The 57,671-nt window shown below is 68.4% G+C and carries 52 protein-coding genes and 1 pseudogene (2 of these 53 running past the window's edge); 30 read left to right on the plus strand and 23 right to left on the minus strand.

Annotation, left to right across the window (positions count from 1 at the left end):
* Positions 1–893, plus strand: the 3' portion of a protein-coding gene (locus tag GH2_RS13335) for a UDP-N-acetylmuramate dehydrogenase (protein ID WP_084247485.1). It extends 250 nt beyond the left edge of the window; only the last 893 of its 1,143 coding nucleotides appear in the window; its start codon lies beyond the left edge, outside the window; the stop codon is at positions 891–893.
* Here GH2_RS13335 and GH2_RS13340 read toward each other — a convergent pair.
* From GH2_RS13340 to GH2_RS13360, 5 genes are all read right to left on the minus strand, one after another.
* Complete coding sequence (locus tag GH2_RS13340) at positions 871–1,947, minus strand: alpha/beta fold hydrolase (protein ID WP_066168867.1); 1,077 nt, start codon at positions 1,945–1,947, stop codon at positions 871–873. The genes GH2_RS13335 and GH2_RS13340 overlap by 23 nt on opposite strands.
* Entirely contained in the window at positions 1,944–2,717 is a 774-nt protein-coding gene (locus GH2_RS13345; RefSeq protein ID WP_066168870.1) for a MerR family transcriptional regulator, read from the minus strand. Before GH2_RS13345 ends, GH2_RS13340 begins: the two co-directional genes overlap by 4 nt.
* Before the next feature lie 16 nt (positions 2,718–2,733).
* The gene (locus tag GH2_RS13350) at positions 2,734–3,060 is read right to left on the minus strand and encodes a DUF2516 family protein (RefSeq protein ID WP_066168873.1); all 327 of its coding nucleotides are present in this window, start codon (positions 3,058–3,060) and stop codon (positions 2,734–2,736) included.
* A gap of 13 nt (positions 3,061–3,073) precedes the next feature.
* Positions 3,074–3,568, minus strand: coding sequence for a helix-turn-helix domain-containing protein (locus GH2_RS13355; protein WP_066168876.1), 495 nt, complete (start codon positions 3,566–3,568; stop codon positions 3,074–3,076).
* Positions 3,569–3,641: 73 nt separating this feature from the next.
* On the minus strand, positions 3,642–4,979 hold the full coding sequence (locus GH2_RS13360) for a DUF445 domain-containing protein (RefSeq protein WP_372434559.1): 1,338 nt from the start codon (positions 4,977–4,979) through the stop codon (positions 3,642–3,644).
* Positions 4,980–5,001: 22 nt separating this feature from the next.
* Between GH2_RS13360 and GH2_RS13365 the strand changes: the two genes are divergently transcribed.
* Entirely contained in the window at positions 5,002–5,769 is a 768-nt protein-coding gene (locus GH2_RS13365) for a TetR/AcrR family transcriptional regulator (RefSeq protein ID WP_084247497.1), read from the plus strand.
* A 78-nt stretch (positions 5,770–5,847) separates the two neighbouring features.
* On the opposite strand, the gene GH2_RS13370 is transcribed toward GH2_RS13365, so the two are convergent.
* The 4 genes from GH2_RS13370 to GH2_RS13385 all read right to left on the minus strand — a co-directional run bounded on the left by GH2_RS13370 (position 5,848) and on the right by GH2_RS13385 (position 10,278).
* On the minus strand, positions 5,848–6,555 hold the full coding sequence (locus GH2_RS13370) for a heparin-binding hemagglutinin (RefSeq protein ID WP_066168882.1): 708 nt from the start codon (positions 6,553–6,555) through the stop codon (positions 5,848–5,850).
* Positions 6,556–6,805: 250 nt separating this feature from the next.
* A complete protein-coding gene (locus tag GH2_RS13375) occupies positions 6,806–7,684 on the minus strand; it encodes a 3-hydroxybutyryl-CoA dehydrogenase (RefSeq protein WP_066168884.1) in 879 nt (292 codons plus the stop codon).
* Positions 7,685–7,860: 176 nt separating this feature from the next.
* On the minus strand, positions 7,861–9,156 hold the full coding sequence (gene aceA, locus GH2_RS13380) for an isocitrate lyase (RefSeq protein ID WP_066168888.1): 1,296 nt from the start codon (positions 9,154–9,156) through the stop codon (positions 7,861–7,863).
* 363 nt (positions 9,157–9,519) lie between these two features.
* Complete coding sequence (locus tag GH2_RS13385) at positions 9,520–10,278, minus strand: hypothetical protein (RefSeq protein WP_157086087.1); 759 nt, start codon at positions 10,276–10,278, stop codon at positions 9,520–9,522.
* A gap of 37 nt (positions 10,279–10,315) precedes the next feature.
* On the opposite strand from GH2_RS13385, the gene ramB reads away from it, so the two are divergent.
* The 6 genes from ramB to GH2_RS13415 all read left to right on the plus strand — a co-directional run bounded on the left by ramB (position 10,316) and on the right by GH2_RS13415 (position 14,909).
* A complete protein-coding gene (gene ramB, locus GH2_RS13390) occupies positions 10,316–11,755 on the plus strand; it encodes an acetate metabolism transcriptional regulator RamB (protein ID WP_066168891.1) in 1,440 nt (479 codons plus the stop codon).
* Positions 11,756–11,844: 89 nt separating this feature from the next.
* Positions 11,845–12,378, plus strand: coding sequence for a carboxymuconolactone decarboxylase family protein (locus GH2_RS13395; RefSeq protein WP_066169210.1), 534 nt, complete (start codon positions 11,845–11,847; stop codon positions 12,376–12,378).
* A 13-nt stretch (positions 12,379–12,391) separates the two neighbouring features.
* Positions 12,392–13,039 carry a class I SAM-dependent methyltransferase gene (locus tag GH2_RS13400; RefSeq protein WP_066168894.1) on the plus strand — a complete coding sequence of 216 codons (648 nt, stop codon included), beginning with the start codon at positions 12,392–12,394 and terminating at the stop codon, positions 13,037–13,039.
* A 57-nt stretch (positions 13,040–13,096) separates the two neighbouring features.
* On the plus strand, positions 13,097–13,909 hold the full coding sequence (locus tag GH2_RS13405) for a class I SAM-dependent methyltransferase (protein WP_066168897.1): 813 nt from the start codon (positions 13,097–13,099) through the stop codon (positions 13,907–13,909).
* Positions 13,896–14,237, plus strand: coding sequence for a cupin domain-containing protein (locus GH2_RS13410; RefSeq protein WP_066168900.1), 342 nt, complete (start codon positions 13,896–13,898; stop codon positions 14,235–14,237). The genes GH2_RS13405 and GH2_RS13410 overlap by 14 nt, the downstream gene beginning before the upstream one ends.
* 18 nt (positions 14,238–14,255) lie before the next feature.
* Positions 14,256–14,909: a helix-turn-helix domain-containing protein gene (locus GH2_RS13415; RefSeq protein ID WP_066168901.1), complete on the plus strand. Its 654-nt coding sequence runs from the start codon at positions 14,256–14,258 to the stop codon at positions 14,907–14,909.
* Positions 14,910–14,923: 14 nt separating this feature from the next.
* Here GH2_RS13415 and GH2_RS13420 read toward each other — a convergent pair whose 3' ends face one another.
* Positions 14,924–15,799: a DNA-3-methyladenine glycosylase family protein gene (locus GH2_RS13420; protein ID WP_066168904.1), complete on the minus strand. Its 876-nt coding sequence runs from the start codon at positions 15,797–15,799 to the stop codon at positions 14,924–14,926.
* 91 nt (positions 15,800–15,890) lie between these two features.
* On the minus strand, positions 15,891–17,276 hold the full coding sequence (gene lpdA / locus GH2_RS13425) for a dihydrolipoyl dehydrogenase (RefSeq protein ID WP_084247486.1): 1,386 nt from the start codon (positions 17,274–17,276) through the stop codon (positions 15,891–15,893).
* Between the two features lie 114 nt (positions 17,277–17,390).
* Here lpdA and GH2_RS13430 point away from each other — a divergent pair, with 114 nt between their 5' ends.
* From GH2_RS13430 to GH2_RS13445, 4 genes are all read left to right on the plus strand, one after another.
* Entirely contained in the window at positions 17,391–17,972 is a 582-nt protein-coding gene (locus tag GH2_RS13430) for a TetR/AcrR family transcriptional regulator (protein WP_157086088.1), read from the plus strand.
* Complete coding sequence (locus tag GH2_RS13435) at positions 17,969–19,213, plus strand: NADH:flavin oxidoreductase (protein ID WP_066168913.1); 1,245 nt, start codon at positions 17,969–17,971, stop codon at positions 19,211–19,213. Before GH2_RS13430 ends, GH2_RS13435 begins: the two co-directional genes overlap by 4 nt.
* A gap of 235 nt (positions 19,214–19,448) precedes the next feature.
* Positions 19,449–20,810: an MFS transporter gene (locus tag GH2_RS13440; protein ID WP_066168915.1), complete on the plus strand. Its 1,362-nt coding sequence runs from the start codon at positions 19,449–19,451 to the stop codon at positions 20,808–20,810.
* A gap of 103 nt (positions 20,811–20,913) precedes the next feature.
* Positions 20,914–22,956: a prolyl oligopeptidase family serine peptidase gene (locus GH2_RS13445; protein ID WP_244885388.1), complete on the plus strand. Its 2,043-nt coding sequence runs from the start codon at positions 20,914–20,916 to the stop codon at positions 22,954–22,956.
* A gap of 60 nt (positions 22,957–23,016) precedes the next feature.
* On the opposite strand, the gene GH2_RS13450 is transcribed toward GH2_RS13445, so the two are convergent.
* From GH2_RS13450 to GH2_RS13480, 6 genes are all read right to left on the minus strand, one after another.
* The gene (locus GH2_RS13450) at positions 23,017–23,829 is read right to left on the minus strand and encodes a hypothetical protein (protein ID WP_066168923.1); all 813 of its coding nucleotides are present in this window, start codon (positions 23,827–23,829) and stop codon (positions 23,017–23,019) included.
* A gap of 18 nt (positions 23,830–23,847) precedes the next feature.
* Positions 23,848–24,804 carry a polyphosphate kinase 2 gene (gene ppk2 / locus GH2_RS13455; protein WP_066169212.1) on the minus strand — a complete coding sequence of 319 codons (957 nt, stop codon included), beginning with the start codon at positions 24,802–24,804 and terminating at the stop codon, positions 23,848–23,850.
* 143 nt (positions 24,805–24,947) lie between these two features.
* A complete protein-coding gene (locus tag GH2_RS13460; protein WP_066169214.1) occupies positions 24,948–25,466 on the minus strand; it encodes a DUF6764 family protein in 519 nt (172 codons plus the stop codon).
* 974 nt (positions 25,467–26,440) lie between these two features.
* Positions 26,441–26,875 (minus strand): SRPBCC family protein, encoded by a 435-nt coding sequence (locus tag GH2_RS13470; RefSeq protein WP_066168930.1) that lies wholly within the window; start codon positions 26,873–26,875, stop codon positions 26,441–26,443.
* 9 nt (positions 26,876–26,884) lie between these two features.
* Complete coding sequence (locus GH2_RS13475) at positions 26,885–27,511, minus strand: TetR/AcrR family transcriptional regulator (protein WP_307825415.1); 627 nt, start codon at positions 27,509–27,511, stop codon at positions 26,885–26,887.
* Positions 27,512–27,514: 3 nt separating this feature from the next.
* On the minus strand, positions 27,515–28,345 hold the full coding sequence (locus tag GH2_RS13480; protein WP_066168932.1) for a tyrosine-protein phosphatase: 831 nt from the start codon (positions 28,343–28,345) through the stop codon (positions 27,515–27,517).
* Between the two features lie 43 nt (positions 28,346–28,388).
* Between GH2_RS13480 and GH2_RS13485 the strand changes: the two genes are divergently transcribed.
* On the plus strand, positions 28,389–29,717 hold the full coding sequence (locus GH2_RS13485; RefSeq protein ID WP_066168936.1) for an amidohydrolase: 1,329 nt from the start codon (positions 28,389–28,391) through the stop codon (positions 29,715–29,717).
* Positions 29,718–29,797: 80 nt separating this feature from the next.
* Here the strand turns inward: GH2_RS13485 and GH2_RS13490 are convergent, their stop codons facing one another.
* Positions 29,798–30,490, minus strand: coding sequence for a GntR family transcriptional regulator (locus GH2_RS13490; protein ID WP_066168939.1), 693 nt, complete (start codon positions 30,488–30,490; stop codon positions 29,798–29,800).
* 319 nt (positions 30,491–30,809) lie between these two features.
* Here GH2_RS13490 and GH2_RS13495 point away from each other — a divergent pair, with 319 nt between their 5' ends.
* Positions 30,810–31,652, plus strand: coding sequence for an HpcH/HpaI aldolase/citrate lyase family protein (locus GH2_RS13495; RefSeq protein ID WP_066168941.1), 843 nt, complete (start codon positions 30,810–30,812; stop codon positions 31,650–31,652).
* A gap of 162 nt (positions 31,653–31,814) precedes the next feature.
* On the opposite strand, the gene groL is transcribed toward GH2_RS13495, so the two are convergent.
* On the minus strand, positions 31,815–33,437 hold the full coding sequence (groL, locus tag GH2_RS13500; protein WP_066168944.1) for a chaperonin GroEL: 1,623 nt from the start codon (positions 33,435–33,437) through the stop codon (positions 31,815–31,817).
* Between the two features lie 395 nt (positions 33,438–33,832).
* Between groL and GH2_RS13505 the strand changes: the two genes are divergently transcribed.
* The 6 genes from GH2_RS13505 to GH2_RS13530 all read left to right on the plus strand — a co-directional run bounded on the left by GH2_RS13505 (position 33,833) and on the right by GH2_RS13530 (position 40,317).
* Positions 33,833–35,062, plus strand: a complete 1,230-nt coding sequence (locus tag GH2_RS13505; protein ID WP_066168947.1) for a sensor histidine kinase — start codon at positions 33,833–33,835, stop codon at positions 35,060–35,062.
* A gap of 97 nt (positions 35,063–35,159) precedes the next feature.
* A complete protein-coding gene (locus tag GH2_RS13510; RefSeq protein WP_066168951.1) occupies positions 35,160–35,975 on the plus strand; it encodes a LytR/AlgR family response regulator transcription factor in 816 nt (271 codons plus the stop codon).
* 2 nt (positions 35,976–35,977) lie between these two features.
* A complete protein-coding gene (locus GH2_RS13515; RefSeq protein WP_066168954.1) occupies positions 35,978–36,415 on the plus strand; it encodes a hypothetical protein in 438 nt (145 codons plus the stop codon).
* The gene (locus tag GH2_RS13520; protein WP_066168957.1) at positions 36,412–38,139 is read left to right on the plus strand and encodes a sodium/solute symporter; all 1,728 of its coding nucleotides are present in this window, start codon (positions 36,412–36,414) and stop codon (positions 38,137–38,139) included. Before GH2_RS13515 ends, GH2_RS13520 begins: the two co-directional genes overlap by 4 nt.
* Before the next feature lie 175 nt (positions 38,140–38,314).
* A complete protein-coding gene (locus GH2_RS13525; protein ID WP_066168960.1) occupies positions 38,315–38,692 on the plus strand; it encodes a DUF485 domain-containing protein in 378 nt (125 codons plus the stop codon).
* Positions 38,689–40,317 carry a monocarboxylic acid transporter gene (locus GH2_RS13530; RefSeq protein WP_066168963.1) on the plus strand — a complete coding sequence of 543 codons (1,629 nt, stop codon included), beginning with the start codon at positions 38,689–38,691 and terminating at the stop codon, positions 40,315–40,317. Before GH2_RS13525 ends, GH2_RS13530 begins: the two co-directional genes overlap by 4 nt.
* 73 nt (positions 40,318–40,390) lie before the next feature.
* On the opposite strand, the gene pgi is transcribed toward GH2_RS13530, so the two are convergent.
* On the minus strand, positions 40,391–42,058 hold the full coding sequence (gene pgi / locus GH2_RS13535) for a glucose-6-phosphate isomerase (protein ID WP_066168967.1): 1,668 nt from the start codon (positions 42,056–42,058) through the stop codon (positions 40,391–40,393).
* A 140-nt stretch (positions 42,059–42,198) separates the two neighbouring features.
* On the opposite strand from pgi, the gene GH2_RS13540 reads away from it, so the two are divergent.
* Positions 42,199–42,957 (plus strand): DeoR/GlpR family DNA-binding transcription regulator, encoded by a 759-nt coding sequence (locus tag GH2_RS13540; protein ID WP_066168970.1) that lies wholly within the window; start codon positions 42,199–42,201, stop codon positions 42,955–42,957.
* A gap of 15 nt (positions 42,958–42,972) precedes the next feature.
* Here the strand turns inward: GH2_RS13540 and GH2_RS13545 are convergent.
* Positions 42,973–44,383 (minus strand): annotated as a pseudogene (locus GH2_RS13545) (amidase).
* Between the two features lie 75 nt (positions 44,384–44,458).
* On the opposite strand from GH2_RS13545, the gene GH2_RS13550 reads away from it, so the two are divergent.
* From GH2_RS13550 to GH2_RS13580, 7 genes are all read left to right on the plus strand, one after another.
* Positions 44,459–45,655 carry an acyl-CoA dehydrogenase family protein gene (locus GH2_RS13550; protein ID WP_066168974.1) on the plus strand — a complete coding sequence of 399 codons (1,197 nt, stop codon included), beginning with the start codon at positions 44,459–44,461 and terminating at the stop codon, positions 45,653–45,655.
* Positions 45,656–45,706: 51 nt separating this feature from the next.
* Positions 45,707–46,822 carry an acyl-CoA dehydrogenase family protein gene (locus tag GH2_RS13555; protein WP_066168979.1) on the plus strand — a complete coding sequence of 372 codons (1,116 nt, stop codon included), beginning with the start codon at positions 45,707–45,709 and terminating at the stop codon, positions 46,820–46,822.
* Positions 46,823–47,012: 190 nt separating this feature from the next.
* Positions 47,013–47,471, plus strand: coding sequence for an SRPBCC family protein (locus GH2_RS13560; RefSeq protein WP_066168982.1), 459 nt, complete (start codon positions 47,013–47,015; stop codon positions 47,469–47,471).
* Between the two features lie 153 nt (positions 47,472–47,624).
* Complete coding sequence (locus GH2_RS13565; RefSeq protein ID WP_066168985.1) at positions 47,625–48,341, plus strand: phosphatidylserine decarboxylase; 717 nt, start codon at positions 47,625–47,627, stop codon at positions 48,339–48,341.
* On the plus strand, positions 48,341–49,339 hold the full coding sequence (locus tag GH2_RS13570; protein WP_066168987.1) for a CDP-alcohol phosphatidyltransferase family protein: 999 nt from the start codon (positions 48,341–48,343) through the stop codon (positions 49,337–49,339). Before GH2_RS13565 ends, GH2_RS13570 begins: the two co-directional genes overlap by 1 nt.
* Positions 49,340–51,556, plus strand: coding sequence for an AAA family ATPase (locus GH2_RS13575; RefSeq protein WP_066168990.1), 2,217 nt, complete (start codon positions 49,340–49,342; stop codon positions 51,554–51,556).
* Between the two features lie 137 nt (positions 51,557–51,693).
* The gene (locus GH2_RS13580) at positions 51,694–53,286 is read left to right on the plus strand and encodes an acyl-CoA synthetase (protein ID WP_066168992.1); all 1,593 of its coding nucleotides are present in this window, start codon (positions 51,694–51,696) and stop codon (positions 53,284–53,286) included.
* Positions 53,287–53,313: 27 nt separating this feature from the next.
* Here GH2_RS13580 and GH2_RS13585 read toward each other — a convergent pair whose 3' ends face one another.
* Positions 53,314–53,895, minus strand: a complete 582-nt coding sequence (locus GH2_RS13585) for a hypothetical protein (protein ID WP_066168994.1) — start codon at positions 53,893–53,895, stop codon at positions 53,314–53,316.
* A gap of 118 nt (positions 53,896–54,013) precedes the next feature.
* On the minus strand, positions 54,014–54,433 hold the full coding sequence (locus GH2_RS13590) for a hypothetical protein (RefSeq protein WP_066168999.1): 420 nt from the start codon (positions 54,431–54,433) through the stop codon (positions 54,014–54,016).
* 82 nt (positions 54,434–54,515) lie between these two features.
* Here GH2_RS13590 and GH2_RS13595 point away from each other — a divergent pair, with 82 nt between their 5' ends.
* The gene (locus tag GH2_RS13595; protein ID WP_066169002.1) at positions 54,516–57,401 is read left to right on the plus strand and encodes a Na+/H+ antiporter subunit A; all 2,886 of its coding nucleotides are present in this window, start codon (positions 54,516–54,518) and stop codon (positions 57,399–57,401) included.
* A protein-coding gene (locus tag GH2_RS13600; RefSeq protein WP_066169005.1) for a Na(+)/H(+) antiporter subunit C crosses the window boundary here: on the plus strand, positions 57,401–57,671 show its beginning. 395 nt of this gene lie beyond the right edge of the window; only the first 271 of its 666 coding nucleotides appear in the window; its start codon is at positions 57,401–57,403; the stop codon falls past the right edge of the window. Before GH2_RS13595 ends, GH2_RS13600 begins: the two co-directional genes overlap by 1 nt.

The following is a 57,671-nucleotide window of genomic DNA, read 5'->3' on the forward strand; positions in this document are numbered from 1 at the left end:
TCGACGGCGTGGCTGTGGTGGTCGCGACCTCGGGCATCGAGTACGGCACCGCTCCGGACTGCGGCGCACCGCGGCCGTACGTGACCGCGGAGGCCGGAACCGACTGGGACACCCTCGTCGCGGAGACGGTCGCCGCGGGATTCGGCGGGCTGGAATGCCTGTCCGGGATCCCCGGCGCCGCGGGCACCACCCCGGTCCAGAACGTGGGCGCCTACGGCGTCGAGGTGGCCGATGTCCTGCGCAGCGTCCAGCTTCTCGACCGGGCCACCGGCTCCGTGGACTGGGTGGAGCCCAGCGCCCTCGACCTCGCCTACCGCACCAGCAACCTCAAGGGACGCGACAGTCACGTGGTGCTCGCCGTCTCGTTCTGGCTCAACGCCGACGGGGTGTCCGCACCGATCGCCTATCGCGAGCTGGCTCGGGCGCTCGACGTGTCCGAGGGCGGCCGCACCGACGCCGCGACGGTGCGCGACCACGTGCTGGCGTTACGGGCGGGCAAAGGCATGGTGCTCGACGCCGCCGACCATGACACGTGGAGCGCGGGGTCGTTCTTCACGAATCCGATCGTGTCGGAGTCGGACCTCGCCGCCATCCTGGACCGGATCACGGCGCGGGTCGGCGACGTCGCGATCCCCCGCTACCCCGCGGATGCCGGCGTGAAGCTGTCGGCGGGCTGGCTCATCGAGCGCGCGGGCTTCACCAAGGGATTTCCGAACGACGACGCCCCGGTGCGCCTGTCGACCAAGCACACCCTCGCCCTGACGAATCGGGGTGCGGCGACCACCGCCGACCTGGTGGCGCTCGCCGGCCGCGTCCGGGACGGGGTGCGCGACGCGTTCGGCGTGGAACTGCACCCCGAACCCGTCTTCGTCAACTGCCAGTTGCCGCGCTGAGGTCGGTGAGAACGCCGTCGAGCAGCGTGTTGAACTGCGCCGCGCGTTCGAACGGCGCCATGTGACCGGAGCCGTCGTAGGTGGTGTACGAGTGCAGGAAACCACGGCTGCTGAGCGCCTTCGCCATCTCGTCGGCGTGCTGCGGCGGCGTCAGCAGATCGGCGGTGCCCACGACAACGGCCGTCGGGACGGTCACTTTGTCGAGGCCGGACAGGACGTCGAGGTGGTACATCGCCGAGCCCCACGCGGCACGCGCCGCCGGTGAACACGCGGAGACCATCATGTCGGAGAACTCGACATGGGCGGCGCGCGCGACCGGTCCCAGCGCGATGTAGTGCTCGAACTGAGAGGTCAGTGCGTTGACCGGCAGCGGCACCGGCGCCGAGGTGAAGACCCGCGCCAGCACGTTCTTGCCGGGCTTGGCGAGCGCGGGCAGGTTGTCGGGGATCAAGGCCTGCCGCTGGACGACGCCGCGCGCCGCCGTCGAACAGAGCACGATCGCCGAGACCCGGTCCTCCATGCCCGCGCCGAACTGCTGCGCCCACGACATGATGGTCATGCCGCCCATGCTGTGACCGACGAGGACGGCCCGCTTGCCTTCCGGAATCATGGCGTCCAGCACGGCCTGCAGGTCCTGCCCCAGCATGTCGACGGTGGGTCGATGTCGCCCCAACTCGGACAGTCCGTGTCCGCGTTGGTCGTAGGCGACGACGGGACGACGGTCACCGAAGTGATTGAACTGCGCGTTCCAGAACGCGGTGTTGCACGTCCACCCGTGGATGAGGACCACGATCTCGTCGGCGTCGTCGACATCGCCCGAGGCGACCACATGGAGCAGCGCACCGTCCGGAGTGCCGACGACGGAAGAACGCATGGCATGCGTCGGCGTGCGCAGTGCCGGATCCGGCCCGTCCTCGACGGGGTCCGGGAACGCGAAGACCTCGCGGAGCATGGCGCCCCCGGTGATCGCGAACTGCGCCGCCGTCGCTGCGACGAACGTCCCCGCTGCGACCGTCCCCCAGGTGCGCGCACGCGCCCACTTGCTCCTGCTCATTCGACCTCCCTTTGTGCCTGTTCGACGGCGCCGCCGTCCGCAGGCGGATGCTTCTTCGCCTCGAAATACGTGGTGGCCTCGCCGATCGCACGAGAGATCTCCTGGTCGAGCGCACGACTGAAGGTCGTCTCGACGATCTCGTGGGCCATGGGCCGGACCGTCTGGATCAACTCGGCGATCTTCGCGAGCTTCTCCTCCCCCAGGTCCGGCAGATTCTCGTCGAAGTACTGATCGGTGATGATGGAGACGAAGCTGCGCGCGACATCGGTCAGATCCGACTCGACGCGCACCCATCGTTCGAGGAGGGCATCGATGTCGATGCCGCCTTTGACCAGGACTTCGGCGCCTTCGAGCACCTCCGGGTTGCGGATGGCGTAGTGGGTGCCGTCTTTGGTGAGCAGTCCCAGCTTCTGGCTGAGCGACACCGCACGCTCGTCGGCGCCCAGTGTCTTCTTCAACTCGGTGAAGGTGATGGTGGCGGCGCGTTTGATATTGCGCAGCCTGCCGCCCTTCGGCGCCGCGCGCAGGACGTGCTCCACCTTCATCCCATAGTGCGCCGCATGCAGCAGTTCGCTGATCGTGGCGAACGTGTAGCCGCGTTCCAGCATCCGCGAGATCAGGTTCAGGCGAACCAGATGCTCGTCGGAGTACCAGCCGGTGCGCCCGCGGATGGTCGGCGGCGGCAGCAGACCGCGGTCCTGGTAGACGCGGATGTTGCGGACGCTGACGCCCGACACCTGGGCGAGGTCGTTGATGCGATATTCACTCACCTGGCGGCCGCGGCTCTCACGCGTTCTTCCGGAACCACGAGCGGCCCAGAATGTCGTCGATCCGCGCCCGCACGTCGACGACGTAGACGAGGACGGCCGTGATCGACGCGAGGTAGAACATGAGGCCGAAGCCCAGCCGCGCCTGGACCACCCAGATGAGGACGGTCGCGACGGCGAGGACCGCCACCCAGAACGTCTTCGACTTCGCATCGGTCGCGGTGAACGCATCGGGTCGGGTGACCGCGGCGTGCACCAGGGCCACCACGCCGGTAATCCCGGAGATCACGGTGATGGCCAGCAGGAGGTAGTACTGGGCGTTCAAGACGATGACAGCAGTGCTCACGCTTCCACCTTAATCACGGCGCCGACGAGGCCGGGCCGGTGCCGAGGCCGTCGATCACCTCGTTCGCGACGCGCGCGTCGTCGGCAGTGGACGCGAACTGCTCGGCGCCGTCTCGAGCATTCTCCCGCCGGAAGGAGTCGTAGATCTCCAACAGCATCTGCTTCTGCCGTTCGCTGATCGAACTGTCGGCCAGGAAGGCATCACGCACCGGACTGGCCGGCCGCGCTTCGAGGATGCCCGCACGGACATACAGCACCTCGGCGGACACGCGGAGTCCCTTGGCGATCTGCGAGAGCACATCGGCCGACGGCTTGCGCAGTCCTCGTTCGATCTGCGAGAGGTACGGATTCGAGACTCCGGCGCGCTCGGCGAGCTGCCGCAACGACACCTTGGCGGACAGTCGCTGGCTGCGAATGAACTCGCCGATGTCCTGGGCAGCGTTGGTCACCGCCTCAACCGTGGTCGCGGGGTCGTACTGGTCATCCTGGTGGCTGTGCTCGGATGTCATTGTCGTGTGGTTCCTCCCACGGTCCAGTATCCTCACCTCGCGCTAGCAAGTGCAAGCGCGAGCCGTCGCGACCTCACGAGAACAGCAGTACCGAGACCGTGTAGATGGTCAGACCCGCGAGTGAGCCGACCACGGTGCCGTTGATGCGGATGAACTGCAGGTCCCGCCCCACCTGGAGTTCGATCTTGCGGCTGGTCTCCTCCGCGTCCCAACTGCGCACCGTCTCGGTGATGACCGAGATGATCTCCGGCGAGTAGTTCTCGGCGATGTGCCGCGCCGCCCGCACCGTCCAACCGTTCATCTTGGCTTGGAGCGGCTCGTCGTCGCGGATGCGCTGCGCGAGCCGGACGACCGCGTCGGACAGCGAGGTCCGCAGGGTGGACTCCGGGTCATCGAGCATCTGCTCGATGACGGCCTTGCCCGCCTGCCAGGCGGTCGACGCCGCACCCGTCACCTCGTCACGGCCGAGGAGTTCCTCTTTCAGGGCCTCGAACTTGGCGATGGTGGCGTCGTCGTGCTGGAGTTCCTGCGCGAAATCCGCGACGAAGTCGTGCATCGCGATCCGCAACTCATGCTGGGGGTCGCCCCGCACCTTGTAGGTGAACTCGGTCAGTTCGCGATAGATCTTGTCGCCGACCAGGTGGTTGACGAACTTCGGCGCCCAGGCAGGACCGTCGCGGTCGACGACGCGGTCGATCAGCCCTGCGCTCCCCAGCGCCCAGTCGTGGGCGCGGTCGCAGGCGAGTTGAATCACCGGTTCGAGGCGGTCCTCGGCGACGAGCTGTTCGAGGATCCGACCCGCGGGCGGCGCCCAGACCGGTTCGGCGGCCCACTTGAGAACCGCCTGAATGAAGCGCTCGACGTCCTCGTCGCGCAGCATCTCCGACCACAGTTTGAAGACGCGGGACACCTCGTCGTTGACCCGCGGTTTGTTCGCCGGGTCGGCGAACCAGGTGGAGATGCGCCGGGGCAGGTCGAGGGCGTGCACACGCCCCTCGATCACGTCGCGCGTCATGAAGTTCTCTTGAATGAAGCCGCCGAGCTGGTCGCCGATCTGATCCTTCTTCCGCGGGATCAGCGCGGTGTGCGGGATCGGCAGTCCGAGGGGCTGCCGGAACAGCGCGGTGACGGCGAACCAGTCGGCGAGCGCACCGACCATCCCCGCCTCCGCGGTGGCCCGCACGTAGCCGACCCACGCGCCGACATCGGTCCCGTCGCGATGCTCGAGCCACCGCATGGCGAAATAGATCACAGCCGCACCGAGCAGCAAGCTGGTGGCGACGATCTTCATTCGCCGCAGGTCACGGGCCCGTTGGGCGTCGTTCTCGGTGAGTCCCGCGGGCACCGAGGGCCCCGCCGCAGGTTGAGGTCGCTGATCGAAGGTGGACGACACTCGTCCAGTCTTCCTCACCGCCTACTAGGGTTGCTAGGTGATGCCGAACCCACCGATACCGACGAGTGCCGCGCGTGCCGCAGTGAACGCGGCTGCAACGTTGACCCGCGAACTCGAACAGCGGGTGCTGACACCTGCGGTGGAGGCGGTCACCTCCGATGGTCGGAAACAACGGTGGGAGAAGCACAAGCAGGAGCGTCGCGCCGAGTTGACGACCGGCACCATCGCCGCGGTGCAGGCTCTGGGTCCGGACGCCGGGATGGACGACATCGCCCGGCACATCGGGGTGTCGAAGACCGTGCTGTACCGCTACTTCGCCGACAAGAACGACCTCGCGGCCGCGGTCACGCTGGCGTACGTGGAGACGACGATCATGCCGCGGCTGATCGAGGCGTTGTCGGGCGAGATCGGCGACTACAAACTGGTGCGGGCGACGATCGGCGTCTACGTGGAGACGGTGTCGTCGGACCCGAACGTCTACCGCTTCACCATGGCACGTCCCTCGGGGAGCCGCCCCGTCGCCGCCGACGCGGAGAAGATCTTCGCCGGCGCCCTGGAATCGACGTTGGAATCGCGGTTCGCCGCTCGCGGCGCCCAGACCTCGGGCGCCCGGACGTGGGCGTCGGCGATGGTCGGCGCCACCACTCGGGCCGTCGAGGAGTGGGTCAGCTCCCCGGACCGGTCCGCGCAGGCGTTGACGGACGAGCTGACGATGATGATCTGGAGCAGTCTGGTCGGCATCGTCCGCGCGGGCGGCGATCCGCAGGCGTTCGCCGCCGACCCGCCGCAGCTCCCGCCGGTCCCTTAACCGACCACGCGGTCACGCCCCGGACACCGATCGACCCCCGACGAAGAGAGTCGGGGGTCGATCGCCTGTGGGGTGCGCTTACTTGGCGGTCGGCGCAGCCTTCTTAGCGGTCGGCGCGGCCTTCTTGGCAGCCGGCGCGGCCTTCTTGGCAGCCGGGGCAGCCTTCTTGGCTGCGGGCTTGCGAGCAGCGGTCACCTTGGTGGCTGCGGTGTCGGCGTCGGCTTTGGCCTTGGCGCCTGCCTTCTCGATGTCAGCGGCCTTGTCCTGCAGCTTGCTCGAGACCTCGTCCGCGGCGACGGCGGCGTCCTCCACCTTGTCTGCGGTGCGGCCGGCGAGCGCTGCGGCACGCTCACCGAGTTCGCGGGTCTGGGTCGAGACGGCGCCGAGGGCGTCCTCGGTCAGCTCGACGGCGTCGGTGTACGCCTTCTCGACGCGGGCGAGGTTCTCCTCGACGTACGGGGCCTGACGAAGGCGCTCGACGGCGCTCTCGCCGCGCTCGGCGAGCGAGTTGTACAGACCGGTGGTGGCCTCGATGTACGGTTCGGCGACCTTGCGCAGCTCGTCGCTGGTCAGCTTGGCGCGCAGGTCCTCGACGCTCGGGAACTCGGTGGGGAGCTCGGCGAGGCGGGTGCGGGTCTCGTCCAGACGGGTCTGGGTGCGCTCACGCGAGGTCTGTGCGCGGTTCTTCAGCTCGGCGAAGGCGTCCTTGACTTCCTGGACGGCAACATCGCCCGCGCCGACGACAGCGTAGACCGGGGTGGGGAAAGTACGTTCGGCGGTGCTCATTGCAACTCCTTGCTTGCTTTAACTTGCACCACCAGTGTGCGCCAAAGTGCTAACAAAAGCTAGCGGAAATATTCGATGAGTGGTCCATCTCACCCGTTTCAATACTCTTCAGTAGCCTGGAAACATCCCGTTAACCTGGGATTACCTGACAGATTTCCTGAAATATCGGCGTGGGGCGAATTTAGCTCGCTGCTAGCAAAACCTTTACTAGTGCGCCTTTCGCGCGCCGGCGGCGCGCCGACCACCGCCGTCAGCGTGCGGGCGCGTCGTACCGATAGAAGCCGCGACCCGACTTCTTGCCGAGGCGGCCGGCCTCGACCATGCGGAGCAGCAGCGGAGGCGGGGAGTACAGCGGCTCCTTGAACTCCTCGTACATCTTGTCGGCGATCGCCTTCACGGTGTCCAGGCCGACGAGATCGGTCAGTTTGAGCGGCCCCATCGGGTGGGCGCAGCCGAGCACCATCGCCTTGTCGACGTCGTCCGCGGTGGCAAAACCGCTCTCCACCATTCGAATCGCCGACAGGAGGTACGGGACGAGCAACGCGTTGACGACGAACCCCGAACGGTCGGCGGATCGCACCACCTGCTTGCCGAGCACGTCGTAGGCGAACGACTCGGCGCGCCGCGACACCGCGTCGGAGGTCACGAGCGTGGTGACGAGCTCGACGAGTGGAAGGACCGGGACCGGATTGAAGAAGTGCATCCCGATCACGCGGCCGGCGTTCGCAGTCGCCATACCGAGCTTCATGATCGGGATCGACGAAGTGTTCGAGGCGAGGACCGCGTCGGGATCGGCGACGACGCCGTCTAACGCTCGAAAAATCTCGATCTTCGCGTCCTCGTCCTCGACGATCGCCTCCACTGCCAGTTGCCGATCGGCGAAGTCGTCGAGGTCGGAGGTGAAACGCAGTCGGCACGACGCCTGTTCGCGCTCGCGTTCGGTGAGTTTGCCGCTGCTGACGCCGCGGTCGAGGGACCGGAAGATCCGGGCGCGGCCCGCGCTCACGAGGTCCCGACTCGCCTCGTACACCAGGACATCCGCATGGGCTCGGGCGCACACCTCGGCGATACCTGCACCCATCTGGCCTGCACCGACGATGCCGACGCGGGAAATCTGGTCAATGGTCATGGAGAAGCGCTCCCTGGATGTCCTGTGACGTTGTCGAGCTGTCGGCCCGATCCACCCGTCGCGCCGCCTACCGCGGCCAGTTAGCAGAGAACCCGGGGCACGCGGCGGATCGCGCCTCCCAATGCCCCGGGTTCATCGTGCTCTTGCAGACCTCTAGATCGAGGTCGTGTCAGTTCCTAGTGGAACTGGCCCTCCTCGGTCGAGCCCTTCAGAGCTGCGGTCGAGGTGTTCGGGTCAACGGTGGTGGCGACGGCGTCGAAGTAGCCGGCACCGACCTCACGCTGGTGCTTGATGGCGGTGAAGCCGCGCTCCTCGGCTGCCTTGAACTCGCGCTCCTGCAGGTCGACGAAGGCGGTCATGCCGTTGCGGGCGTAGCCGTGAGCCAGGTCGAACATGCCGTAGTTGAGGGCGTGGAAGCCGGCCAGCGTGATGAACTGGAACTTGAAGCCCATGGCGCCGAGCTCCTTCTGGAACTTCGCGATGGTGTCGTCGTCCAGAGCAGCCTTCCAGTTGAAGGACGGGCTGCAGTTGTAGGCCAGCATCTGGTCCGGGAACTCAGCCTTGACGCTCTCGGCGAACTTCTTGGCGACCTCGAGGTCCGGCACACCGGTCTCCATCCAGATGAGGTCGGAGTACGGGGCGTAGGCCTTGGCGCGAGCGATGCAGGGCTCCAGGCCCTTCTTGACGCCGTAGAAGCCCTCGGCGGTGCGGGTGCCGTCCAGGAACGGCTTGTCGCGGTCGTCGACGTCCGAGGTGATCAGGGTCGCGGCCTCAGCATCGGTACGAGCGATGACGACGGTCGGGGTGTTCATGACGTCGGCCGCCAGGCGAGCCGAGGTCAGGGTGCGGATGTGCTGCTGGGTCGGGATCAGCACCTTGCCACCGAGGTGGCCGCACTTCTTCTCCGATGCGAGCTGGTCCTCCCAGTGCGAGCCTGCAACGCCCGAGGCGATCATCGACTTCTGGAGCTCGTAGACGTTGAGGGCGCCACCGAAGCCGGCCTCACCGTCGGCGACGATCGGGACGACCCAGTTGTCGACCGAGTCGTCGCCCTCGATGCGAGCGATCTCGTCCGCACGCAGCAGCGCGTTGTTGATGCGACGAACGACGGCCGGAACCGAGTTGGCCGGGTACAGCGACTGGTCGGGGTAGGTCTGGCCCGCGAGGTTCGCGTCGCCGGCGACCTGCCAGCCCGAGAGGTAGATGGCCTTGAGGCCCGCACGGACCTGCTGAACGGCCATGTTGCCGGTCAGCGCGCCGAGGGAGTTGATGTAGCTGTCGTCGTCCTTGCTGACGGCGTCCCACAGGATCTCGGCGCCACGACGAGCAAGGGTCTGCTCTTCGACGACCGTGCCCTGGAGTTCAGCGACCTGCTCGGCGGTGTACTCGCGCTTCACGTTCTTCCAGCGGGGGTTGGTGTCCCAATCCTGCTGGATCTCGGCGGCGGTACGTGGCTTTCCGACGTTGCTCATTAGCCTTCGCTTTCGTTAGAACTTCTCGATCTCAGAAACCATGAGATTTGATGTGTCGCTCAGTCTTGCGAACTGAACGGCACCTTGAGGCTTTGCCTGAGAACAGGTTGCCACAGAACAAATGCCCAGGTCCAGACATTGCAAGGTGTAAATAACCACCAGGTTACCGGCGAGTTTTGCAAATATTGCAAAGTTAACCATCACAACTTCGCACTGGCGATCGCCAAAAAGTACGCGCGTACTGGGAAAACAATCGAGGCCTCCGCCGGGCCCGCGGACCGCCCTCGACGGCCGCACCGAGAGCCGCCACCGAGACGATAGTGGCGCATTTCACAGCCGAACGGTGGGCCGCAGAGTTGCGCGTCACTGCGCAGCGCGGGCCACCGCCGTCTGCACCAGCTGTCCGAACTCCTCATCCGAGAGAGGTGCTGCGAGCAGCGGAGCACCGGGCGCCACGCCCTTGCGCTCCGCCTCGGAGACCTCACGCTCATCGGTCGAGAGCCCCAGTTGCAGCGTCACCACCTCACCGGCGGCGGTCTTCACCAGGACATTCGCGATCAGCCCGGATCGGGCCCGGACGGCGCCTGAAGCCAGGGTGGTGACCGAGTCGCTGCGCACCCAGAACGCCTGCTCCACCACGCTGTCGGTGATGGCGGGCAGTTCGACGCTGGTGGTGACGATCGTCGCGCCGGTCAGCGCCCCGGTGCTCGGCGTCGCCGTCACGACGCGGCACGGCCCCGTCGTCGCACGCCGATCGGCGTCGATGTCGCGGCGGACCGTGGAGACCAGCTCGCTGAACGTCCCGGTGTCGGACTTGCCGACCACCAGCGCGGTGTTCTCGTCGGTGAGCTGCGGATTGAACGCGGCGTCGGCGGTCGGCGCGCAGCTGGGCGGATCGAAGCCGACCGTCCGCGCCTGCTCCAGCGTCGACCGGTTGGCGGCGATGAGGTCGTCGACCGTCATCGGCACCGCGCTGAAATCGGTCGGCAGGTGATCGGCGGTGATCAGCAGATTCGGCAGCGACAACGCGGGCGACTCGTCGCCGCCGCAACCGACGAGTCCGAGAACGGACGCGGCGGCGACCGCCAGCACAGCGGTCCGGGACACAATGGAGCGGGACACATCGGCACCGTACCCGCCACGGAGAGGAACCGCGGACATGAGCACGCATCGGTCGGATGCACAGAAGATGTTCGTCGGCGGCCGCATCCGAGGCCTCCGGGCCGACCGCGCGCTGTCCCAGCAGGCGCTCGCCGGACTGCTCGGGATCTCGGCGTCGTATCTCAATCAGATCGAGCACGACAACCGGCCGCTGACCGGTCCGGTGCTGGCGCGGATCACCGACGTCTTCGGTCTCGACATCGACTTCTTCGACCCGCAGGACGACGTTCGGCTGGTCGCCGAACTCCGCGAGGCGCTGCTCGACGAGGACATCGACATCGCGCAGACGGCGCGCGACGGCGCGGACCTCGCCGACTTCGTCGCCACATATCAACCGATCGCCGAGGCGATGGCGGCCATCCATCGCCAGTATCGGATCGCGACCGAACGGCTGGCCGCGGTCACCTCCGGCCGGGGCGAGACGCTCGCGCGCGGCACCATCACCGCTCCGCACGAGGAGGTGCGGAACTTCTTCTACCAGCGGCGCAATTACATCCACGAGCTCGACGAGGCCGCCGAGACCCTCACCGCCCGCATGCGGATGCACTCTGCCGATCTGCGCGCGGCGCTCGCCTCCCGGTTGGAGGAACGGCACGGCATTCGGATCGTGCGCCGCGTCGATCTGGGCGACAACGTGCTGCACCGATTCGACCCCAACCGCAAGGTGATGGAATTCTCGGCGGCCCTCTCGCCCGGCCAGCGCAGCATGAAGATCGCCGCCGAGCTCGGATTCCTGGAACACGGCGAGCTGATCGACGAACTCGTCGACGCCGCCAACTACACCAGCGACGACGCGGTGACCCTGGCGCGCCTGGGGCTGGCGAACTACTTCGCCGCCGCCGCCGTGCTGCCGTACAGCCAGTTCCACGGGCTGGCGGAGGATTTCCGCTACGACATCGAGCGTCTGTCGGCCTTCTACGCGGTCTCGTACGAGACCATCTGCCACCGCTTGTCGACCCTGCAGCGACCGACCATGCGCGGCGTCCCGTGGACCTTCGTCCGCGTCGACCGGGCGGGCAACATGTCCAAGCGCCAGTCCGCCACCGGCTTCCACTTCTCGTCGTCGGGCGGGACGTGCCCGCTGTGGAACGTGTACGAGACGTTCGGCTCACCCGGCAAGATCCTCACGCAGATCACCGAGATGCCCGACGGACGCGAGTACTTCTGGGTCTCCCGCACCGTCGAACGACGCGCGGCGCGCTATGGCCAGCCGGGCAAGACCTTCGCGATCGGCATGGGCTGCGAACTCCGTCACGCCGAACGCGTCATCTACTCCGATGGTCTGGAACTGGGACCCGATGCGCGCGCGACGCCCATCGGCGCGGGATGCCGCGTCTGCGACCGACAGAACTGCCCGCAGCGCGCCTTCCCGCAACTCGGCGTCGAACTGCACCTCGAGGAGCATCGCAGCACCGTCTCGCCCTACACGACGTCGTGACCGGCCGCGCCGACCACGCGGGTCCACGGTCGATCGTCCGCCGCTGCCGCGTGCCGCGCGGTGTCCGAGCGGTGGACTACCGTGTGGTCATGACCACACCCCGCGTCAGTCCTGGCACGTTCGGCGACCTCGGTCCGATCAATTGGCTCGTCGTGCGCGCGATGTCGCTCGCGACCGGCACCGACAACGCCCACATCTTCGCCACCCTCGGCCGCAGCAAGGGACTGTTCCGCGGGTGGCTGCACTTCTCCTCGCGGATGATGCCGTTCGGGGAGCTGTCGCGGCGCGAGACGGAGATGATCATCATCCGCGTGGCCCACCGGCGGTCGTGCGAGTACGAACTCGATCATCACCGGCGCCTCGGCGCGAAGGCGGGGATCGACCAGAGTGCCTTCGAACGGATCCTCGAGGGCCCGGACGCCGGGTGGGGCGACCGCGAGCGCACCCTGCTGCTCGCCGCCGACGAACTGGTCGACACCCGGGATCTCTCCGACGCCACCTGGGACGCCCTGCGTCGGCATCTGACGGAGCGCAAGGCCATTGCGTTCACCCTGCTCGTCGGCCAGTACGACATGCTCGCGACCACCATCGGCGCCCTGCGCGTACAGCGCGACGAGTTCTGACAAAGGTCGAGCCATGACCTCCTTCGCGCAACGGATGATGGGCAACCCGGCCTTCTCCCAGATCTACGAACAGTTGTGGCGACCGGTGTTCACCCGCGGATTCAGCCTCGGCGGATCGGAGACCGCCGATTACGACCGCGCGCTGCGGGCGTACCTCGCCCGCCCCGGTCAACGCCGGGTGCTCGACGTGGCTTGCGGTCCCGGCAACTACAGCGACGACGCGTCGCGCGGACTGACCGGCGACGGCGGATACGTCGGCATCGACTTCTCCGAGGCGATGCTGACCCAGGCGCAGCTGCGCAACCCCGGCGAGCGCGTCGCCTACGTCCGCGGCGACGCGCACCACCTGCCGTTTCCCGACTGCTCGTTCGACACCGTCCTGTGCCTCGCCGCGCTGTACCTGATCCCCGATCCCCTGCCCGTGCTCGACGAGATGGTGCGGGTGGCCCGACCCGGCGGCGAGCTCATCGTCTTCACCTCGGTGCGGTCGTCGGTCGCGTCGCTGCCCGGAGCCGCAGCCCTCGCCGGGCTGTCCGGACTCCGCATCTTCGGGCGGCGGGAGCTGTTGGACCGACTGGAATCGCTGGGTTGCGAGCACGTCGAGCAGACGGTCGCCGGCGTCGGCCAATATGTTCACGCCCGCCGCCCCTTGGCTCAATAGCAAAGTCAGGCTAACCTAATTAGCGGAGAACAATCCGTTAATTGACGAGGAGCTGCCATGCCCGAATCCCCCGCCGACGCCCTGCCGCTCGCGAGCCGCCGAGACGAGGACCTGCCCGGCCACTGGCTGCTGGCCCGCCTCGGCAAACGTGTCCTGCGGCCCGGCGGCCGGGAACTGACCGAGAGGCTCCTCGCCGACGCACGGTTGGCGGACGCCGACGTCGTCGAACTAGCTCCTGGGCTCGGCAAGACGGCGGGCGAGATCCTCGACTACGCGCCCCGCAGCTATGTCGGAGTAGAGGCCGACCCGCAGGCCGTCGCACTCACCGAACAGGTCGTCGGCCATCGCGGCAGCGTCCGTCACGCCGACGCCGACGCCACCGGACTCGAGGCCGCCAGCGCCGATGCGGTGATCGGCGAAGCCATGCTCACCATGCAGTCCGACCGCGGCAAGTCCGCGATCATCAGCGAGGCGCACCGCGTGCTGCGTCCCGGCGGGCGTTATGCCGTCCATGAACTGTCGCTGCACCCCGACACGCTGCCCGACGAGGCCAAGACCGAGATCCGCAAGGCGCTCGCCCGGTCGATCAAAGTGAACGCTCGCCCACTCACCGAGGCCGAGTGGCGCACGCTGTTCGAGCAGGCGGGCTTCGAGGTGGAGCAGGTCCGCTTCGCGCCGATGGCTCTGCTCGAGCCGCGTCGGATGCTCGCCGACGAAGGCCTGCTCGGCGTGGTTAAGATCGGATTCAACATCGCCCGCAACCCCGCGGCACGCAAGCGCATCCTCGACATGCGCAGCGTCTTCACTCGGTACCGCGACCAGATGGCGGCGATCGAAGTGATAGTGAGGAAGCCCGATGCCACCGCTTGACCTGGCGCCGACGTACACGTTTCTGACCGGACTCGACGCGCCGAACGACGCCGACACCGGTGAGAAACCAGCGATCAAGCGGATTCACAAGAGCGACACCGAGACCGTGGTCCGACTGGCGTTCCGTGCCGGCCAGGTGATGGCCGAGCACATGGCGGTGCACCCCATCCTCGTTCTCGGCCAGACCGGCGACGTCGAGTTCACCGTCGACGGCACCACCGTCCATCTGGAGCCGGGCTCCGCGATCCGCGTCGAGGGGCGGACGCCACACAGCTTGCGCGCCGTCACCGACGGAACTGTCACACTGGTAGTCGTCCACGGAAACTGACGCCAGGAGGTCCTCACCATGCCGGTGCGTTCCCGCGATCGGGTGCGAGCGATCGTCGCCGAGGCGACGAACGGTCTCGATGCACACCAGGTTGCCGAGGCCCTCGACGTTCACGTCACCACCGCCCGCTTTCACCTGAACAATCTTCTCGATGAGGGCGGGATCATCGCCGAGACGCTACGGCCGGGCGGCGTGGGTCGGCCGCGGGTGCTGTATCGGACAGCGCCCGCGCCGCCCGCCGAGGAACTCCTGTTCCTGCTGCTGCGGCAGCTCGGCGGCACGGCGGCGAAGCGCGAAGCGACCTCGGCGGCGGCCGGTCGGGCGTGGGCTCAGGCACACGCGCAGCCGACCGACGACGTCGACCCGACGAGCGTCCCCGACCCGGTCACCATCGTCGCGGCGACGCTCACCTCCCTCGGCTTCCGCGTCACCGAGACCGTCAGCGCCTTCGGCTCGCACCGTGTCTCGCTGTGTTCCTGCCCGCTGCAGTCGATCGCCGCGCGCAACCCGGAGATCGCCCACGGCGTGGTCCGCGGCGCCGTCGAGTACGCCCTGGAGGCGGCGTCCCCGATCCTCGACGGCTCGTACGCCGTCGACGTCTCCCCCGACTCCGGCGGCGACTGCGAACTGGTGCTGAACCTGTCCAGTGCCCGCCGCGTTGCTACGGAGTAGCGCGCGCTCACGCCCTACATCCTGCGGTAGTCCCGCACCGACATCCGCGGTCCGCGACGCTCCGGCATCCCCGCCCCCAGTTCGCAGAGTCGGATCACGCGATAGCGCTGACCCGCATACGGTTCCAGCAGTTCCAGCATGCCGTCGTCGTCGACCCGCTGCCCGATCAACGCGACGCCGACCACCGACGGTGTGTGATAGTCGCCGATCGGGACTGCGTCGGGATCGCCGAGCGCACGGATGCGCGTGTGTGCCGCCGTCCACGGTCCGACGCCGCGCAGCACCGCGAGTCGATCCGATCTGGTCTGGACGTCGACGGTCGCGGCCTGCCGGATCGTTCGGGCCCGGACCGCCTCCAGACCGCTGCGGTGCCAGTCGGCCTCGGTGATCTCCCGCCACCGAGGCCGCGGCGGCGGCACCCGCATGTCCGCGGGCACCGGCCCCGGTGCGCGCTCGCCGTACCGAGTCAGCAGAAACCGCCACGCGCGGTAGGCCTCGGTGCCGGTCACCTTCTGCTCCACGATGCTTGCGACCAGGGCCTCCCACACTCGGTCGGTGCGTCCCAGCCGCAGCTGCGGGACCTTCGCGACCAGTCGGGCGACGACGTCGTCACGCGGAACCAGTGCAGACGGATCGTCGGCGAGTCCGAGCATGGCGGGCGCGGTGTCCAGCAGCCACTGCGCACCCGGTCCCCAGGCGCGCACTCTCGCCTGCCGCCCCCGGGCTGCGACGGCCACCGTCCCCGGGCCGTCCGGCGTGTGGACCGCCCGCCAGATGGAACCGTCCGCGGCCACCCGGTACGCGGGATCGCGGCTGCCCCGTTGATGGACGCCGAGGGTGGCGCGGACGTCGAGCACATCGTCCGCGGTCACCAGGCGCTCGATCGTCACGACGCCATTCTGCCCGCCTGTGCTCGAACGACGAAGCGCACCGAGTCCGCCGGGTGGTGGATCTCGATGCGCTTCGCCTGCGAGCGTGCGGTCACATGTTGATCATGTGGCCGATCGCGCCGTGGAAGGTCTCCTGCATCGCCTCACTCATCGTCGGATGGGTGTGGACGTTGCGCGCCAGTTCGCGGGCGGTGAGATCCCACTTCTGCGCGAGCGTCAGTTCGGGCAGCATCTCGGAGACGTTGTCGCCGACCAGGTGTCCGCCGAGCAGCTCGTCGGTCTGCGAGTTGGTGATCAGCTTGACGAAGCCCGCGGTAGCGTTCAGCCCCATCGCCTTGCCGTTGGCGGTGAACGGGAACTTGGAGACGGTGATCTCGTATCCCTCGTTCTTGGCCTGCTCTTCGGTGAGACCGAACGACGCGACCTGCGGCTGGCAGAACGTTGCGCGCGGCATCATGCGGTAGTCGCCGAGCAGCATGGTCTCGGCGCCCGCCATGGTCTCGGCGGCCACGACGCCCTGCGCCTCGGCCACGTGAGCCAGCTGCAGCTTCGCGGTGACGTCGCCGATGGCGTAGACGCCGGGAACGTTGGTGCGCATGCGGTCGTCGATCGCGATAGCGCCACGATCGGTGAGTGCGACGCCGGTGTTCTCCAAGCCGTAGCCCTCGACGCGCGGCGCGAAGCCGACGGACATGAGGACCTTGTCGACGACGATGCTGCCGTCGTTACCCTTGGCGTCCTTGTACGTCACGGTGACGTTGTCGCCGTTGTCGTCGATGGTCTGGACGCCGGTGCCGGTGAGCACCTTCACGCCCAGCTTCTTGTACGCCTTGGCGATCTCCTTGGAGACGTCGGCGTCCTCGTTCGGCAGCACCCGCGGCATGAACTCGATGATGGTGACGTCGACGCCGTAGTTGGCGAGCACGTAGCCGAACTCCATGCCGATGGCGCCTGCGCCGACGATGACGATCGACTTCGGGAGGTCGCGGGTCAGGATCTGCGTCTCGTAGGTGACGACGTTCTCGCTGAGCGCCACTCCCGGCAGGAGTTTGACGGTGGATCCGGTGTCGATGATGACGTTGTCGAAGGTGATCTCGCGGTCGCCGACGACGATGGTCTTGGCGTCGCGGAAGACGCCGTACCCGTCGATCTCGGTGATCTTGTTCTTCTTCATCAGGAAGTGAACGCCCTTGACGATGCCGTCGGAGACCTTGCGGCTGCGATCGAAGGCGGCCCCGAAGTCGAAGCTCACCTCGCCACTCATGCCGAAGGTCTTGGCCTCGTGGTTGAAGACGTGGGCGAGCTCGGCGTTGCGGAGCAACGCCTTCGACGGAATGCATCCGACGTTGAGGCAGACGCCTCCCCACCACTTCTCTTCGATCACTGCGGTCTTCATGCCCAGCTGGGCGGACCGGATCGCGGCCACGTACCCGCCAGGACCGGCTCCCAGGACAACTGTTTGAAAATGTTCAGCCACGACGTTCAGGGTACTTCCCGGGTGAGCCAGACGCAGCCGTCCGGTCGGGCTGGACCGATGTCACACTTCAATCAGTGATTGAAACACTGATTGAGAATGTGGTCTGATCGAGGGGTGACCACTGAGACGAGCACCGCAGGCACCCGCGCCCGGCTCCTCGACGCCGCCGAGGAACTCCTGGCGCGCGGGACGTACGACACCCTCTCCGTCCGCGCAGTGTGTTCGACGGCCGGCGCGAATCCGGCCGCTGTGCACTACCACTTCGGCTCGAAGGAACGCTTGATCGCCGCCCTCCTCGAGGACCGGCTCGAACCGATCTGGGTGAGCGTGCTCGACGGTCTCGCCGCGTCGCCGGTCACCGTCCGGGAGATCGTCGACGCGCTCATCGACCCGTTGATGCGACTCCAGGCGGACGCGAGCACGGCGCCCCGAGTCCGGCTGCTCGCCGAGTTCGTCCTGGCGCACCCGCGCGCCGAGTGGGCCGGTCGGTGGTCGGATCTGGACGGCTGGGCCACCCTGCTCACCGCCGCGGTCCCCGACCTCGACGTCGAGCACGCACGCCGTCGCCTCCGCTTCGCGTTCACCGTCCTGATGACCGAACTCACGGCGCCCCACACGCTCTCGCCCGACACCGTCGAAGCCCTGCGAGAGTTCCTCACCGCCGGCCTGGCCGGTCTACCGAAGGACTCACTGTGACCACCAGCCCCGCCCCGCAGACCGATCCGTTCTCCACCGCGACGCTCGGACCGTTGTCGCTCCGCAACCGAATCATCAAGTGCGCCACTTTCGAAGGCATGACGCCGGACGCCGTCGTGACCGACGACTTGATCGAGTTCCACCGCGACGTCGCGGCGGGCGGCGCCGCGATGTCGACCGTCGCCTACTGCGCCGTCTCTCCGGAGGGACGCACCGACCGTCACCAGATCTGGATGCGACCGGAGGCCCTCGACGGTCTGCAACGACTCACCGCGGCGATCCACGGCGAGGGCGCGCTCGCCGCCGCCCAACTCGGCCACGCTGGGCCGGTGGCGAACTCGCTGTCGAACCGACTCCCCGCACTGGGCCCCGGCCGCATCCCGGCGCCGATGGGAATGTCGTTCACGCAGAAGGTGTCCCGCGACAGGATCGGCGATCTGGTCCAGAAGTTCCGCACCGCGGCGCGCCTCGCCGTCGACAGCGGATTCGACGGCCTGGAGATCCACCTCGGCCACAACTACCTGCTGAGCTCGTTCCTGTCGCCACTGCTCAATCACCGTCGCGACGGGTACGGCGGAAGTGCGGTCAACCGGGCACGGTTCGCTCGCGAAGTGCTCGAGGCGGTGCGGACCGAGGTCGGCGACGACGCGGCGGTCTGGATCAAACTCAACATGTTCGACGGCGTCGGCAAGCCCGGTCGCGGCCGCGGCGGAATGCCGTGGAGCGGCACCAACCTCGACGATGCGATCACCTACGCCCGCCTGTTCGAGGCCGACGGCCACATCGACGCCATCGAACCGACCGCGGGGAGTTCGCTGCTCAACCCGATGTACCTGTTCCATGGTGAGCCGCCGCGCGACGAGTTCGCCGACGCCATGCCCGGCGCCATCCGGACCGGGATGAAGGCGGGCGGAAAGTACTTCCTTCGGCGCTACCCCTACACCGACACCTACTTGCTCCCGCTGGCGCGCGAACTGCGAGCGAGTGTCGGCCTACCGATGATCCTGCTCGGCGGCGTCACCGACCGCGCGTCGATCCAGTCCGCACTGGACTCCGGTTTCGACTTCGTCGCCATGGGCCGCGCCCTGCTGCGCGAACCGGATCTGCCACTGCGCCTTCAGGCCGACCCCGCCGCGAGAAGCAAGTGCGTCCACTGCAATCTGTGCATGCCGACCATCTACTCAACGACGCGCTGCCCGATCCGTACGGGCGAAGTTCCAGACCCACTCGACGTCGCCTGACTGACCTGCGCCGATCGCCGTATCCACGGTCCACCGAACCGGGATCGCACGCGGTCGCGGTTGGCCATCGCCTTTCCGATCGTGATAAGCATGGTAGTCCGTTCGGGGGAACATCCTTCGAAGAGTCGATAGGCCTTCTCGGCCAGGGGAAGTGGTAACCGGCAGCCGCCACGCTGCCGCCCGTGAACCAGTTCGCACGACCCGAGAACAACGACTATCGATCTTCGGAGGTCTGATGACTGACTCAGCTGTCACTTCGGCCGCACCATCGCCCAGCACCCTGCGCAAGGCCATCGCCGCATCGGCGATCGGCAACGCCACCGAGTGGTACGACTACGGCGTCTACGCCGCCACCACCACCTATCTCACCCAGGCGTTCTTCCCCGGACACCTGGGCACCATCGGCACCATGCTCGGGTTCGCCGTCTCGTTCCTACTCCGGCCGCTCGGCGGCTTCGTCTGGGGTCCGATCGGCGACCGCCTGGGCCGCAAGCACGTTCTGGCACTCACGATCCTGTTGATCTCGGTGGCGACCGCGTTGATCGGCGTGTTGCCGACCCACGCGACGATCGGCGTGTGGGCGCCGATCCTGCTGATCGTCCTGCGCGTGGTACAGGGCTTCTCCACCGGCGGCGAGTACGGCGGCGCGGCCACCTTCATGGCTGAGTACGCACCAGCGCGCAAGCGCGGCAAGTACGGCAGCTTCCTGGAGTTCGGCACCATGGCGGGCTTCGCCTCCGGCACCGCGATCGTCCTGCTGATGAGCCTGGGCCTGTCCGAGAGCCAGATGCAGGACTGGGGCTGGCGCATTCCGTTCCTGATCGCGCTGCCCCTCGGTCTCGCGGGCCTCTACCTGCGGTCCCAGCTCGACGATCCGCCGCTGTTCACCGACGTCGAGAAGCAGGTCGCCGACCCCGGCGGCGTGACCGGGCAACTCCGCCAGACCATCGTGCACTACTGGAAGCCGATCGTCATCATGTTCGGCATGGTCGTGGCGCTGAACGTCGCGAACTACACCCTGCTGGCCTACCAGCCGGAGTATCTGAAGAGCACGATCGGCCTCAGCGAGGATCAGGCGTCGGTCGTCGTCCTGATCGGCCAGGTCGCGATGATGCTGATGATCCCCGTCTTCGGCGCGTGGTCGGATCGCACCGGCCGCAAGCCGATGTGGCGGCTGTCCCTGCTCGGACTGTTCGTCTTCGCGCTCCCCATGTACTGGCTGATGGGGCAGAGCCTCGCCTGGGCGGTCGTCGGTTTCGTGGTCCTCGGCCTGCTGTACATCCCGCAGCTCGCGACCATCTCGGCCACGTTCCCCGCCATGTTCCCGACTCACGTGCGGTACGCGGGCTTCGCGATCTCGTACAACCTCTCGACCGCCGCGTTCGGCGGCACGGCGCCACTGGTGAACGACGCCGTCGTCGGGCACACCGGCTGGTCGCTGTTCCCCGCCGTCTACATGATGGGCGCCTGCGTCATCGGCGGCATCGCCCTCCACTTCCTCCGGGAGACCGCCGGCCTGTCCATCGCGGGCACCACGACCCCCGGCGCCGACCCCGACGAGGAGCAGGTCACCACCTCGGCGCGCGTCGACGCGTGACCTCCCGATTCTCGGCTCCCGAACCTCCCTCCGCGGGCGGTTCGGGAGCCGAGAACGTCTGCCCGATGGCCGCTTCGGGCCGTGCCTGCGTACGTTGGATCCCGTGACCAACGAAGATCCGTACCTCTGGCTCGAAGACGTGACCGGCGACGACGCTCTCGCCTGGGTCCGCGACCACAACGAGCCGACCGTCGACGAGCTCACGCACTCGGCCCGCTTCACCGAACTCGAGGCCGCGGCGCTCGAGATCCTCGACACCGACGAGCGCATCCCGTACGTGCGCCGCCGCGGCGAGCACCTGTACAACTTCTGGCGCGACGCCGAGCATCCCAAGGGACTCTGGCGGCGCACCACCCTCGACAGCTACCGGAGCGACACCCCGGACTGGGACGTCCTGATCGACGTCGACGCACTCTCCGAGCGCGAAGGCGAGAACTGGGTGTGGGCCGGCGCGACGATGAATCGCCCCCACTACGACCGCGCGCTGATCTCCCTGTCGCGCGGCGGCGCCGACGCCGCCGTGGTCCGCGAGTACGACGTCGCGAGCCGCAGCTGGGTGGACGACGGCTTCACCCTGCCCGAGGCCAAATCGCAGGTCGGCTGGATCGACCGCGACACCGTCTACGTCGGCACCGACTTCGCCCAGACCCCGGACGGACTGCCCGCGCTCACCTCGTCGGGCTACCCGCGCACCGTGCGCCGGTGGTCGCGCGGCACCGACGTCGCCGACGCCCCGACGGTCTTCGCCGGCGAGGTGTCCGACGTCGCGGTCGGCGCCGTGTGCACGCACACCCCGGGCTTCGTCCGGCACTTCGTGTCCCGCTCCACCGACTTCTACAACGCGATCGACTACGAACTCCGGCCGGAGAACGACGACGAGCTGATCCGGATCGAGGTCCCGACCGACGCCCACTACGACGTCCGCTTGAACTGGCTCACCGTCCTGACCCGCTCGCCGTGGACCGTCGACGGCACCGAGCACCCCGCGGGCACACTGCTGGTCTTCGACTACCCCGCCTGGCTCGACGGCGACCGCACGCACCGGGTCCTGTTCACCCCGGACGCGCACACCAGCCTGCAGGATCACGCGGTCACCAAGTCGCATCTGGTTCTGGTGACTCTCCACGACGTCGCGACCCGGATCGAGGTCCTGACCCTCGGCACGTGGGAGCGCGTGGAACTGGCCGGTCTCCCCGACCTCGCGACGCTGGGCGTCCTCGACACGGATCCCGACGAGAGCGATGAGATCTGGTTCTCCGCCAGCAGTTTCACCCAGGCGCCCAGTCTGCTGCACGGCTCCACCTCGAGCGGGGTCGCCGTGATCAAATCGACCCCCGCCGTGTACGACGCGTCGGACGTCTCCGCGCACCAGTACTTCGCGACGTCCGACGACGGCACCGCTGTCCCCTACTTCGTCATCAAGCGCGACGACGTCGAGTCCGGACCCACCTTGCAGTACGGCTACGGCGGCTTCGAGAACGCGATGACGCCGAGCTACCTCGGCATCGCAGGCCGCAACTGGATCGCACGCGGCGGGGTGTACGTGATGACCAACATCCGCGGCGGCGGCGAGTACGGACCCGAATGGCACACGCAGGCGCAGAAGGCGGGCCGGCACCTGGTCTACGAGGACTTCGCCGCGGTGGCCCGCGACCTCGTCGCTCGCGGCCTCACCACGGCCGACCAACTCGCCGCCCAAGGTGGATCCAACGGCGGTCTGCTGATGGGCGTGATGGCCACGAGCTACCCCGACCTCTTCGGCGCGCTGGTCTGCCAGGTCCCGCTGCTGGACATGAAGCGGTACCACCTGCTGCTGGCGGGCGCATCATGGATGGCCGAGTACGGCGACCCGGACGATCCCGCGCAGTGGGCGTACATCGCCGAGTACTCGCCGTACCAGCGGCTGCGCGCTGGTCTGCCGATGCCCGCCTTCCTGATGACGACCTCGACGCGCGACGACCGCGTGCACCCCGGGCACGCCCGCAAGTTCGTCGCACGGATGGAGGAGCTCGGCTACCCGGTCCGCTACTACGAGAACATCGAAGGCGGGCACGGCGGCGCCGCGGACAACCGGCAGGCGGCGTTCAAATCGGCGCTGGCCTACGAGTTCCTGTGGCGGACCATCGGAAGCGCCGACGCCCGCTGACGCACGCGCCGCAGCAGGTCGGTGACGTCGAGCCAGAACAGGCTCCCGACGAACCCTCGCCTACCGCCCCGACGCCACCCGGGCCACCACACCGACGATCACGACCACCACGCCGCCGATGCCGACGTACATGGAGATGGTCGACAGGTGATCGACGATCCCGCCGACCACCACTTCGATGGTGGTGCGCGACGCGTCGTCGGTGTCGGTGAGCCGCTCACTGACCAGGTTGTTGGTGAAGACGGCGAGGCCCCAGCCCGCCAGCCCGGCCAGCACCGCGCCGACACCCAGCCACGCCAGGGTGGTGCTGCGTCGATTCGCCGTCAGCAGCGCGAGGAGCGACGCCACGACGGCGCCGATCACGCTGACCCACGCGAGAATGTTCACCAGGGTGCCGCTGTCCTCGAGCGACCCCGCGGTGATGTTGCTCTGGTCGATGGTGACGGTCACCGGACTGGGCACCTGCACCGGCACCGGCAGCGGCGCCGATCGCACCACCCGATTGATCATCGGACTGATGTCGAGTTCCATGGTGTGCAAGGCGGCGTCGGGCCCCGGCTCGGTGAACAGCCAATGGTGCTGCTGCCGCGCCACTTCGGAGAAGTCTTCGACGAACCCGTCGCTGCGCGCATAGTTGCGCGCTGTGGGCAGCACCGCCTCGGCCAGCACCGCGGACCCGGTGCGTTCCTGGACCGAGGAGGCGACCTTCTCCGCGAAGTAGTTCTGCACCTGCTCGTCGTGCGCGGCCTCGGCCGCCGACGACACGAAACCCGATTCGGCGACCACCCGCTGCGAGAGCCACATGCTGGGGACCGCGACGATCATGCAGACCATCCCGACAGCGGTGAACAGACCGGCAACTACACTTCGCACGGAATCGAGGCTACCGGCTCACTCACCGATGAGGTCGCGAGCCCGTCCCACGATCAGCGGGTCCGGCTCGCCGACCAGGCCTTCGTCCTTGCCGTCGTAGTCGTGCAGGGAGAGCACGTACCGCATGGCGTTGATCCGGGCACGCTTCTTGTCGTTGCTCTTGACGACGATCCACGGTGCGAAGTCGGTGTCGGTGTCGGTGAACATCTGCTCTTTGGCCGCGGTGTAGGCCTCCCACCGGTCCAACGATGCGAGGTCCATCGGCGACAGCTTCCACTGCCGGACCGGGTCGATCTGGCGAATCGCGAAGCGAGTCCGCTGCTCCAGCGAGGTCACCGAGAACCAGAACTTCACCAGGTGCACGCCGTCGTCGACCAGCATCTTCTCGAAGGCCGGCGCCTGCTGCATGAACTGGCTGTACTGCTCCGGGGTGCAGAAGCTCATCACCCGTTCCACGCCTGCGCGGTTGTACCAGGAGCGATCGAAGAAGACCATCTCGCCGGCCGCGGGCAGGTGCTGGACGTACCGCTGGAAGTACCATTCGGTGGCCTCGCGCTCGGACGGCTTCTCGAGGGCGACGGTCCGCGCACCGCGCGGGTTGAGGTGCTCGTTGAAGCGTTTGATGGTGCCGCCCTTGCCCGCGGCGTCGCGGCCCTCGAACAGCATCAGGTGCCGCTGTCCGGTCTGCTTGGTCCACTTCTGCAGCTTCAGCAACTCGATCTGCAGTCGCCGTTTGGTGACCTCGTATTCGCGGCGGCTCATCCGCTCGTCGTACGGGTACTCCTCGCGCCAGGTGTCGACCACATTGCGTTCGGGAAGCGTCAGCAGGATCGGGTCGTCGTCATCGTCGTCGACCACGGTGAAGCCCGCGGTGTCCTGCAGGTCGACGATGCGCTGCAGCGCCTCGCGTCCGGAGACCAGGCTGAGATCCGGTCCGATATGCTGTGGGGGAACCTCGGCGAAGAGTTCTGTCATGAGCGCCAGGTTAACGCGCATCCGGCGATCCGGCGCGCCGAGTGCGAGTGATTCTTCCGGTAGTGCGACGCCGCCCCCGATCACGACGACGACCCCGCCGGAAATCGGCGGGGTCGTCAGAGACTTCGAGGTGCGGTCGGCGCTCAACGCAGGTTGATCGAACCCCACCGCAGGCAGCCGCGGCCGCTCGTCGAGTCGTACGCCACGGCCTGGCTGCCGAGGCAGGCGACGCCGTCGCCCGTCGCGTACGCGCCACCGGCGGCACCGGAGACGGCGATGGTCGTCCCGCCGTGGCGGCCCTGGGCGACAGCGGTCGAGTACGGCCCCTGCGAGTAGGCGTAGCCGTGTCCGCCGTAGATGCCACTGGCGAGAGCCGCGGAGTTGTTGCCGTTGTTCTCTGCGGTCGCGGTGCCGCGCGTGGTCGCAACAGCAAGGGCCGCACCGTTGTTCGTGTTGTCGCGGGCAGTCGCTTGACTGCCGGGACCGGCATTGGCGACGCAGTGGCTGCGTCCCTGCTCATGCTCGACGCGCTGATTGTTGTTCGCCGTGCAATGCGTCGCTGCGCTTGCCTCACCGCCGCCCAGCAGCGATGTCATCCCGAAGGCCGCCGCGACAGCGATCAGACCGAACAGAACACGAACAGACAGCGGACCAAGGCGCATGAACATTCCTCCCAAACAGTGCAGACAGCGAATCGTGCAGACCCTCCACCGGCGCACGATGCGCTGCAAGACTACCCCCGGATCGACGATCCTCAGCGCACGCTCAGCCGTTCGTGATCGTTCCGATTCCGAACGCTCCCTCTCGCCGCTGAAACCGCAGGTCGCGCAGGCGATGACGCGCGTGGACGACCCTCGACTCGCACTAGAGGATTAATCCCGGTGACGGTCATCCCCACGCTGGTCGAGTGCTGCCTGCGAGCGGAGCGAACACGCAGTTATCGAGACCGTCGTGCGATGGAATCATCGGCGCGCTCTTATCGAGATTCGCGTCCCCGTCAGCATCCGCCAAGGGAGAATCGCCCTCGGCGACACCGCACGGGGACGCGAATCTCGCTCACCGCACAAAGACATCGAATGACGGGCAGGGGCGGTTGTCAACGAGAACGCACAGCGAAACACAACACGCTCAGACCAACCCGGGAGTGACCGCAACCAGGCTCGCGGTCACGCACCACTTCGCGAGAGCGTATGCAACTAAAACGTACTGACGCGGTGTCGCGCGAGGCCTGCGTTCGATCTGATATCGCCGCGCCGCGCGTCGCCTACTGTCACGTAGTGCTGAGAACTGTTTGCTCAGCCCCCTCCGGCGGCAATGTTCCGTCGGATGCGCTTGAGCGGGCAGTTCTCAGCTGGGATCGATCGGACGCGGCCTCGCCGACGACCACCGCTTCCCGCCACGGAGGCGGTGGCTCACGATCCGTCCGAGCACTGCCGAGATCACCACCCGATGGCAGCGGAAAGCCCCTTGATGCCAGCGGAGCTCACGACGGTCTCGATGAACTGCGTGCTCGCTCCGCTCGCAGGCAGCACTCGACCAGCGTGGGGACCCGGTCACCACGAATCAATCATCGAGATGGAATCGGCCCCGGCGGCACAGATGTGTCGCCGGGGCCGACCCAGTCGGAGGACGCCGATCAGCTGCGGCGCTTCACCTCGTCGGTGAGGCCCTTCTTCGCGGTGTCGACGGCGATCTTCTGCGCGCGCTTGACGATCAGTCCGGGCAGCTTGATCTTGAGGTCGACGGACAGCTCGAACTTCACGTGCGTCGAGTCGCCGTTGTCGGTCAGGGTGTAGATGCCGCTCTGCTCGCTGAGCTGATCGCTCTCCACCAGATTCCACGCGCAACTGTTGTCGGTCCACGTGTAGTCGAGCGTCTGATTGTCAGTCATGCCGACGGCGCTGACCGCCAGCTCCACGCGCGCCGGGCGGCCCTGATCGTCCTCGGTCAGGATCTTCGCCGACTTGTGAGGTCCCGACCACTCGGGCAGGGACTCGACGTCGAGCAGAACCTCCATGACCAGCGAGGCCGGGGCATTGAGATCGAATTCTGTTGATGCGGAGACAGCCATGGACAGAACCTACCTCAGCCGGGACTCGCCGGCGGTCCCGCTGCCCAATTCTTCGTCCTCGATCTCGCCGACGTCGGTGCGCGTCAGGAGTTCCTGGAGGTCGGCGACCACGCGGTCGAGCGGTTCAGGGCTCCGGCGTGCCCGACACAGCACGACAGCGCCCTGAATGGTCGCGAGGATCGTGTCGGCGACGTCGTCGGCCCGCCGGTCGTCGAAGCCCTCCTCGCGCAGTCGTGCCGACAAGAGGTGACCCCACTGCAGGAAGACCTCCTCACCCGCGTCGGCGGCGTCGGGATCGCTGCCTCGAGCCTGCGCGCCCGCGCCGATCGGACAGCCGACCGCGAAGTCGGAGGCCACCAGCCGAGTGCGCCAGATGGCGGCGATGGCGGCCACGGCCCTGCGGGGCGGCAGCCGTCGTGCGACGTTGAGCTCGGCGCCCAGCACTTCTCCCGCATGCCGCACCGCCTCGTCCATGAGTTGCGCACGCCCGCCCGGGAAGTGGTAATAGACCGAGCCGCGCGCGGCCCCCGACGCCGCCAGCACGTCACCGACCGAGGTTCCCGCGACACCGTGCCGGGCGATGAGATCAGCGGCGCACCGGATCATCGCGGCGCGGGGCGAGTCCGTGCCTGCCACCGGTCAGGATTCCAGGAACCGCTCGCGAAGGGCGTTCTGCGCGGTGGCGTCGAGGCCGAGCGCGTCGGCGAAGTAGGCCTCGATGGAGCCGTGAACGGTGTCGAGCTCGTCGAACGCCGCATCGAGATAGTCGGCCCGGACCCCGAGAACATCCGTCAGCAGGTCGGGATCGCCGCCGGCGTCCGCGAACTTCTCGAAGACCGGAGCGAGCGCCGGGACCAGACGGTCGTTGGTGAGCAGATAGTCGGTGTAGACGTCGTCGCGAGCGACGCCCATCAGGGTGAGGAACGACGCCGCCGCCCAGCCCGTGCGGTCCTTGCCGGTGGCGCAGTGGAAGAGCGCAGGCGAGCGATCCTCGCCGAGCAGCCCGCGGTAGAAGCGCGCGTAGCCTGCGCGGGCGCTGTCGGTGGTGAGCATCTCGCGGTAGGCGGCCCGCATGTTCGCGGCGATGCCGTCGCCGGCCAGGAACTCATTGACGCGGGCGACGGACTCCGGGTCGGTCAGCACGGTGGAGAGGTTCGCGGGGATGGCGGTCGCGGTGTCGGCCATCACGTGCAGGTGGAGCCGGGCGACGTCGGCCCACTCCGGATCGGGCACCGCGGCCGCCTCGGCGTCGGACCGGAAGTCGTACACGGTCCGCAGCCCGAGCGTGGAACCGACCTGCTCGATCAGCTCGGCGTCGTCGCCCAGTGAGCGAAAATCGGTGGAGCGAAACAGCATTCCGTAGCGGACCGGACGGTCGTCGGCGCCGGCCCAGCCGCCGAGGTCGCGGAGGTTCGGAAGAGCGGGAATCGAACTCGGCGCACCGGGCACCAGGACCTGCTGATCAGTCATGTCTGTACTTTAAGCGCAGCCGCGCGCCGAGTCGCTCGTTACCATGTGGGGTGTGAGCACCCTCCCAGAAATCGCCTCCGGTCAGCACCCCGCCGACCCCCTGCCCGCCGATCTGATCGCGGACGTCGCCGCCGTCATCGACGAGGACGCCGAACGTCTGGTCGACATGTTCAAAGACATCCACCGGAATCCGGAGCTCGGTTTCGCCGAGGTCCGAACGGCGCGGATCGTGGAGCTCGGACTGCAGAATCTGGGCTTCGACATCACCAAGGGCATCGGCACCACGGGCATCGCCGCCATCTACCGCAACGGCGACGGCCCGGTGGTGATGTATCGCGCCGACATGGACGCCAACGCCGTCGAGGAGGAGACCGGCCTCGACTACGCGAGCGATGTGCGCGTGACCCGCGAGGACGGCACCGAGGTCCCGGTCGCGCACATGTGCGGACACGACGCGCACGTCACCTGGATGCTCGGGATGGCGAACGCGCTCATCAGCGTCAAGGACCGCTGGTCGGGCACCCTGGTGCTGATCGGCCAGCCCGCCGAGGAGCCGATCACCGGCGCCAAGGCGATGGTCGACGACGGGCTCTACAACTTCATCCCGAAACCCGACGTCTTCATCGGCATGCACACCGCGCCCGGTCCCGTCGGGGTGGTCGTCTCATCGCCCGGCCCGCGCATGGCGGGCACCGATCAGGTGGACATCGTCTTCCACGGCGTCGGCGGTCACGGATCCATGCCGCAGCGTGCGAAGGACCCCGTGCTGATGGCGGCGATGGCCGTCGTCGAATTCCAGACGATCGTCTCCCGGATGATCGATCCGCAGCAGACCGCCGTGCTGACCGTCGGCTCCATCCAGGCGGGCGCCGACAACAACGTGATCCCGTCCGAGGCGTTGGTGAAGGCCAACCTCCGCTGGTACGACCCCGCGGTCCGGGAGACGATGCTGACCGCGGTGAAGTCGGTCTCCGAGGGCATCGCCCGCACCTACGGCATGCCCGAGGATCAGATGCCGGAGATCATCATGAAGGGCGGCTCGTCGCCGCTGGTGAACAGCACCGAGCTGGCCGAGCAGATGGCCGTCTCCCTCGGCGCGGTGCTCGGCGAGGAGAACATCGTCACCGACCTGCCGCGCGCCACCGGCTCCGAAGACGTGCAACTGCTCAAGGGCCCGTACCCGGACATGCCGTTCAACTATCTGCTCGTCGGCATCGCCGACCCCGAGGTCTACGCCGCCGCCCGCGCCCGCGGCGAGGACTTCCCGTTCTCCCCGCACAACCCGAACTACATCGTGGATCTCGCCGCGATTCCCCACGGCGCCAAGGTCGCGGCGTACGCGATGCTGGGACTGCTGAACGTTCCCGCATGAGGCGTCGACTCCCGCCGCACGTCAGACAATAGGCGGGATACGACGCCCCAGGCGCGCATCGACACCTGCAGCGGGAACGTCTACGACGACGTGGGTTCGGTGCGCTGCAGTTCCTCGAAGATCCGCGGGAGCGCCGCCCGGCTCGCCTGCTGCACGTGAAACTCACCGGCACGGCGGGCGCCGTCGACGTCGCCCGCGATGATGGCGTCGCGGATCGCGCGGATCTCCGCGAGGGTCTCCGGATGCCGCTCGGGCATCGACAGCGAGTACCGCCGCAGCAGATTGATGCGCACCCGCAGCAGTCGTAGCGTCGACGTCAGCTGCTCGTTGCCTGCACCGACCAGGAGGACGTCGTAGAACGCCGCCTTCGCATCGATGAGCGCGGTGAGGTCCCCGTCGTCGATGGCCGCCTCGATGCCGTCGATGACCTCCCACAGCGCCTTCTTGTGCTCGACGGTGCCACGCTTGGCGAACAGGCTGCACGCCAGCGCCTCGAGCGATTCGCGCAGCTCGAACATCTGCTCCGCGTCCGCGTACGAGACGGTCGCGACCACGGCTCCGCGATTGGGCTCGATGGTGAGGAAACCTTCGGCCTCGAGTTGACGCAGCGTCTCCCGGACCACCGTGCGAGAGACGTCGAAGTCTTCACACAGTTCGCGTTCGCTCAACCGAGCACCCGGTTCGAACACGCCCGCGCTGATCCGATCACGAACCGCCGTCGCCAGCCGTTGCCGGGTCGGCGCCGCAACCGGCGTGATCGGGTCGGAGGCCATCACACATCCTTTTGGATTGTCGTACACCAAGACTGTGCCTACGAAGATACCTGTCGACAAGTGCCAAGCCCACCACCTGGTCGACCAGTGTTCACCAGGGCGACGTCAGACTGTAAGACAATCTGAAATCAGCATCTCACCAGGAGGAATTAACGACTACTCGCCGGTAACCAGCGCTTTTGTTCATTGATTGCAGAGAAGTACACCACGTCATCACCGTGATATCTGGACGATCTTTCAAGGATCGTCATACAATTTTAGGTAGTGAAGCCCCTCCCCATTCCTCCCGCAAGCCCCTCCGAGCACCCAAGGACACCACGTGACCTCTGCTGATTCCGCGATCGACTATGCGCTCTCCCGCTCCTGGCTCCTGGTCAGCGGCGACCGCCCCGAGGCCTTCGGAGACGCGGTCGCCTCCGAGGCCGACCAACTGATCTTCGACCTCGAGGACGCGGTCGCCGATGCACGCAAACCGCTGGCTCGCGAGGCCGTCGCAGCCTGGCTCGAGCAGCCCGGCAACAACGGCTGGGTCCGCATCAACGACGCCGACACCGACTTCTGGAGCGACGACATCGCACGCCTGCGGGTGTGCCCGGGCCTGCGGGGCGTCGTTCTCGCGAAGGTCGAGTCGGCGGCGCACGTGCGCGACACCGTCGTCGCACTCGGCGGCGCCGTGGACGTGATCGCCCTCGTCGAGTCGGCGCTCGGCATCGAGGAGGCCACCGCCATCGCGCGCGCAGGCGCCGCGCGACTGGCGTTCGGCAGCGGCGACTACCGCCGCGACACCGGCATGGCCGCGACCGACCTCGCGATGTCGTACCCGCGCGCTCGGCTGGCCAACTCGTCACGGATCGGTCGTCTGCCGAACCCCATCGACGGGCCTACCCCCGGACCCGATCTGGCCTTGCTCCGCGCCCAGACGGTGATCGCCCGCGACCACGGCATGACCGGTCGCCTGTGCCTGTATCCGGCGCAGGCCCGAGTGGTCAACGAGGCGATGAGCCCCACCGCCGCCGACGTCGACTGGGCGCGCGACTTCCTCGGCGAGTTCGAGCGGGCCGGCGGTCAGGTCCGCGACGGCAGCGACAAGCCGCGCTTGTTCGAGGCCAACCGCATCACGCACCTCGCCTCCGCCTACGGCGTCACGACGGCGGGCGTCTAAGACTCCCGAATCGGTCGCTCGCTGCCCGACTCCCTCTGCTGCCGACCGAGTCTGCGGCCCGAGTCCCATCGCCGGGCAGCAATGCCGAAGGCCGGCCACCCTGACGGGTGACCGGCCTTCGGTGAGTTCTGCGAAGCAGAGCTTCTGTGACCGTGGGTCAGATCAGAAGCCCATGCCGCCCATCTCGTCGGCACCCGGCATGGCCGGAGCGGCCTTCTCGGGCTTGTCGGCGACGACGGCCTCGGTGGTGAGGAACAGAGCCGCGATCGAAGCCGCGTTCTGCAGCGCCGAGCGGGTGACCTTCACCGGGTCGTTGATGCCGGCAGCCAGCAGGTCCTCGTACACGCCGGTCGCGGCGTTGAGGCCGGTGCCGATCTGTGCGTTGCGGACCTTGTCGGCGACGACGCCGGGCTCCAGGCCCGCGTTGACGGCGATCTGCTTGGCCGGGGCCTCCAGAGCGACGCGCACGATGCTGGCACCGGTGGCCTCGTCACCTTCGAGGGCGAGACCGTCGATGGCGGCCTCGGACTGCAGCAGGGCCACGCCACCGCCGGCGACGATGCCCTCTTCGACGGCAGCCTTCGCGTTGCGGACGGCGTCCTCGATGCGGTGCTTGCGCTCCTTGAGCTCCACCTCGGTGGCAGCGCCGGCCTTGATGACTGCGACGCCGCCGGCCAGCTTGGCCAGGCGTTCCTGCAGCTTCTCGCGGTCGTAGTCGCTGTCGCTGTTCTCGATCTCGCCGCGGATCTGCGCGACGCGACCGGCGATGGCGTCGGCATCGCCGGCACCGTCGACGATGGTGGTCTCGTCCTTGGTGACGACGACCTTGCGAGCGGTGCCCAGCAGCTCCAGGCCTGCGCCCTCGAGCGAGAGGCCGACCTCTTCGCTGATGACCTCGCCACCGGTGAGGATGGCGATGTCGGCCAGCATGGCCTTGCGGCGGTCACCGAAGCCCGGAGCCTTGACTGCGACGGACTTGAAGGTGCCCTTGAGCTTGTTGACGATCAGGGTCGAGAGCGCCTCGCCCTCGACGTCCTCAGCGACGATGACCAGCGGCTTGCCCGACTGGATGACCTTCTCCAGCAGCGGCAGGAGGTCCTTGATGGTCGAGATCTTGCCCGAGACGAGCAGGATGTACGGATCCTCGAGGACGGCTTCCTGGCGGTCTGCGTCGGTGACGAAGTAGCCGGAGATGTAGCCCTTGTCGAAGCGCATGCCCTCGGTGAGCTCCAGGCTCAGGCCGAACGTCTGTGCCTCTTCAACGGTGATGACGCCCTCGTTGCCGACCTTGTCCATGGCCTCGGCGATCAGGTCGCCGATGGTCTGGTCGCCGGCCGAGATGCCTGCGGTGGCAGCGATCTGCGCCTTGGTCTCGACCTCCTTGGCCGACTTCAGCAGCGACTCGGTGACCGCAGCGACGGCCTGCTCGATGCCGCGCTTGAGGCCCAGCGGGTTCGCGCCGGCAGCAACGTTGCGGAGGCCCTCGCGGACCAGCGCCTGCGCCAGGACGGTGGCGGTGGTGGTGCCGTCGCCCGCGATGTCGTCAGTCTTCTTGGCGACTTCCTTGACCAGCTCGGCGCCGATCTTCTCGTACGGGTCCTCGAGCTCGATCTCCTTGGCGATGGAGACACCATCGTTGGTGATCGTCGGGGCGCCCCACTTCTTCTCCAGGACGACGTTGCGGCCCTTGGGTCCGAGGGTGACCTTGACGGTGTCGGCGAGGCTGTTCAGGCCGCGCTCGAGTCCGCGACGGGCCTCTTCGTCGAAAGCAATCTGCTTTGCCATTGGTAAGTGATCCTCCGGTAGGGGGTGACACTAAGTCTTCTGGGTCGAACTCGATGCCCGCGACGGACGACCGGGGTGTCTGTTGGACCGATCTCACCGTTCCGACCTGGCACTCACACGCCGCGAGTGCCAAACTCCGTTTTAGCACTCGATCACCGAGAGTGCAAGGTTCACCGGTATCCACCGAACACCGGTCGCAAGCGGATAAACAGCAGGTCAACGGCATCGCCCGAGCGACACGACCGCGTCGAAACACCAAGGACGATTCGCACAGAGCGAAACGAAAGCGCCGCACTCCGCCAGCAGGTCGGGGTACGGCGCTTCGGGTCCGAATTCCATCCAGGTCGGTCGTTGCGGAAGTTCCGCCCGTCGTACGCAGGCGCTATCGTGACCGCATGTCCGGTGAGCTGATCACGATCGCGGTGCTCGGTATCACGCTGGCCGCCGTCCTGATCGTGGTCGCGATGCGCACCCGTCGCGTGGTGAGCACCCCGCACGAGCGCGCGGTCCACGACACCCTGCACACGGCTGCGCGCGCCGCCGAACCGCTGCGCGGCGGGCTCACCGAAGAATCCGCCGCCGAGGCCGCCGGTCCACTGCGCGCGCTGACCGGGGCCGACGGGCTGGCGCTGTACGACGCCGACGGCACCCAGCTCGTCTACGACGGCGACCCCGACCTGTGGACACCGCCGATGAGGACCGCCGCCGCCGACCTCGCGGCCACGGCGCTCGACGCGGGCCGCGACACCGCCCAGCGGAACCCGGCAGGCGGTGTCGGCCCCATCCGCAACCTGATCGCCGCACCGCTCATCACCGACGACATCAGCGCGGGCGTCCTGGTCGTCGCCTCGGTCATCGATCCCGGCCCCGGCCGCGTCGGCGCGATCACCGAGGTCGCCCGGTATGCGGCGAGCCAACTGCAGCTGGCCGAACTCGACGCCTCCCGCGCCCGCCTCGACCGCGCCGAAGTCCTCGCCCTCCGCGCCCAGATCAGTCCGCACTTCATCTACAACGCCCTCAACACCATCGCCTCGTTCGTCCGGACCGACCCCGACCGCGCCCGCGAACTGATCCTCGACTTCGCCGACTTCACCCGCTACTCGTTCCGCGCCGCCGGCGAGTACACGGTGCTGGCCGACGAACTCCGCAACATCGACCGCTATCTCACCCTGGAGCGTGCTCGGTTCGGCCCCGGGCTCACCGTGAAGCTGCAGGTGGCGCCCGAGGTGCTCGGCGTCGTCGTGCCATTCCTCGCACTGCAGCCCATCGTCGAGAACGCCGTGCGGCACGGGATGGCGGGGCGACGCGACGGCACCATCTCCATCATCGCCCGCAACGTGGGGCCGGACTGCCTGCTCAGTGTGGAGGACGACGGCGTCGGCATGGATCCGGAACTCCTGCGCAGCGGCGCGATCGACGCCCTCACACCGACGGGCACCACGGAGTCCGACGGCGCACACGTGGGACTGACCAACGTCGATCAGCGACTCCGTTCGGCGTTCGGCAACGACTACGGGCTCGTGGTCGAGACCGCGGTGGGCGCCGGAACCAAGGTCAGCATGCGCGTGCCGAAGTTCGCACCCGGGATCCATGTCGGCGGACCGGCGCGCACCGGCGCTCCCTGAGAAGGGTGCACGACGCCGGGGTGCACCGACTAGGTTCAACTGACGAAGGGTTCACCTGGCGAAGGCGTTCAACCGGCGAAGGAGAGGAGAGCCATCGATGCCCGGTCTCACGGTGCTCGCCGTCGACGACGAGCTTCCTGCGCTCGACGAACTGTCGTATCTCTTGGAACGACACGAAGCCGTCGCGACCGTGCACAAGGCGTCCGACGCCACCGAGGCGCTGCGCGTCCTCGCCGACCACACCATCGAGGCCGCGTTTCTCGACATCTCGATGCCCGGCCTGTCCGGGATGGAGTTGGCTGGCGTGCTCGCCCACTACACCGCGCCGCCCGCGATCGTCTTCGTCACCGCGCACGACGACCGCGCCGTCGAGGCGTTCGACGTCGGCGCGGTGGACTACCTGCTGAAACCGCTGCGGACCGAACGGCTGGACCAAGCGATCACCCGCATCCTCGCCGCGCGCGCCGGCGACGACGCCCCGGCGGATCTCGCCGCCGCGCCGGCCCCGGCGGCGACCGACGACGTGATCCCAGTGGAACTCGGTGGGGTCACCTCCCTGGTGCGACGCGACGCGATCTCCTGGGTCGAGGCCGTCGGCGACTACGCCCGCCTGCACACCGACACCGGCGCACACCTCGTGCGGGTCACCCTCTCGACACTCGAATCACGGTGGGCCAGCGTAGGGTTCGCGCGAGTGCACCGCTCCTACCTGGTGGCCTTGCCGATGGTGACGGGACTGCGATCGACCGGGGCGTCGACGATGGTGCGCGTCCGCGCGAACGGCGCCTCCCCGGCCGTCGAGCTGCCGGTGAGCCGCCGCCAGGTGCGTGAGCTGAAAGACCGGCTGGTGCGCGATCCGTTGCGCACGTTCCGATCCGGCCGGACCGACGGGCCCGACCCGGGAGCAGGCTGACCATGCCCGATCCCGCCCGCGACCGCGCGCCGCAACGCGAACGCGTCGTCCTCTCCCAGCGCCGCGGCGCGCGCATGGTCCGCACCCGCGTCGAGGTCGCCGAGCAGACCGACATCGGCGAGCACCTGGTTCGAGGTCTCGTCCGAGCCCAATTCGGGCTGTCCCTGCGGCTCGGCCTGGCGGTGATCAGCATCTTCCTCGCCATTCCGCTGATCGGCGCCACCATGCACCCGTTCGCCGAGGCCACGCTGTTCGGCCTGCCGTTGAACTGGGTGATCCTCGGCCTGGTGCCGACACCGCTGCTCTACCTCACCGGTCGGCTGTACATCCGACTGACCGAGCAGGCCGAACGCGACTTCGTCCGGCTCGTCGACGCCGATGATCACGTTCCGGACCGCGACCACGGTCCGCACCGCGACGACGGCTCCCGGCGGCGATGAGCACCGACCACGTCTCGACGCTCACCGTCGTCGCAGTGCTGATCGCGGCCTTCGGCACCGTGGCGGTCGGCGCCTACGGCGGACGCGGATCACGCTCCACCTCCGACTTCCTCGTGGCCTCGCGCAGCATCGGGCCGGGGTGGAACGCGGCGGCCATCGCAGGCGAGTACCTGTCGGCCGCGTCGTTCCTCGGCGTCGCGGGTCTGGTCGCCAAGCACGGCGCCGACGCGCTCTGGTATCCGATCGGTTTCACCGCGGGCTATCTGTCGCTGTTGCTCTTCGTGGCCGCGCCGCTGCGTCGCTCCGGCGCGTACACCGTTCCCGACTTCGCCGAGTTCCGCCTCGCCTCCACCCGCGCACGCAAAGCCGCGATGGTCGTCGTCATCGGCATCTGCGTCCTGTATCTGGTCCCCCAGCTGCAGGTCGCGGGACTGACGCTCAACGTGCTGCTGCACATCCCGCCGTGGGTCGGGATGACGGCCACCGGTCTGCTGGTGATCGCGAACGTGATCGGCGCGGGTATGCGCTCGGTGACCTTCGCCCAGGCCGTGCAGTACTGGCTCAAGCTCACCGCCGTTGCCGTCCCGGCCCTGGTCCTGACCACGATCTTCCTCAACAATCCACAGGATCTCGGCGAGCCGCTGCCGCCCCGCGTCGAGTCGGCGACCACCATCAGCATCGACACCGACGTTCAGGTGACGGTCACCGATCCAGCCGGAGTCCGCGTCACCGGCACCGTCGACGACCGCTCGCTGACCGACGCGCCACTGCGCCCGGGACCGCATCGACTGGAGCGGGGCACCGTCATCGAGCTCGACGCGGGCTCCGCGACCCCGGTGGTGTCGAACGCGCCGCAGACCGGCGCCGCATGGCAGGACTCCGGCGGCGGCCTCGGCGGTGATCACCCCTTGTTCCAGGTGTTCTCGCTGATCATCGCGACGTTTCTCGGCGCCATGGGGCTGCCCCACGTGCTGGTGCGCTTCTACACCAACCCCGACGGCCGGGCCGCGCGTCGAACCGCGCTGAGTGTGATCGCCGCCCTGTCGATCTTCTATCTGTTCCCCCTGGTCCTCGGCGTGCTCGCCCGCGCCTGGGTGCCTCAGGTGCTGGCCACCGGCACCGCCGACGCCGCAATCCTGCTGCTGCCGTCCGCCGCGACCGGCGGCATTCTGGCGATCGCGCTGTCGGCGTTGATCGCCGCGGGGGCGATGGCCGCCTTCTTGGCGACGTCGTCGGGCCTGCTGGTGAGCATCGCGGGCGTCATGTCCACCGACCTGATGCCGGCGGGCCTCCGGAGCTTCCGGATCTGCGCGTTGATCGGCGGGATCGTGCCCATCGCCATCGCTCTCAGCGCGGGCTCGCTGGAACTGTCGCAGTCGGTGGGGCTGGTGTTCGCAGTCTCCGCATCCACTCTCTGCCCGCTGCTGGTCCTCGGCATCTGGTGGCGCGGCCTCACTGCGCCGGGTGCCGTCGCCGGACTCGCCGTCGGGGCGACGGCGTCGACGGCGGCGGTGGTGTGCTCGGTCGCCGGCGTGTTCGGCAACGACGGCTGGCTCGCGATCCTGGCCGCCTACCCGGCGGCCGTCACCGTCCCGCTCGCCTTCGTCACGATGGTGCTCGGCAGCATCGCGACCCGCTCCCGGATTCCGCTCGGAACCGCGGGCGCCTTCGCCCGGATGCACGTGCCCGAACGCCTCGGGCTCGGGGTCGAACGCACCCCCTGAAACCGGGTGAGCGGTCGTCGGCCGCTCACCGTTCGTCGGACCGGGACCACCGTTCACCGCACGATGGTCGTGCCTCGTCGCCCGGGTCACAGAATCGTTCGGCTGTGATCGGCCTCTCATTCATGCTGTGAGCACCTCACATCCACGCTGTACACATTCTCAAGAAGGAGCGATCGTGACAGTCACCGACCAACCTGCGGGGAGCGACGTCAGTCCTTCCCAGGACGAGTTCCTCGTCGCGCAAGACAGTCCCGAGTTCACCAAGCTGCGCGCCACGCTGCGTCGCTTCGTCTTCCCGATGAGCGCGTTCTTTCTGCTCTGGTACGCGGCCTACGTGCTCCTCGGCGCCTTCGCCCACGACTTCATGGGCACCCCCGTCTGGGGCAACATCAACGTCGGACTGATCCTCGGACTGCTCCAGTTCGTCACCACGTTCGGCATCACGTTCCTCTACGTCCGCTTCGCCAACCGCGAACTGGATCCGCGGGCGGAAGAGATCCGCCAGAAGTTCCAGCACGGCGACTACCGCACCGACGTAGGCGGCGCCCAGTGACGCACGTACTCGCCGCCGAGACCGTCGGCAACCCCACCATCAACATCTCGATCTTCATCGCGTTCGTCATCGTGACGATGGTCGTGGTGATCCGCGCCAACAAGAAGAACGCGTCGGCATCGGAGTTCTTCACCGCAGGCGGCGGCTTCTCCGGCCCGCAGAATGGCATCGCGATCGCCGGTGACTACCTGTCCGCGGCCAGTTTCCTCGGCATCGCGGGCGCGGTCGCCGTGTACGGGTACGACGGCTTCCTCTACTCGATCGGCTTCCTCGTCGCCTGGTTGGTCGCACTGCTGCTGGTCGCCGAACTGCTGCGCAACACCGGCCGGTTCACCATGGCCGACGTCCTGAGCTTCCGTCTGCACGAACGCCCGGTGCGCATGGCCGCCGCCATCACGACCCTCGTCGTCTCGCTGTTCTACCTGCTGGCGCAGATGGCAGGCGCCGGCGGCCTCGTCGCCCTGCTGCTCGACATCCACGACCGGACCGGTCAGTCCATCGTCATCGCCGTCGTCGGCGTGCTGATGATCGCGTACGTGCTGATCGGCGGTATGAAGGGCACCACCTGGGTGCAGATCATCAAGGCCGTCCTGCTGATCATCGGCGCCGCCGTGATGACCTTCCTGGTCCTGATCAAGTTCGGCTTCAACCTGTCGGAGATCATGGGCACCGCCCAGGACAAGATCGCCACCTCGACCGACGAAGCCGTCGCCGCACGCGACGTCCTGGCTCCCGGCGCCCGCTACGGCGGCTCGTTGACCTCGCAGATCAACTTCCTCTCGCTGGGCCTGGCACTGGTTCTCGGCACCGCGGGTCTGCCGCACGTGCTGATGCGCTTCTACACGGTTCCGACGGCTCGGGAGGCCCGCCGCTCGGTAGTCTGGGCCATCAGCCTGATCGGCGCCTTCTACCTGTTCACCCTGGTCCTGGGCTACGGCGCCCTGACGCTGGTGGGACCGGACCGCATCCTGGGCGCGGCGGGCAAGGAGAACGCCGCCGCACCGCTGCTGGCGCTGGAGCTCGGTGGCACGGTCCTGCTGGGCGTGATCTCGGCCGTCGCCTTCGCGACCATCCTCGCCGTCGTCGCGGGCCTGGCGATCACCGCCTCCGCGTCGTTCGCGCACGACATCTACGCCTCGGTCATCAAGCGCGGCAAGGCGTCCGAGCACGATCAGGTCCGCGTCTCGCGTCAGTGCATCGTCGTCCTCGGCGTGCTCAGCATCGTGCTCGGCATTCTCGCCAACGGACAGAACATCGCATTCCTCGTCGCGCTGGCCTTCGCCGTCGCCGCGTCGGCCAACCTGCCGACCATCGTGTACTCGCTCTACTGGAAGCGCTTCAACACGCGCGGCGCGCTGTGGAGCATGTACGGCGGACTGCTCTCGTGCGTCATCCTGATCGTTTTCTCGCCCGCCGTCTCCGGCGGTCCGAGCGCGATGATCCCGGGCGCCGACTTCTCCTGGTTCCCGCTCTCCAACCCGGGCATCATCTCCATCCCGCTCGCCTTCATCCTCGGCATCGTCGGCACGCTGACCTCGCCGGACCACGGCGATCCCGGCCGCAACGCCGAGATGGAGGTCCGCTCGCTCACCGGCGTCGGCGCCGAGAAGGCGGTCGCCCACTAGGAGACGCACAGAGTCAGTCGCTCTCCCCACGACGCTCGCTCACCCCTCCGGGTGGGCGAGCGTCCGACTCGCGTCAGCGGTCGTGTTCGGCGGCCGCGCGGGCGCGTCGGTACCGACCGATCTGGGCGGCCGTGGAGCTGTCGAACGGCAGGACCGTGCGGTCCTCCGCTCGGATCTCGTCGACGATCCGACCAGCGGCCACTTTCCCCAGTTCGACGCCCCACTGGTCGAACGAGTCGATGCCCCACAACCATCCCTGTACGAACACCTTGTGCTCGTACAGGGCGAGGAGTCGGCCCAGCGAATACGGATCCAGTCGATCCATCATGATGGTCGTCGACGGGCGATCGCCCGGGAACGCGCGATGCGGGACCTGGTGTTCCGCGACGCCCTCGGCGCGAACCTCGTCGGCGGTCCTGCCGAACGCCAGCGCCTGGGTCTGCGCGATCAGATTCGCGATCAGCAGGTCGTGATGACCGGCGAGAAGGTGCCCGGGTTCCAGCACACCGATGAAGTCGCACGGGACCACGGTCGTCCCCTGATGCAGCAACTGGAAGAAGGCGTGCTGCCCGTTGGTCCCGGCCGCTCCCCACACGATCGGCGCGGTGTCGATCGCGACGGGCTCACCGTCGACCCCCACCGACTTGCCGTTGCTCTCCATCTCCAGCTGCTGGAGATACGCGGGCAGCAGGGCGAGCCGCTCGTCGTACGGCAGCACGGCGTGCGTCGCCGCGCCGAGCAGATTGCGATTCCAGATGCCGAGCAGACCCAGGAGCACCGGAAGGTTCTTCTCGAAGGGCGCCGTCCGGAACTCGGTGTCCATTGAGCGTGCGCCGGCGAGGAAGTCGCGGAATCCGCCGGAGCCGATCGCGATCATCAACGACAGCCCGATCGCCGACCAGACCGAGTAGCGGCCGCCCACCCAGTCCCAGAACTCGAAGACGTTCTCCTCCGCGATACCGAACCTCCGGGCCGCCTCGACGTTGGTCGACACTGCGACGAAGTGCTCGCGCACGGCTCCGCGATCGCCGATCCCGTCGATCAGCCACTGCCGCGCGCTCTCGGCGTTGGTGAGCGTCTCGACGGTCGTGAAGGTCTTCGACGACACGATGAACAGCGTGGTCTCCGGATCGAGTCCGCGCAGCGCAGCAGACAGATCTGCGCCGTCGACGTTCGAGACGAAGCGGAAGTCGATGTCGGGCGTCGACGCCTCGGCCAGCGCCCGGCACGCCATCGCGGGGCCGAGATCCGAGCCGCCGATGCCGATGTTCACGACGGCCTCGATGCGGCGCGAGGTCGCACCACGCAGACGTCCCCGCCGCACGCTTTGCGCGAAGACGCTCATCCGATGAAGGACGCGATCCACCTGCTCGCCGACGGCGTGCCCGTCGACGGTCGGCGACGCGTCGGCGTCGAGCGCCCGCAGCGCGGTGTGGAGGACGGCCCGATCCTCCGTGGTGTTGATCCGCGCGCCACCGAACATCGCCTCGATGCCGTCGCGCAGACCGGACTCGTGCGCGAACTCGACCAGCAGTGTCATCGTCTCCGCCGTCACGCGCTGCTTGGAATAGTCCAGGTACAGCCCGTCGGATTCGATCGCCATGGCGGTGCCGCGGTCCGGATCCGCAGCGAACAGGTCACGCAGGTGCGTGCCGTCGATGCTCTGGTGGTGCGCACGCAGGGCGTGCCAGCGCTGCCCGCTCGTGCGGTCGGTCCGGAACTCGTGGTTATCGATCGACATCCCTCACCCTCCTTGCGCGTTATCGCGCATATGCTGCACGTAATAATGCGGAACGTGTGTGATGCTGTCAACACCGCGGAGGTGAACGGTAGGGTGATCGCCGGACTGTGCGGATCCGCACTGCGGTGGATGGGGGCTGTATGACGCCGAGCGAACGGCGACGCGAAATCATCAATCTGCTGCTCACGGAGGGGTACGTCGAGGCCAAGGAGCTCTCTGACCGCCTCGGCGTCGACATCTCGACGGTACGCCGAGACCTCGATGCGCTCGCGAGGACCAACCAGGTGCAGCGGACGCACGGCGGAGCGCGCCCGGTGCCCGGCGCACCGATGGAACTCCCGTACGCGATGAAGCAGGGGGAGCATCTCGCGGCGAAACGCGCGATTGCGCGCGCCGCCGCCGCGCGGGTTCAGGACGGCGACACCGTGGTCCTCGACAGCGGGTCGACGACCTACGAGATCGCGTTGGCCTTGACCCACCACCGGGGACTGACGGTGATCACCAACGACCTCCGGATCTGCAAGTTCATCGCCCAGAACCCGAACATGCGGCTGCTCGTAACGGGCGGCGAACTGCTCAACTCCGTCTACACGCTCGTCGGCGAGCACTCCGTCGGGTTCTTCGACGACTTCACCGCCGACACCACCTTCCTCGGTGCCGACGCCGTGGACCCGGTCGCAGGCATCACCAACACGAACACCCTCGAGGTGCCGGTGAAACGCGCCATGATCGCCGCGAGTCGGACGACGCTGGTCGTCGCCGACAGCACCAAGTTCGGCCGCCGCACGCTCGCTCGCGTCGCCGCGGTCGGCGAGGTCGCGGGCTTCATCACCGACACCAGCCTGCCCGAGGGCGACGAGGTCGGCTACGGCGAGCTCACCCGCGCCGCCCCGGAGTAGCGTCCGGCGCCCTCGTCAGGCCTGGTCGATGCGTGCGAACGGCGTGGCCGCCTCGAGCTCGTACGACAGCTCCAGCAGGGTCCGCTCGTCGCCCAGATCGGCCGAGAAGTGGATGCCCAGCGGCATCCCGTTCGCACTGTGTCCGAGGGGCAGGGTGACAGCCGGGGTGCCCGAGGTGTTGTTGGCGGGCGTGAACGCGACGTAGTCGATCAATCGCGCGAAGACCTCGTCGAAATCGCCGTCCGGCGCCAGATAGCCGATCTCGGGAACCCGGTGAGCGAGCGTCGGCGACAGCACGACGTCGAAGTCGTCGAAGACCGCGCGGAATCGCGCCGTCGCGCGTTTGAGGCCGAGGATCGAGGCCGGGATCCGATAGAAGTGCTTGGCGAAGGACCGTGACAGCCCCCGGGTGAAGGGGTCGAGCCGGCTGCGGTCGAAGCCCTTCCCGATGGTCCGCCCACCGAAGTGGTCCAGTCCGAACGCGAGCAGCGCCCAGTAGTCGGTGAACTGGTCGATGTAGGCGCGGTCGGCAGGCACCGGGATGGTCGTGACGCGGTGTCCGAGCGACTCGAGGAGCTCCACCGTCGCCGTCAGTTCGCGGTCGGTGTCGTCGTCGAGCAGTCGCCCGGTGACCGTGGTGTTGACGAGCGCGACGCGCAGTCGTCGCTCGCCCGGACCGTCGACGAGGCCGAGCGGCGGCAGCGACGACGCGCCGCCCCGCCGCGCCACGTCGGCCAGAAAATGCGCTGTATCGCGCACCGACCGACTGACGACGCCGTTGCTGACCAGATCGATCGGCAGGCCCCGCATCGCCGGCGACTGCGCCACCCGACCGCGCGTCGGTTTCAGCCCCACCAGCCCGCAGCACGCCGCCGGGATCCGGATGGAGCCGCCGCCGTCGTTCGCGTGCGCGATCGGCACCGCGCCCGCGGCCACCAGCGCCGCTGCTCCGCCCGACGACGCCCCGCACGAGTAGTCCGTGTTCCACGGGTTGCGCGTCGGCGGCCGATCGACGAATTCGGTGGTCGCGGTCAGCCCGAAGGCGGGCAGCGTGGAGGCGCCCAGGATGTTGAACCCGGCGCCGATCAGCTCGCGGGCGGTCGGGTCGTTCACCCGCGCGGGAACGTTCGCGACCGCGGCCGATCCCTGCAGCGTCGGGATGCCCTCGACGCTGATGTTGTTCTTGGCCACCGTGGGCACCCCGGCGAAGGCGCCGACGAACCCCCCCGCGGTCGGCACGCTGCAGAGCGCGCTCACGGTCGTCGACGGCGATGGCGGCGAGTTGCGGGTTCACCGCGTCGATCCGCGCGAGCGCAGCCTGCGCGGCGTCGGCGGGCGAGATCTCGCCCGCGGCGATCCGGCGGGCGACACCGACGGCGTCGAGAACGCCGAGGCAGTCGTCGGTGAAGGCGTGAACGTGTTCCATTCCGTCCACCGTAGTCACACCCCGAATGAGGAGTAAGTCTTCTCATCGTCGCTACCGACCGGTAAGACTGAACGCATGCAGCTGCAATTCACACCGGACGAGGAAGCCTTCCGTCAGGAACTCCGCACGTATTTCACCACCGAGATCCCCGAGGAGATCCGGCAGCGCTGCGAAGCGGGCGCGCTGAACTACCCGGACGACATCGTCACCACCACCCGCATCCTGAACAAGGGCGGGTATGCGGTGCCGCACTGGCCGACGGACTGGGGCGGCCAGGACTGGACCCCGATCCAGCACCACATCTACCGCGAGGAGATGGCGCTGAACTTCGTGCCCGACCTCCTGCCCTTCAACGCGGGCATGGTCGGGCCGGTGATCGCCCAGTTCGGATCACAGGAGCAGAAGGAGAAGTTCCTTCCCGCCACCGCGAACCTCGACATCTGGTGGTGCCAGGGCTTCTCGGAGCCGGAGGCGGGCTCGGACCTCGCCTCCCTGAAGACCCGCGCTGTGCGCGACGGGGACCACTACGTCATCAACGGGCAGAAGACCTGGACCACCCTCGGACAGTTCGCCGACTGGATCTTCTGCCTGGCACGGACCGATCCCGACGTGAAGAAGCAGGCGGGCATCAGCTTCTTCCTGTTCCCCATGGACACCCCGGGCGTCGAGCTCCGTCCCATCCAGCTGATCGACGGCGGGTACGAGGTCAACGAGGTCTTCTTCCAAGACGTCCGAGTTCCCGCCGAGAACCTGGTCGGCGAGGAGAACATCGGCTGGACCATCGCCAAGTTCCTGCTCGGCAACGAACGCTCGGGCATCGCCCGCGTCGGCTGGACCAAGACCCGGGTCGCCAAGGCCAAGCAGCTCGCCGCGGCCACCCGCACCCCGCACGGGACGATGCTCGACGACCCGATCTTCGCCGCACGCCTGGCCGAACTCGAGAACCAGCTCCTCGCCCTGGAGGTGACGCAGCTGCGTGTGGTCGCGGGATCGGCCGACGGCAAGCCCAACCCGGCGTCATCGTTGCTGAAGCTGCAGGGGTCGCAGTTGCAGCAGGAGGCCACCGAACTGTTGGCCGACCTCGCGGGCGCAGACTCGCTGCCCGTCTCGCGGATCGACTCGGCCGAGGAGGGCGACGTCGCCGACATCCTCAGCCCCGAGTGGGCGCAGCTGACCGTGCCCGCCTACCTGAACTACCGCAAGGTGACGATCTACGGCGGCTCGTCGGAGGTCCAGCGCCAGATCATCGACAAGGCCGTCCTCGGTCTGTGACCGCCGCCCCCGCACTGACTTCCACTGCCGAGAACTTCTAGGAAACACACCATGGAATTCGAACTCTCCGAAGAACAGGTCATGCTCCGCGACACCGTGCGCGAGGTGCTGACCAAGAAATACGACATCGAGACCCTCCGCGCCGTCACCGACACCGAGCTGGGATGGAGCCGCGACGTGTGGACCTCCCTCGCCGAGATCGGCATCCTCGGTCTGGTCTTCGACGACGCCGACGGCGGTACCGGTGCGGGCATCGAAGAACTCGCTCCGGTGATGAGCGAATTCGGCGCGTCGATAGCCCCCGAGCCGTTCCTGGACGCCGTCGTCGTCCCCGGCCTGCTGGTCTCCAGGACCGCCGACGCCGACGTTCGCGCCGACATCGTCGGCGGCCTCTCGTCCGGCGAGCGTCTGGCTGCGTTCGCCCACCACGAGAACGGCGACCGCTGGCCGGTGTACGCCGTCGCCTCGACGGTCGCCGACGGCAAACTGTCGGGCACCAAGTCGCTGGTTCCGGCGGGCCACACCGCCGATGTCCTGGTGGTCTCCGCACGCGACGCATCGGGTGAGATCGGCCTGTACCTGGTCGACGCCGCCGCCGAAGGCGTCGCTCGGACCGCCTACCGCACCCACGACCGCCGACGCGGCGCGCAGATCGTCTTCACCGACGCGCCGGCCACTCGGCTGGGCTCGGGCGACGCGTCGTCGGTCATCAGCGAGGTCGAGGTCTTCGCCCAGACCGCGCTGGTCGCCGAGGCCGTCGGCGCCATGCGCGCGAGCCTGGACATGACCACCGAGTACCTGTTGACCCGCAAGCAGTTCGGCGTTCCGCTCGCGACCTTCCAGGCGCTCACGCACCGGGCCGCCGACATGTACGTGTCGCTGGAACTCGCCAGCAGCCTGTCGGTCTATGCGACCGCCGCGCTCGCCGAGGGCCGGGTGGACCCGATCATCGCCTCGCGCGCCAAGTTGCAGGCGCTGCGATCGGCTCGCCACGTCGGGCAGGAGTCCATCCAGATGCACGGTGGAATCGGCATGACCGCCGAGTACCCCGTCGCGCATTACGTCAGCCGCCTGACGGCGATCGGCCACACGTTGGGCGACGCCGACAGCCACCTACAGCGACTCTCCGCCTCCGTCGGCGACTGGGACATGGTCACCGTCGCCTGAAGCAGAGCCCAGCCGCATCCGCGTGGTTCAGCGATTTCCGCGGTGTCACCGACACCGCGGAATCAGCGAGCCACGCGGATGCTGCCGATCGACGTCGCACCGACAAATCCGTGACTACCAGTCACATGTATTAGTGTTGCCGACAATACGCGCCGCAGTCCGAGCGGCGCGTCGACGAACGGAGACAGCCATGGCCGCACCCCTGATCGAGGACTCCATCGAGATCGACGCCAGCCCGGAGAAGGTGTGGTCGGTCGTCAGTGACCTCCGCCGGATGGGCGAGTGGAGCCCGCAGTGCATGAAGATGGTGATCTTCGGCGGCGACGTGAAGCTCGGCACCACCACCCTGAACGTCAATCGTCGCGGCCCGCTGGTGTGGCCCACGCGCTCGAAAGTCGTGACCTTCGAGCCCAACAAGGAGCTCGCCTTCCGCATCCTCGACAACCGCACCGTGTGGTCGTTCCGGATCGAGCCGACCGCGACCGGCGTGCGCCTGACCGAGTCCCGCACGGTGCCCGAGGGCGGCACCACGAAGATCTCCTCGACACTCGTCGACAAGCTGATGGGCGGCGAGAAGCCCTTCGAGGCCGAACTGCTGGAGGGAATCCGCGAGACCCTCGGCAAGATCAAGCGCGCCGCCCAGGGCTGACACCGGCCCGCACCGCTTCGGTGGACGGTTTCGACGGACATCCGCGTTCCGTCGGAGGGTGATGCTCGTCCAGACCCGCACGGCCCCGACGTTTAAGCTGTCCTGAGTCGGTCGTGCCGTCGCGCGGCCCGTTGATCTAGGAGTGCAGAACCGGTGGCTCGACGTCCCTCCCAACCCGACGACCGCGCGGGGCTCGCCCACGTCGTCGACCTGATCCGCGAGACGGTTCCGCCGCTGCACCCGGCGGGCATCCCGTTCGTCGCCGCGCCCGCTGCGGTCGCGGTGCTGGGCCGCAAGCGGCGCTGGATCGCCCGCCCCGCACTCGCGACGGCCGCCGCGTCGGCCCTGTTCTTCCGTCACCCGAGCCGTGTCCCGCCGACCGGCGAGGGGCTCGTCGTCGCGGCGGCCGACGGCACCGTCGCGCTGGTCGACGACGCCGTCCCGATGCCGGAACTCGGCCTCGGCGACCAGCCTCTCCCCCGCGTCTGCACGTTCCTGTCGGTCTTCGACGTGCACGTGCAGCGGGTGCCGATCGCCGGCCGCGTCCGGTCGGTGGTGCACACCCCGGGCGCCTTCCTGTCCGCCGACCTCCCCGCCGCGAGCAGCGAGAACGAGCGCACCGCGATGACCATCGCCACCGGCCCGGACGGTTCCGGTCCCGCGGTCGGCGTGGTGCAGATCGCCGGACTGCTGGCGCGGCGGATCGTCAACGACGCCGCACCCGGCGACGCGCTCACGCTCGGCGACACGTACGGGCTCATCCGGTTCGGCTCGCGCGTCGACATCTACCTCCCGCAGGGCTCGACGGTGAAGGTGGCGCGGGGTCAGCGCGCCGTCGGTGCCGAGACGGTGCTGGCGGAGCTGCCCTGATGCCTCGGATCCGCCCGCATCGCCGTCCGGTCCATCGGCCGCGACGTCTGCGGCTGTCCTCCAGCCGTAGGCGCGACCACGAGACACGGCGTCCGCGGTCGGCGCGGTCGGCGCGCGCGGGTCGGCTGATCGTCCCGTCGACTCTCACCATCCTGGCGCTGTCCGCGGGGCTCACCGCAGTCCGTTCCGCCGATGCGGGCAACGTCGATCTGGCGATGGGCCTGCTGGTCCTGGCCGCCGTCTTCGACGGCATCGACGGCCGCGTCGCACGCCTCATGGACGCGACCACGAAGATCGGCGCCGAACTCGACTCCCTGGCCGATGCCATCAACTTCGGCGTGGCGCCGGCACTGATCGTGTACGCCACGGTCTTGCGCGACAACCCGAGCGCCGCGGCCCAGGACTTCGGCTGGGTGGTGGCCCTGCTGTTCTGCGCTGCCATCGTGCTACGGCTCGCCCGCTTCAACACGCTGCTCGACGACGTCGACGCCCCCAAGTACACGAAGGACTACTTCGTCGGCGTTCCTGCTCCGGCCGCAGCGGTGATGGCGCTGCTGCCGATCGGCCTGCAGCAGCACTTCGGGCACGGCTGGTGGGTCTCGATGCCCGCGGTCAGCGCCTGGCTGCTGTTCACCGGGCTGCTCGCGGTCAGCACCGTGCCGACGCTGTCGATGAAATCGGCCAGCATCCGACCGAACGCGCTCGCCGGGCTGCTGTTCGTGGTCGCCGCGGCCGCCGCGCTGCTGTTCACCTTCCCGTACCTGCTGATGATCATCATGGTGACGGCCTATCTGATTCACATCCCCTTCGCGTGGCGCACCAAACGCTGGGCCGCCTCGCATCCGGAACACTGGGACGCCCCCGCCCGCGCCCGGCGGCTGCAACGCCGCGAGGATCGCAGACAGGCGGTCGCCGACGGCAACCGCCGTCGAGTGATCCCGCAGCGGTCAACCGCCCGTCTGGGACTCCGTCGCCCCCAAGGACCTCGCGAGGACTGAATGGCCCCCACGCTGACCCTCACCGCCCGGCTCAACACCTCGGCCGCCGACGCCCGCCGCGGCATCGTCCGCGTCCACCCCGAGGTGCTCGCCGCGCTGTCCCTGCGCGAGTGGGACGCCGTCTCGCTGACCGGCGGACGCGTCTCGTCGGCCGTCGTCGCCGCTGCACCGCCCGACTCGCCGACCGGCCTGATCCTGCTCGACGACCTCACCTTCTCGAACCTCGGGATCCGCGAGGACTCGACGGTCGTCGTCGCGCCCGTCGTGGTGCACGGCGCCACCCGCGTCACCGTGCGCGGCTCGCGCCTCGCGAGCGTGTCGGTGGCCGAGGCAACCCTCCGACGCGCCCTGCTCGGCAAGGTCGTCAGCGTCGGCGACACGGTCTCCCTGCTCCCGCGCGATCTGGGCCCCGACTTCACGGCCACCGCCGCGACAGCGTCGCTCGCGCGTTCCGTCGGCATCACCTGGACCAACGAGTTGCTGACCGTCGTGGCGACCGTGCCCGACGGCCCGGTGAGCGTGCAGACGAACACCGCCGTGCTGTGGGAGGGCTCCGCGCTGCCGGCCGCCGAGGCCGCGGCGACCGGCGGCGCGACGCCCGTGGCGCCTGCCGCCGCCGGGGTACCCGCCGAGCCTGCCGCGCCCGTTCCGGAACCGGCCCGCGTGCGCCCGGTCTCCGAACTCGTCGGCGTCGACGCCCAGGTCGCCCGGCTCACCGAATGGCTGGGCGTGACGCTCGACAACCCCGACGTGCTCCGGTCCCTCGGCGCGCAACCCCGCCTCGGCGTGCTGCTCTCCGGCCCTTCCGGCGTGGGCAAGGCGACGCTGGTCCGCTCCGTCTGCGAGCATCGCCCGCTGGCGGAGGTCGACGGCCCGTCGGTCGGCGCGCTCGCGGCCGAGGGTCGGCGGGCGGCCGTCCAGCAGGCGATCGCGCGACTGGCCGCAGGCGGAGTGCTGCTAGTCACCGACGTCGACAAGCTGCTTCCGATCGACGGCGACCCGGTCTCGACGCTGATCCTGGACGATCTGCGTGCCGCCGTCGCGAACGGCTCCATCGCCCTGATCGCCACCACCTCCGACGCCGTCGGTCTCGACTCCCGGCTCCGCGAACCCGACCTCGCCGACCGCGAGCTGACGATCGGACTCCCCGACGCGGGCCAGCGAGCCAAGCTGCTCGGCGCGATCCTCTCCGACGTGCCCACCGAAGGCCGCCTGGATCTGGACGCCGTCGCGTCACGGACGCCCGGATTCGTCGCCGCCGACCTCGCGGCGCTCACCCGCGACGCCGCTCTGCGCGCCGCCTCGCGCGCGACCCGCGACAACACCGACGCCGCGCTCCGCACCGACGATCTCGTCGAAGCACTCGGCGTGATCCGCCCGGCCTCCCGACTGGAGTCGCCCGACGTCGCGCTCGGATCGATCACCCTCGACGACGTCGGCGACATGGTCGAGACCCGGCAGGCCCTCACCGAGGCGGTCCTGTGGCCGCTGCAGCATCCGGACACCTTCACCCGCCTGGGCGTGGAGCCGCCGCGCGGTGTGCTGCTGTACGGCCCGCCCGGCTGCGGCAAGACCTTCGTGGTCCGGGCGCTCGCCGCCTCCGGACGACTCTCGGTGCACAGCGTCAAGGGCGCCGAGCTCCTCGACAAGTGGGTCGGCTCCTCCGAGCGCGCCGTCCGCGATCTCTTCGCCCGGGCCCGCGCGAGCGCGCCGTCGTTGGTCTTCCTCGACGAGGTGGACGCGCTCGCGCCGCGCCGCGGCGGCTCCACCGACTCCGGCGTCGCGGACCGCGTGGTCGCGGCACTGCTCACCGAGCTCGACGGTGCCGAGCCGCTCACCGATGTGGTGGTCCTCGGCGCCACCAACCGGCCCGACCTCATCGACCCCGCGCTCCTGCGCCCCGGCCGACTGGAACGCCTGGTGTTCGTGCCGCCGCCGGACGCCGACGCGCGCGCCGACATCCTTCAGACCGCCGCCCGCAACGTCCCGCTGTCGGGCGTCGACCTCGTCGAGCTGGCCGCCGATCTCGACGGCTACTCGGCGGCCGACTGCTCGGCGCTGCTGCGTGAGGCCGCTCTCGCCGCGATGCGCCGAGACATCGACGCCGCGACGGTCACCGACGCCGACGTCGAGACGGCCCGGGCCGTCGTCCGCCCCTCGCTCGATTCGGCTCAGGTGGCCGAATTGGCGGCGTATGCGGAGCGCCGAGCTCAGTAGGGCATCCTTCCCGAGAGCAATCGATTCAGTCGGCGTTGGGCTGTCCGACGAATTCTCGGCCAATCCTCGCCCCGCCGCCCACGTTCCCGATACATTGCTTGGAGTTCCAAGTATTAGCGCGTGATCGAGGAGAATTCATGACGACCGGGTACACCGAGCAGACCGCGGCAGCCATCAGCACCACACGGTCGTACACCGTCGGTGATCTGCTCCGACGCACCGCGCTGCGATCGCCGGACAAGACCGCGATCATCAACGGCGACACCGCCCTGACGTTCGCCGAGTTCGACGCGGCCGTGAATCGCTGCGCCAACGCGTTGACCGCTCGAGGACTGCAGAAGGGCGACCGTCTGGCCCTGGTCAGTCACAACTGCTGGCAGTTCGCGGTCCTGAACTTCGCGACCGCCCGCCTCGGCGCAATCCTGGTGCCGATCAACTTCGGGCTGGGCGTCGACGAGATCGCGTTCATCCTCGACCACTCCGGCGCGAGCGTCGTGGTCGCCGAGGACACTCTGGTCAGCACGGTGGGCGCAGCAGTCGATGCGTCGTCGCGCACCGACGTGGTGCGCGGGACCATCCCGCTCGCGGGCGCCGGCGCAGACGGCTGGGAGGACGTCGCCACGTGGATCGAGCACGACGACGCCTCTGCACCGGATGTCCTCGTCGGGGACGACGATCCGCTGCGCATGATGTTCACCTCCGGAACCGAGTCACGCCCCAAGGGCGTGCTGCTGTCGTCGAAGTCGCTGGTCTCGCAGTACGTCTCCTGCATCATCGACGGCGGCATGACGGCCGACGACGTCGAAGTGCACTCCCTGCCGCTGTACCACTGCGCGCAGCTCGACTGCTTCCTCTCGGTCGACGTCTATCTCGGAGCCACCAGCATCATCCTGCCGAGCCCCGAGCCCGCGGCGCTGCTCGCAGCCGTGGAGAAGCACCGCGCCACCAAACTGTTCTGCCCGCCGACCGTGTGGATCTCCCTGCTGCGCCATCCCGACTTCGAGACGCGTGATCTCTCCTCCCTGCGCAAGGGGTACTACGGCGCCTCGGCGATGCCGGTGGAGGTGCTCCGCGAGATGGGCCGCCGCCTCCCGCAGGTGCAGCTCTGGAACTTCTACGGTCAGACCGAGATGTCGCCGCTGGCCACGATTCTGCAGCCGCACGAGCAGTTCGACCGCGCCGGGTCGGCCGGTCGTGCGGCCCTGAACGTCGAGACCATCGTGGTCGACGACGAGGACAATCCGGTGCCCACCGGCGAGGTCGGCGAGATCGTCCACCGCAGTCCGCACGCCTGCCTCGGCTACTACAACGACGAGGAGAAGACCGCCGCCGCCTTCCGGAACGGCTGGTTCCACTCCGGCGACCTCGGCGTCATCGACGCCGAGGGCTACCTCTCGGTGGTCGACCGCAAGAAGGACATGATCAAGACCGGTGGCGAGAACGTGGCCTCCCGGGAAGTCGAGGAGGCCGTCTACCTGCTCGACGGCGTGGCCGAGGTCGCGGTGTTCGGCGTGCCGCACCCGAAGTGGATCGAGGCCGTCACCGCGGTGATCGTGCCCAAGGAGGGCGTGACGCTCACCCGCGAGCAGGTGGACGCGCACGTCGAGAGCACCCTCGCCGGGTACAAGCGCCCCAAGTACGTCATCTTCGCCGACGCCCTGCCGAAGAACCCGTCGGGAAAGATTCTCAAGAAGGATCTGCGCACCGAGTACGAACGCGTCGCCGACTGACTTCGAGCGCCGGCGCAGCGACGAGTGTCAGCTCGCCGTGCCCGGCGTCTGGGGAGCGGTGGTCTGCGGATTCTGATTCTGCTGCCCGGGTGCGGTGGGCGTCTGCCCCTCCGGGTTCTGCCCGTCCGAGTCCTGCCCGTCGCCGTTCGGCGGAGTGACGCGCCAGCGGCGGCCCGGACCGAACTCGTTGCCGGGAACCTCGCCGGAGAAGCCGCGCATCACCTCGCTGCGCTCGTAGCGCTGCGAGTGATCGCCGTGATTCCCGGTCTGATCAGCGGTGATGTAGCCGAGTCCGAACCCGGCGCCGAGGAGTGCCGCAGCACTGACGCCGGCACCCGCGACGATCCAGGATCGTTTCACGCGAATCCGGTTGTCGACGGGCTCTGCCGCCGCCGGAACTGGGGCGGGCTGCGCGGCAGGCCCAGGCTCCGCAGCGGCCGGCCCCGTCGCAGTCGGCCCCGCCGCGATCGGCCCCGTCGCGATCGGCTCGGTTGCGATCGGCTCGGTCGCGGCCGTCGCGTCACCGGCCTCCGGACGGTCGGCCGGGGTGTCCGAACCTCCCGCCGGGGTGGTCGTGTCGGGCGTCTCGGGCTGGTCGCGGTCAGTCATCGTCAGTCCTCTCGTGGCAGCCGTGACGCGATGTCACGGCCTCGACACTCGAGTGAACCGGTTCCGCCTGGCAACTGGCTGGGAACGCGGTGGGAGTCTGCTTCGACGTCGTGGGCGTCTACCCGACGCGACTGACCTGGTAGATCAGTGTGGAACGGCTGGCCGAGGCGTCGGCCGAGAGCCCGACGTTGACCCACAACTGCTTGCCGTCGTCCTCGTCTTTGCTGAGCAGGACGGACTTCGCAGCGGGTTCGTCGACGCGCGACGACTCGGCGAACCCCGCGTCAGTCAGCGTGGTGACGGCGTTCGTCAGCGGATCTCCGTCGGCGGCATGCGCCTGCACGGTCACCTGCCAGGTGGTGGATTCCCCGGATGCGGAGAGGATCGCACCCTCGACGAGGTGGACCTGCGACGGGAAGTCAGCGGGGAGTTGAACACCCTCCGACGCCGCCCCGTCGTCGGAGCCGCAAGCGACCAGAACGGTAGCCGCGCACAGGACGATCAGCGCAACAGTCACCAGTCTCTGAATGTGCTTCATAACCGAAACGGTAAGGTAGTACCCAGCGTCTCGTCTGTACGACACCCCGCCCGCCCGTCCTCGACACCGTCGGAGTGCCATTTTGATCCTGGTATTGATCGCCCTGTTCATCAGTGCGCTCATCGCACCACCGATCATCAAGGCTCTCGGTTCCCGCGGATTCTACGTCCTCGCCGTCGCCCCGGCCGCAGGTCTGGGCTGGGTGATCGCCCACTGGCCCGAGTCGGGATCGCCGCCGCGCGTCGAAGTCGTCAGGTGGATCCCCAGCCTGAGCATGGACATCACCCTTCGGTTCGACACCCTCGCAGCCGTGATGTCGGTGCTGATTCTGGGGGTCGGGACCCTGGTCCTGATCTACTGTGCCAACTACTTCGACGAGATGCGTCGCCGGATCGCCGTCTTCGGCGGCGAGCTCGTCGCCTTCGCCGGCGCCATGTTCGGCCTCGTCGTCAGCGACAACACCCTGGTCATGTACGTCTTCTGGGAGGCGACGACCGTCCTGTCGTTCATGCTGGTCGGCTTCTTCGCCGTTCGTGCCACCTCGCGCCGCGCCGCCACCCAGGCGCTGCTGGTCACCACCTTCGGCGGCCTCGCGATGCTGGTCGGCATCATCATGCTGGGCGAGCGCACGGGCAGCTACCTGCTGTCCGACCTGATCGCGCACCCGCCGACCGCAGGCGTCTACGTCGACGTCGCCGTCGTCCTGATCTTGATCGGCGCCCTCTCGAAGTCGGCGATCGTGCCCTTCCACTTCTGGCTTCCGGGAGCGATGGCGGCGCCCACCCCCGTCAGCGCGTACTTGCACGCTGCGGCGATGGTGAAGGCGGGCGTCTACCTCGTCGCCCGGCTGGCACCGGCATTCGCCCCGCTGCTGAGCTGGCAGATCCCGGTGATCGGCCTCGGCATGCTCACGATGGTGCTCGGCGGCTGGCGCTCGTTGCGCGAGCTCGACTTGAAGCTGATCCTCGCGTTCGGCACCGTCTCCCAGCTCGGCTTCATCACCGTGCTGGTCGGCATCGGCGACGCCAACGTCGCGATGGCAGGCATGGCGATGGTCGTGGCGCACGCGATGTTCAAGGCCTGTCTGTTCATGGTCGTCGGCATCATCGACCACTCCACCGGCACGCGCGACATCCGCAAGCTGGCCCGGCTGGGTCAGCGCCTCCCCGGGCTCGCGGTGATCTCTGCGTTCGCCGGCGCCAGTATGGCCGGCCTGCCGTTCACCTTCGGCTTCGTCGGCAAGGAGACCGCGTTCGGCAGCATCTGGGAGACCGGCGCGCTCTCGCCCGTTCAACGTTCGATCGTCGACATCGTGCTGTTGGTCGGATCGGTCCTCACGTTCGCCTACACCGTCCGCTTCATCTGGGGCGCCTTCGGCCGCAAGGTCCGCAGGCTGCCGACCCGCGCGGTCGCCCAACTCGAGCAGCCCGCCCGGATGTTCCTGCTCCCGCCCGCCGTCCTCGCGACGACCGGTGTCGTCACCTCGTTCTTCGCAGGCTGGATCAGCGACCTCGTCGAACCGTATGCGCACACCCTGCCCGCGTACGGCGAGGAGGTCGAGCATCTCGCACTATGGCACGGCTTCGGACTGCCCGTGATGTTCTCGATCATCGTGGTGCTGGGCGGATCCGCACTGTTCCTCTTCCTCCGCGCCCGTCGCCGGAAGCTGTTCGTCACCCCGCCGCGCCTCAACGCCGACCGGATCTACGACGCGTCGCTGCGCACCGCCGATCGCGTGTCGCTGTGGGTCACCCGAAACACCCAGCGCGGTTCGCTGCCGATCACCCAGGGCGTCATCCTGTCGACCGCCGTCCTGCTTCCGGTCACCGTGCTGTTCCTCGGCGACCGACACGGCCTGCACCTGCACGGCTTCAACACTGCCTCCGAGGTCGTCATCGGCCTCATCATGGTGGCCGCGGCCGCCGCGACCGCACTCCTCCGCAATCGTCTCGCCGGGCTGCTGACCCTGGGCGTGACCGGTTACGGCTGCGGTGCGCTGTTCGCACTGTACGGCGCACCCGACCTCGCGCTGACCCAGTTCCTGGTCGAGAGCCTCACGCTCGTCGTCTTCGTCCTGGTGCTGCGCAAACTGCCGTCCGAGGCGACGCCGAAGCAGAGCACCGGGCACCGTCCGGTCCGGATCGCGATCGCCGTGGCCTTCGGCGCGATGCTGGTCCTGATCGGCATGTTCGCCGCCGCCGCGCGCTCCACCGAACCGCTCCACGTGTATCTGGGCGACGCCGCCTACGAGTTCGGCAACGGCGCCAACGCCGTCAACGTGCTGCTCGTCGACATCCGCGCCTGGGACACCATCGGCGAGGTGTCGGTGCTGATCGTCGCCGCGACCGGCGTCGCCTCCATGCTCTTCCGCAGTCGCCGCTTCGGCGCCGTCCCGCGCGTCACCGACGACCAGATCGCGCAGCGACGCAACGGCGACGACGCAACCCACGGTCGCACCACTTGGCTGCGCGGCAGCGAGATGCGCGATCCCGCCCAGCGCTCGCTGATCCTCGAAGCGACCACGCGACTGGTGTTCCCGACACTCGTCGTGCTGTCGGCGTACTTCTTCTTCGCCGGACACAACGCGCCCGGCGGCGGCTTCGCCGGCGGCCTGGTGATGGGGCTGGCCCTGGTCCTGCGCTACCTTGCGGGAGGACGCTACGAGCTCGGCGAAGCCCTCCGCGTGGAAGCGGGCACCATCCTCGGCGCCGGACTGCTGATCGCCGCGGGCACCGCCGCCACCTCCCTGTTCTTCGGCGCCCCCGCGCTGTCGTCGGCGACGTTCCAACTGCACCTGCCGATCTTCGGCGACTTCAAACTGGTGACCGCCCTGTTCTTCGACCTCGGCATCTACCTGATCGTCGTCGGCCTGGTGGTGGACGTGCTGCGCAGTCTCGGCGCCCGACTCGACGTCGCGGACCGCGAGAGCGAACAGCAGATCGACGCGACCCCGGCGGAGGTGAAGTGATGGCGGTGAACCTCGGACTGTTGATCGTCATCGGCGCCATGGCCGCCGCAGGCGTCTATCTGCTGACCGAACGCAGCTTGATCCGCATGCTGTTCGGCCTGCTGTTGGTCGGCAACGCCTTGAACTTGATGATCGTCGTGCTGGCCGGGCCGCCCGGCCATCCGCCGATCCGGGGGCGCGAGTCCGCGGGGCAGTCGTTCGATACCGATCCCCTCGCCCAGGGCATGGTGTTGACCGCGATCGTCCTGACCGTGGGCATCGCCGCGTTCA

The sequence above is a fragment of the Gordonia hydrophobica NBRC 16057 genome, assembly GCF_001592365.1.
Taxonomy (GTDB): domain Bacteria; phylum Actinomycetota; class Actinomycetes; order Mycobacteriales; family Mycobacteriaceae; genus Gordonia; species Gordonia hydrophobica.

Excerpts from the sequence above, each read along its gene's own strand:
- GH2_RS13340 (WP_066168867.1), bottom strand. The coding sequence starts at position 1,947 with ATGAGCAGGAGCAAGTGGGCGCGTGCGCGCACCTGGGGGACGGTCGCA.
- GH2_RS13355 (WP_066168876.1), bottom strand. The coding sequence starts at position 3,568 with ATGACATCCGAGCACAGCCACCAGGATGACCAGTACGACCCCGCGACC.
- GH2_RS13365 (WP_084247497.1), top strand. The coding sequence starts at position 5,002 with ATGCCGAACCCACCGATACCGACGAGTGCCGCGCGTGCCGCAGTGAAC.
- GH2_RS13370 (WP_066168882.1), bottom strand. The coding sequence starts at position 6,555 with ATGAGCACCGCCGAACGTACTTTCCCCACCCCGGTCTACGCTGTCGTC.
- GH2_RS13375 (WP_066168884.1), bottom strand. The coding sequence starts at position 7,684 with ATGACCATTGACCAGATTTCCCGCGTCGGCATCGTCGGTGCAGGCCAG.
- aceA (WP_066168888.1), bottom strand. The coding sequence starts at position 9,156 with ATGAGCAACGTCGGAAAGCCACGTACCGCCGCCGAGATCCAGCAGGAT.
- ramB (WP_066168891.1), top strand. The coding sequence starts at position 10,316 with ATGAGCACGCATCGGTCGGATGCACAGAAGATGTTCGTCGGCGGCCGC.
- GH2_RS13395 (WP_066169210.1), top strand. The coding sequence starts at position 11,845 with ATGACCACACCCCGCGTCAGTCCTGGCACGTTCGGCGACCTCGGTCCG.
- GH2_RS13400 (WP_066168894.1), top strand. The coding sequence starts at position 12,392 with ATGACCTCCTTCGCGCAACGGATGATGGGCAACCCGGCCTTCTCCCAG.
- GH2_RS13405 (WP_066168897.1), top strand. The coding sequence starts at position 13,097 with ATGCCCGAATCCCCCGCCGACGCCCTGCCGCTCGCGAGCCGCCGAGAC.
- GH2_RS13410 (WP_066168900.1), top strand. The coding sequence starts at position 13,896 with ATGCCACCGCTTGACCTGGCGCCGACGTACACGTTTCTGACCGGACTC.
- GH2_RS13415 (WP_066168901.1), top strand. The coding sequence starts at position 14,256 with ATGCCGGTGCGTTCCCGCGATCGGGTGCGAGCGATCGTCGCCGAGGCG.
- GH2_RS13440 (WP_066168915.1), top strand. The coding sequence starts at position 19,449 with ATGACTGACTCAGCTGTCACTTCGGCCGCACCATCGCCCAGCACCCTG.
- ppk2 (WP_066169212.1), bottom strand. The coding sequence starts at position 24,804 with ATGACAGAACTCTTCGCCGAGGTTCCCCCACAGCATATCGGACCGGAT.
- GH2_RS13460 (WP_066169214.1), bottom strand. The coding sequence starts at position 25,466 with ATGCGCCTTGGTCCGCTGTCTGTTCGTGTTCTGTTCGGTCTGATCGCT.
- GH2_RS13470 (WP_066168930.1), bottom strand. The coding sequence starts at position 26,875 with ATGGCTGTCTCCGCATCAACAGAATTCGATCTCAATGCCCCGGCCTCG.
- GH2_RS13480 (WP_066168932.1), bottom strand. The coding sequence starts at position 28,345 with ATGACTGATCAGCAGGTCCTGGTGCCCGGTGCGCCGAGTTCGATTCCC.
- GH2_RS13485 (WP_066168936.1), top strand. The coding sequence starts at position 28,389 with ATGTGGGGTGTGAGCACCCTCCCAGAAATCGCCTCCGGTCAGCACCCC.
- GH2_RS13490 (WP_066168939.1), bottom strand. The coding sequence starts at position 30,490 with ATGGCCTCCGACCCGATCACGCCGGTTGCGGCGCCGACCCGGCAACGG.
- groL (WP_066168944.1), bottom strand. The coding sequence starts at position 33,437 with ATGGCAAAGCAGATTGCTTTCGACGAAGAGGCCCGTCGCGGACTCGAG.
- GH2_RS13505 (WP_066168947.1), top strand. The coding sequence starts at position 33,833 with ATGTCCGGTGAGCTGATCACGATCGCGGTGCTCGGTATCACGCTGGCC.
- GH2_RS13510 (WP_066168951.1), top strand. The coding sequence starts at position 35,160 with ATGCCCGGTCTCACGGTGCTCGCCGTCGACGACGAGCTTCCTGCGCTC.
- GH2_RS13515 (WP_066168954.1), top strand. The coding sequence starts at position 35,978 with ATGCCCGATCCCGCCCGCGACCGCGCGCCGCAACGCGAACGCGTCGTC.
- GH2_RS13520 (WP_066168957.1), top strand. The coding sequence starts at position 36,412 with ATGAGCACCGACCACGTCTCGACGCTCACCGTCGTCGCAGTGCTGATC.
- pgi (WP_066168967.1), bottom strand. The coding sequence starts at position 42,058 with ATGTCGATCGATAACCACGAGTTCCGGACCGACCGCACGAGCGGGCAG.
- GH2_RS13540 (WP_066168970.1), top strand. The coding sequence starts at position 42,199 with ATGACGCCGAGCGAACGGCGACGCGAAATCATCAATCTGCTGCTCACG.
- GH2_RS13550 (WP_066168974.1), top strand. The coding sequence starts at position 44,459 with ATGCAGCTGCAATTCACACCGGACGAGGAAGCCTTCCGTCAGGAACTC.
- GH2_RS13555 (WP_066168979.1), top strand. The coding sequence starts at position 45,707 with ATGGAATTCGAACTCTCCGAAGAACAGGTCATGCTCCGCGACACCGTG.
- GH2_RS13560 (WP_066168982.1), top strand. The coding sequence starts at position 47,013 with ATGGCCGCACCCCTGATCGAGGACTCCATCGAGATCGACGCCAGCCCG.
- GH2_RS13570 (WP_066168987.1), top strand. The coding sequence starts at position 48,341 with ATGCCTCGGATCCGCCCGCATCGCCGTCCGGTCCATCGGCCGCGACGT.
- GH2_RS13575 (WP_066168990.1), top strand. The coding sequence starts at position 49,340 with ATGGCCCCCACGCTGACCCTCACCGCCCGGCTCAACACCTCGGCCGCC.
- GH2_RS13580 (WP_066168992.1), top strand. The coding sequence starts at position 51,694 with ATGACGACCGGGTACACCGAGCAGACCGCGGCAGCCATCAGCACCACA.
- GH2_RS13585 (WP_066168994.1), bottom strand. The coding sequence starts at position 53,895 with ATGACTGACCGCGACCAGCCCGAGACGCCCGACACGACCACCCCGGCG.
- GH2_RS13590 (WP_066168999.1), bottom strand. The coding sequence starts at position 54,433 with ATGAAGCACATTCAGAGACTGGTGACTGTTGCGCTGATCGTCCTGTGC.